This is a genomic window from Vibrio furnissii CIP 102972 (assembly GCF_000176175.1).
Lineage (GTDB): Bacteria > Pseudomonadota > Gammaproteobacteria > Enterobacterales > Vibrionaceae > Vibrio > Vibrio furnissii.
On the sequence record NZ_ACZP01000012.1, the window covers coordinates 173,014 to 230,684 of the forward strand.

The 57,671-nt window shown below is 50.7% G+C and carries 57 protein-coding genes and 1 tRNA gene (2 of these 58 only partly in view); 14 read left to right on the forward strand and 44 right to left on the reverse strand.

Features of this window, described 5'->3' with window-relative positions; genetic code table 11:
• Positions 1-244: the 5' portion of a beta-N-acetylhexosaminidase gene (locus tag VFA_RS03600; protein WP_004724824.1), read on the reverse strand. The gene continues 2,408 nt to the left of window position 1, outside the view; the window shows 244 of its 2,652 coding nt (coding positions 1-244); the start codon lies at positions 242-244; the stop codon falls past the left edge of the window.
• Between the two features lie 460 nt (positions 245-704).
• On the opposite strand from VFA_RS03600, the gene VFA_RS03605 reads away from it, so the two are divergent.
• On the forward strand, positions 705-1,577 hold the full coding sequence (locus VFA_RS03605; RefSeq protein WP_232281681.1) for a TraB/GumN family protein: 873 nt from the start codon (positions 705-707) through the stop codon (positions 1,575-1,577).
• Between the two features lie 339 nt (positions 1,578-1,916).
• Here VFA_RS03605 and VFA_RS03615 read toward each other — a convergent pair.
• A tRNA-Pro gene (locus VFA_RS03615) sits at positions 1,917-1,993 on the reverse strand.
• Between the two features lie 230 nt (positions 1,994-2,223).
• On the opposite strand from VFA_RS03615, the gene VFA_RS23110 reads away from it, so the two are divergent.
• The 3 genes from VFA_RS23110 to rluF all read left to right on the forward strand — a co-directional run bounded on the left by VFA_RS23110 (position 2,224) and on the right by rluF (position 4,221).
• Positions 2,224-2,364 (forward strand): DUF3149 domain-containing protein, encoded by a 141-nt coding sequence (locus VFA_RS23110; protein ID WP_004724828.1) that lies wholly within the window; start codon positions 2,224-2,226, stop codon positions 2,362-2,364.
• Between the two features lie 148 nt (positions 2,365-2,512).
• The gene (gene smrA / locus VFA_RS03625) at positions 2,513-3,091 is read left to right on the forward strand and encodes a DNA endonuclease SmrA (RefSeq protein ID WP_004724831.1); all 579 of its coding nucleotides are present in this window, start codon (positions 2,513-2,515) and stop codon (positions 3,089-3,091) included.
• Positions 3,092-3,177: 86 nt separating this feature from the next.
• The gene (rluF, locus tag VFA_RS03630) at positions 3,178-4,221 is read left to right on the forward strand and encodes a 23S rRNA pseudouridine(2604) synthase RluF (protein ID WP_004724833.1); all 1,044 of its coding nucleotides are present in this window, start codon (positions 3,178-3,180) and stop codon (positions 4,219-4,221) included.
• A 65-nt stretch (positions 4,222-4,286) separates the two neighbouring features.
• On the opposite strand, the gene upp is transcribed toward rluF, so the two are convergent.
• Positions 4,287-4,913, reverse strand: coding sequence for a uracil phosphoribosyltransferase (gene upp, locus VFA_RS03635; protein WP_038150875.1), 627 nt, complete (start codon positions 4,911-4,913; stop codon positions 4,287-4,289).
• A 317-nt stretch (positions 4,914-5,230) separates the two neighbouring features.
• Between upp and purM the strand changes: the two genes are divergently transcribed.
• A complete protein-coding gene (purM, locus tag VFA_RS03640; protein ID WP_004724837.1) occupies positions 5,231-6,271 on the forward strand; it encodes a phosphoribosylformylglycinamidine cyclo-ligase in 1,041 nt (346 codons plus the stop codon).
• A 3-nt stretch (positions 6,272-6,274) separates the two neighbouring features.
• A complete protein-coding gene (gene purN / locus VFA_RS03645) occupies positions 6,275-6,913 on the forward strand; it encodes a phosphoribosylglycinamide formyltransferase (protein WP_004724838.1) in 639 nt (212 codons plus the stop codon).
• Positions 6,914-6,997: 84 nt separating this feature from the next.
• On the opposite strand, the gene VFA_RS03650 is transcribed toward purN, so the two are convergent.
• Positions 6,998-7,843: a class II glutamine amidotransferase gene (locus VFA_RS03650; RefSeq protein WP_004724839.1), complete on the reverse strand. Its 846-nt coding sequence runs from the start codon at positions 7,841-7,843 to the stop codon at positions 6,998-7,000.
• Positions 7,844-7,925: 82 nt separating this feature from the next.
• Complete coding sequence (gene lpcA / locus VFA_RS03655; protein WP_004724840.1) at positions 7,926-8,501, reverse strand: D-sedoheptulose 7-phosphate isomerase; 576 nt, start codon at positions 8,499-8,501, stop codon at positions 7,926-7,928.
• 301 nt (positions 8,502-8,802) lie between these two features.
• On the opposite strand from lpcA, the gene fadE reads away from it, so the two are divergent.
• A complete protein-coding gene (fadE, locus tag VFA_RS03660) occupies positions 8,803-11,247 on the forward strand; it encodes an acyl-CoA dehydrogenase FadE (protein WP_038150838.1) in 2,445 nt (814 codons plus the stop codon).
• 107 nt (positions 11,248-11,354) lie between these two features.
• Here the strand turns inward: fadE and VFA_RS03665 are convergent, their stop codons facing one another.
• Together VFA_RS03665 and dnaQ are read right to left on the reverse strand one after the other, a co-directional pair.
• Positions 11,355-12,605: a TIGR03503 family protein gene (locus VFA_RS03665; RefSeq protein WP_014204571.1), complete on the reverse strand. Its 1,251-nt coding sequence runs from the start codon at positions 12,603-12,605 to the stop codon at positions 11,355-11,357.
• Positions 12,606-12,613: 8 nt separating this feature from the next.
• The gene (dnaQ, locus tag VFA_RS03670; RefSeq protein ID WP_004724846.1) at positions 12,614-13,354 is read right to left on the reverse strand and encodes a DNA polymerase III subunit epsilon; all 741 of its coding nucleotides are present in this window, start codon (positions 13,352-13,354) and stop codon (positions 12,614-12,616) included.
• 59 nt (positions 13,355-13,413) lie between these two features.
• Here dnaQ and rnhA point away from each other — a divergent pair, with 59 nt between their 5' ends.
• Positions 13,414-13,881, forward strand: a complete 468-nt coding sequence (gene rnhA / locus VFA_RS03675; protein ID WP_004724848.1) for a ribonuclease HI — start codon at positions 13,414-13,416, stop codon at positions 13,879-13,881.
• A gap of 18 nt (positions 13,882-13,899) precedes the next feature.
• Here the strand turns inward: rnhA and VFA_RS03680 are convergent, their stop codons facing one another.
• Entirely contained in the window at positions 13,900-14,634 is a 735-nt protein-coding gene (locus VFA_RS03680; protein ID WP_004724854.1) for a class I SAM-dependent methyltransferase, read from the reverse strand.
• A 37-nt stretch (positions 14,635-14,671) separates the two neighbouring features.
• Here VFA_RS03680 and gloB point away from each other — a divergent pair, with 37 nt between their 5' ends.
• The 3 genes from gloB to VFA_RS03695 all read left to right on the forward strand — a co-directional run bounded on the left by gloB (position 14,672) and on the right by VFA_RS03695 (position 17,748).
• On the forward strand, positions 14,672-15,430 hold the full coding sequence (gene gloB, locus VFA_RS03685; protein ID WP_038150853.1) for a hydroxyacylglutathione hydrolase: 759 nt from the start codon (positions 14,672-14,674) through the stop codon (positions 15,428-15,430).
• 72 nt (positions 15,431-15,502) lie between these two features.
• Complete coding sequence (locus tag VFA_RS03690) at positions 15,503-17,065, forward strand: lytic transglycosylase (protein WP_038150855.1); 1,563 nt, start codon at positions 15,503-15,505, stop codon at positions 17,063-17,065.
• Positions 17,062-17,748, forward strand: coding sequence for a YIP1 family protein (locus VFA_RS03695; protein ID WP_004724860.1), 687 nt, complete (start codon positions 17,062-17,064; stop codon positions 17,746-17,748). The genes VFA_RS03690 and VFA_RS03695 overlap by 4 nt, the downstream gene beginning before the upstream one ends.
• Here VFA_RS03695 and VFA_RS03700 read toward each other — a convergent pair.
• The 21 genes from VFA_RS03700 to rpsB all read right to left on the reverse strand — a co-directional run bounded on the left by VFA_RS03700 (position 17,717) and on the right by rpsB (position 40,389).
• Complete coding sequence (locus VFA_RS03700; protein ID WP_004724862.1) at positions 17,717-18,580, reverse strand: endonuclease/exonuclease/phosphatase family protein; 864 nt, start codon at positions 18,578-18,580, stop codon at positions 17,717-17,719. The two genes, VFA_RS03695 and VFA_RS03700, sit on opposite strands and share 32 nt — an antisense overlap.
• 220 nt (positions 18,581-18,800) lie before the next feature.
• A complete protein-coding gene (gene glnB, locus VFA_RS03705; protein WP_038150877.1) occupies positions 18,801-19,139 on the reverse strand; it encodes a nitrogen regulatory protein P-II in 339 nt (112 codons plus the stop codon).
• Between the two features lie 110 nt (positions 19,140-19,249).
• Positions 19,250-19,561: a c-type cytochrome gene (locus tag VFA_RS03710; protein ID WP_014204566.1), complete on the reverse strand. Its 312-nt coding sequence runs from the start codon at positions 19,559-19,561 to the stop codon at positions 19,250-19,252.
• Positions 19,562-19,627: 66 nt separating this feature from the next.
• Positions 19,628-20,926 carry a tRNA lysidine(34) synthetase TilS gene (tilS, locus tag VFA_RS03715; protein ID WP_004724870.1) on the reverse strand — a complete coding sequence of 433 codons (1,299 nt, stop codon included), beginning with the start codon at positions 20,924-20,926 and terminating at the stop codon, positions 19,628-19,630.
• A gap of 141 nt (positions 20,927-21,067) precedes the next feature.
• Complete coding sequence (accA, locus tag VFA_RS03720; RefSeq protein WP_004724871.1) at positions 21,068-22,027, reverse strand: acetyl-CoA carboxylase carboxyl transferase subunit alpha; 960 nt, start codon at positions 22,025-22,027, stop codon at positions 21,068-21,070.
• A 44-nt stretch (positions 22,028-22,071) separates the two neighbouring features.
• The gene (gene dnaE, locus VFA_RS03725; RefSeq protein ID WP_004724872.1) at positions 22,072-25,551 is read right to left on the reverse strand and encodes a DNA polymerase III subunit alpha; all 3,480 of its coding nucleotides are present in this window, start codon (positions 25,549-25,551) and stop codon (positions 22,072-22,074) included.
• 74 nt (positions 25,552-25,625) lie between these two features.
• Positions 25,626-26,246 (reverse strand): ribonuclease HII, encoded by a 621-nt coding sequence (rnhB, locus tag VFA_RS03730; protein WP_004724876.1) that lies wholly within the window; start codon positions 26,244-26,246, stop codon positions 25,626-25,628.
• Between the two features lie 15 nt (positions 26,247-26,261).
• Positions 26,262-27,401: a lipid-A-disaccharide synthase gene (gene lpxB / locus VFA_RS03735; protein ID WP_004724877.1), complete on the reverse strand. Its 1,140-nt coding sequence runs from the start codon at positions 27,399-27,401 to the stop codon at positions 26,262-26,264.
• A gap of 125 nt (positions 27,402-27,526) precedes the next feature.
• Positions 27,527-28,315: an acyl-ACP--UDP-N-acetylglucosamine O-acyltransferase gene (gene lpxA, locus VFA_RS03740; RefSeq protein WP_004724878.1), complete on the reverse strand. Its 789-nt coding sequence runs from the start codon at positions 28,313-28,315 to the stop codon at positions 27,527-27,529.
• Between the two features lies 1 nt (position 28,316).
• Positions 28,317-28,748 carry a 3-hydroxyacyl-ACP dehydratase FabZ gene (gene fabZ, locus VFA_RS03745; RefSeq protein WP_004724879.1) on the reverse strand — a complete coding sequence of 144 codons (432 nt, stop codon included), beginning with the start codon at positions 28,746-28,748 and terminating at the stop codon, positions 28,317-28,319.
• A 116-nt stretch (positions 28,749-28,864) separates the two neighbouring features.
• Entirely contained in the window at positions 28,865-29,899 is a 1,035-nt protein-coding gene (gene lpxD, locus VFA_RS03750; protein ID WP_014204560.1) for a UDP-3-O-(3-hydroxymyristoyl)glucosamine N-acyltransferase, read from the reverse strand.
• Between the two features lie 10 nt (positions 29,900-29,909).
• Positions 29,910-30,419: an OmpH family outer membrane protein gene (locus VFA_RS03755; protein ID WP_004724881.1), complete on the reverse strand. Its 510-nt coding sequence runs from the start codon at positions 30,417-30,419 to the stop codon at positions 29,910-29,912.
• Positions 30,420-30,433: 14 nt separating this feature from the next.
• Complete coding sequence (bamA, locus tag VFA_RS03760) at positions 30,434-32,842, reverse strand: outer membrane protein assembly factor BamA (RefSeq protein WP_004724882.1); 2,409 nt, start codon at positions 32,840-32,842, stop codon at positions 30,434-30,436.
• Between the two features lie 48 nt (positions 32,843-32,890).
• On the reverse strand, positions 32,891-34,249 hold the full coding sequence (gene rseP, locus VFA_RS03765; RefSeq protein ID WP_004724884.1) for a sigma E protease regulator RseP: 1,359 nt from the start codon (positions 34,247-34,249) through the stop codon (positions 32,891-32,893).
• The gene (ispC, locus tag VFA_RS03770) at positions 34,246-35,454 is read right to left on the reverse strand and encodes a 1-deoxy-D-xylulose-5-phosphate reductoisomerase (RefSeq protein ID WP_038150858.1); all 1,209 of its coding nucleotides are present in this window, start codon (positions 35,452-35,454) and stop codon (positions 34,246-34,248) included. The genes rseP and ispC overlap by 4 nt, the downstream gene beginning before the upstream one ends.
• Positions 35,455-35,505: 51 nt before the next feature.
• Positions 35,506-36,348, reverse strand: coding sequence for a phosphatidate cytidylyltransferase (locus tag VFA_RS03775; protein WP_038150860.1), 843 nt, complete (start codon positions 36,346-36,348; stop codon positions 35,506-35,508).
• Between the two features lie 16 nt (positions 36,349-36,364).
• On the reverse strand, positions 36,365-37,117 hold the full coding sequence (gene uppS / locus VFA_RS03780; RefSeq protein WP_004724890.1) for a polyprenyl diphosphate synthase: 753 nt from the start codon (positions 37,115-37,117) through the stop codon (positions 36,365-36,367).
• Between the two features lie 94 nt (positions 37,118-37,211).
• Positions 37,212-37,769, reverse strand: a complete 558-nt coding sequence (frr, locus tag VFA_RS03785) for a ribosome recycling factor (protein WP_004724891.1) — start codon at positions 37,767-37,769, stop codon at positions 37,212-37,214.
• A gap of 36 nt (positions 37,770-37,805) precedes the next feature.
• Complete coding sequence (gene pyrH / locus VFA_RS03790; protein WP_004724892.1) at positions 37,806-38,537, reverse strand: UMP kinase; 732 nt, start codon at positions 38,535-38,537, stop codon at positions 37,806-37,808.
• A gap of 147 nt (positions 38,538-38,684) precedes the next feature.
• Complete coding sequence (tsf, locus tag VFA_RS03795) at positions 38,685-39,527, reverse strand: translation elongation factor Ts (RefSeq protein ID WP_004724893.1); 843 nt, start codon at positions 39,525-39,527, stop codon at positions 38,685-38,687.
• A 133-nt stretch (positions 39,528-39,660) separates the two neighbouring features.
• Positions 39,661-40,389, reverse strand: coding sequence for a 30S ribosomal protein S2 (rpsB, locus tag VFA_RS03800; RefSeq protein ID WP_004724897.1), 729 nt, complete (start codon positions 40,387-40,389; stop codon positions 39,661-39,663).
• Between the two features lie 407 nt (positions 40,390-40,796).
• Here rpsB and map point away from each other — a divergent pair, with 407 nt between their 5' ends.
• The 3 genes from map (at position 40,797) to VFA_RS03815 (ending at position 44,924) form a co-directional block, all read left to right on the forward strand.
• Positions 40,797-41,639, forward strand: coding sequence for a type I methionyl aminopeptidase (gene map / locus VFA_RS03805; RefSeq protein ID WP_004724898.1), 843 nt, complete (start codon positions 40,797-40,799; stop codon positions 41,637-41,639).
• Between the two features lie 148 nt (positions 41,640-41,787).
• Positions 41,788-44,412 (forward strand): bifunctional uridylyltransferase/uridylyl-removing protein GlnD, encoded by a 2,625-nt coding sequence (gene glnD, locus VFA_RS03810; protein ID WP_004724900.1) that lies wholly within the window; start codon positions 41,788-41,790, stop codon positions 44,410-44,412.
• A gap of 131 nt (positions 44,413-44,543) precedes the next feature.
• Positions 44,544-44,924 carry a DUF3461 family protein gene (locus tag VFA_RS03815; RefSeq protein WP_004724902.1) on the forward strand — a complete coding sequence of 127 codons (381 nt, stop codon included), beginning with the start codon at positions 44,544-44,546 and terminating at the stop codon, positions 44,922-44,924.
• Positions 44,925-44,969: 45 nt separating this feature from the next.
• Here VFA_RS03815 and pgpA read toward each other — a convergent pair whose 3' ends face one another.
• From pgpA to VFA_RS03890, 15 genes are all read right to left on the reverse strand, one after another.
• Complete coding sequence (gene pgpA / locus VFA_RS03820) at positions 44,970-45,476, reverse strand: phosphatidylglycerophosphatase A (RefSeq protein ID WP_004724904.1); 507 nt, start codon at positions 45,474-45,476, stop codon at positions 44,970-44,972.
• Entirely contained in the window at positions 45,473-46,447 is a 975-nt protein-coding gene (gene thiL / locus VFA_RS03825) for a thiamine-phosphate kinase (protein ID WP_004724906.1), read from the reverse strand. The genes pgpA and thiL overlap by 4 nt, the downstream gene beginning before the upstream one ends.
• Positions 46,448-46,536: 89 nt before the next feature.
• Complete coding sequence (nusB, locus tag VFA_RS03830) at positions 46,537-47,007, reverse strand: transcription antitermination factor NusB (protein WP_004724908.1); 471 nt, start codon at positions 47,005-47,007, stop codon at positions 46,537-46,539.
• Positions 47,007-47,477, reverse strand: a complete 471-nt coding sequence (gene ribH / locus VFA_RS03835; RefSeq protein ID WP_004724909.1) for a 6,7-dimethyl-8-ribityllumazine synthase — start codon at positions 47,475-47,477, stop codon at positions 47,007-47,009. Before ribH ends, nusB begins: the two co-directional genes overlap by 1 nt.
• Before the next feature lie 192 nt (positions 47,478-47,669).
• A complete protein-coding gene (gene ribBA / locus VFA_RS03840; protein ID WP_004724911.1) occupies positions 47,670-48,779 on the reverse strand; it encodes a bifunctional 3,4-dihydroxy-2-butanone-4-phosphate synthase/GTP cyclohydrolase II in 1,110 nt (369 codons plus the stop codon).
• A 41-nt stretch (positions 48,780-48,820) separates the two neighbouring features.
• Positions 48,821-49,477: a riboflavin synthase gene (locus tag VFA_RS03845; protein WP_004724913.1), complete on the reverse strand. Its 657-nt coding sequence runs from the start codon at positions 49,475-49,477 to the stop codon at positions 48,821-48,823.
• Between the two features lie 2 nt (positions 49,478-49,479).
• On the reverse strand, positions 49,480-50,589 hold the full coding sequence (ribD, locus tag VFA_RS03850; protein WP_004724916.1) for a bifunctional diaminohydroxyphosphoribosylaminopyrimidine deaminase/5-amino-6-(5-phosphoribosylamino)uracil reductase RibD: 1,110 nt from the start codon (positions 50,587-50,589) through the stop codon (positions 49,480-49,482).
• Positions 50,590-50,602: 13 nt separating this feature from the next.
• On the reverse strand, positions 50,603-51,052 hold the full coding sequence (nrdR, locus tag VFA_RS03855) for a transcriptional regulator NrdR (RefSeq protein ID WP_014204550.1): 450 nt from the start codon (positions 51,050-51,052) through the stop codon (positions 50,603-50,605).
• 102 nt (positions 51,053-51,154) lie between these two features.
• The gene (locus tag VFA_RS03860; protein WP_004724920.1) at positions 51,155-52,405 is read right to left on the reverse strand and encodes a glutamate-5-semialdehyde dehydrogenase; all 1,251 of its coding nucleotides are present in this window, start codon (positions 52,403-52,405) and stop codon (positions 51,155-51,157) included.
• 11 nt (positions 52,406-52,416) lie between these two features.
• A complete protein-coding gene (gene proB / locus VFA_RS03865; protein WP_004724922.1) occupies positions 52,417-53,574 on the reverse strand; it encodes a glutamate 5-kinase in 1,158 nt (385 codons plus the stop codon).
• Positions 53,575-53,672: 98 nt separating this feature from the next.
• Positions 53,673-54,062: a sigma factor-binding protein Crl gene (gene crl, locus VFA_RS03870; RefSeq protein WP_004724924.1), complete on the reverse strand. Its 390-nt coding sequence runs from the start codon at positions 54,060-54,062 to the stop codon at positions 53,673-53,675.
• A gap of 100 nt (positions 54,063-54,162) precedes the next feature.
• Positions 54,163-55,410, reverse strand: coding sequence for an esterase FrsA (gene frsA / locus VFA_RS03875; protein ID WP_004724926.1), 1,248 nt, complete (start codon positions 55,408-55,410; stop codon positions 54,163-54,165).
• Positions 55,411-55,500: 90 nt separating this feature from the next.
• Complete coding sequence (gene gpt, locus VFA_RS03880) at positions 55,501-55,965, reverse strand: xanthine phosphoribosyltransferase (protein ID WP_038150864.1); 465 nt, start codon at positions 55,963-55,965, stop codon at positions 55,501-55,503.
• 37 nt (positions 55,966-56,002) lie between these two features.
• Positions 56,003-57,295, reverse strand: coding sequence for an NCS2 family permease (locus VFA_RS03885; RefSeq protein WP_004724929.1), 1,293 nt, complete (start codon positions 57,293-57,295; stop codon positions 56,003-56,005).
• Between the two features lie 270 nt (positions 57,296-57,565).
• Positions 57,566-57,671 carry the 3' end of a TRAP transporter large permease gene (locus tag VFA_RS03890; RefSeq protein ID WP_004724932.1) on the reverse strand. It continues 1,217 nt past the right edge of the window, so the window shows 106 of its 1,323 coding nt (coding positions 1,218-1,323); its start codon lies beyond the right edge, outside the window; its stop codon occupies positions 57,566-57,568.

Sequence of the window (57,671 nt, forward strand, 5' to 3'; positions counted from 1 at the left end):
CTTTGGAATCGATGGCTTGACCTTGGTTCACCAGCGTCATATTGACTTTGTTACACGACGCCCATTCCGCGCCCAGCTCCTGACAACCAAGGCCATCATCGGCGCCATGGTTCGTCAGAACGGTGTAGTGAATATCTAAATTGTTCGCGAGTGAATTCACAACCGACTGAGTCGACGAATTCGTCATTGAACATCCTGCTAACGTGGCAACAACCGCACCCGCAATTATACTTTTCTTCAACATGATAACTTACCTTACTTTCTCGAAACGAAACGCACAGCCGATAAGAAACCAATCCGGGTGCTCTATTTCCTTTCTCAAAACGACATCGGCCAATGGCCCTACTTAATGAACACCGCCACCATAACGCGAGTTATTTTTCAGCGTAAAATTATTCATTAACGGCAGTGATCCTGTTCAAGTTTTAGATTTATAGATAAATATAAAAACTTAAATATCAAACACTTAAAAACAACGTCAAAATCAACATTTCTAAATTGACGAGAATATCGCGACAAAACTCACAGCTTCCCGTGCATTTCAGTGAGTTCAATCACACCGTTTTGACAAACAATCGCCCCCGCAACAGAAACTCAAAAAGAAATCTGTGAAGCGCATCAAATGGTTTTATTTGTCAAATCTGTTTAAATGCAGGGAAAGCAACGTATTTAACGTCGACGTTTCGCAACGAAAAGGATGATACATGCATCGCATCTCCCGCTGGGTTTTCTGTGTTCTCTGGCTGTTCGCTCCCGCCCTACATGCCGAGCCTCTATATTGGCAAGCGACCAAGGGCTCGTTAACCATCACGTTACTCGGCTCGATTCACGTCGGGGCACCGTCGATGTATCCACTGCCAACCCCCATTTATCAGGCACTCAATCAGGCTGATGGCTTGATCATTGAAGCCGATGTCAGAAAGAATCAGGACCTTGTGTACCCACATAACCAACCGAGCAGCGAACAAGTTTTGACGAAAGAGCAATTGTTCATGCTGGACCAAATTGCCCACGATCTCGAACTCACCCCTCCCACCCTGCGCCAAGCGCCGCCATGGCAATCAGCACTATCGATTCAGTTTCGTCAGTTGCTTCAACTTGGGTTTCATCCGGGAGAAGGGGTTGATCTTAGTCTGATGACCAAAGCCACCGCCAATGACATCGCCGTGCTGCCACTGGAAACGGTGCAGTTTCAAATTGATGCGCTCACGCGTCAGCCCGATGCGGGCAAAGAGATGCTGACAGCACTCATCGACGATTGGGAAAAAAGCGACGCCATGACGCGCTGCATGATTGATAGCTGGGTGGCTGGAGATCAAGCCAACCTAGAAAATATGATGAAACTGAATGAATTTTCGAGTGAATTGGAAAGCACTCTCGTGACCAACCGCAATCACGATTGGGTGAACAAACTCACGTCCGGTAACTTTCTACCCAATCCCCAAGGCCAATACTTGATGGTGGTGGGCGCGCTGCATCTTATCGGTCACGACAATGTGCTGGCATTATTGAGTCAAAACGGCTTTACCGTCACCCGCCTCAACCAATCGACCAAGGCTGGTTGTCAGTTCTACTAACAGTTCCACCACCAAATCCTCGGTACACGCTGCGGGTTTGGTACAAGAATAAACACCAAATACGAAAAAGCCCCAGCATTACTGCTGAGGCTTTCAATAGGGTCGGTGAAGCGGGATTCGATCGGACTGGCGCTCCAGCCCACGACCCAAGACGCTGCCCCGCCAAACGGAAACGCCAGAAACGAAAAAGCCCCAGCATTGCTGCTAAGGCTTTCAATAGGGTCGGTGAAGCGGGATTTGATCGGACTGGCGCTCCAGACCACGATCCAAGTCGCTGCCCCGCCAAACGGAAACGCCAAATACGAAAAAGCCCCAGCATTGCTGCTGAGGCCTTAAATATGGTCGGTGAAGAGGGATTCGAACCCCCGACCCTCTGGTCCCAAACCAGATGCGCTACCAAACTGCGCTATTCACCGAGAACGCTGGGTATATTACGGATTCTGTTTCGTGACGCAAGTCCTTTCCATGAAATTTTTTCGAAACACTGCTCGTTCGCCTAAAACTCAATCAACCCCGTAAAAAATGTGACTAAATACACAACCATGTAAACATTTTAGCAACCTATGAAACACAATTGATCCAGATCAGTGTCGCGATGCTTTGCAGCTTTTACCTTAGCCCTGTCTTCGAACGCTTTGGAGGAAACATGGACTTTTGGCTGGATCTCCTATTTGGTAATGCTGTGGGACTATCTTCCATGATAGTAATTTTTGGCGCTTTAGGTCTGATGCTGTTTTACGGCGGTTTCTTCGTCTACAAAGTCATGAACGACAAATCTCCTCACTAGATCGCTTAGCCTCTATTGAACAATAGAGTGACGCTATGCACCGGAGTAGATTGCTTGTCTACTCCGGTTTTTTATTGCCTGCAATTGATCATATTGCCCATTCGGTTGGTATAATTCCCGCATTCCACACTGATTTCGAGATGCCATTATGTCTCAGGATGATTTCGAGCTGTTTCAGCAGATGATGGGCGATGTCAAACCGCTTAAAAACGACACGGCCGAACTCAAGAAACACCACACCGTCAGCGATGCTCAACTGGCCAAACGCGAAGCGGCAGTTAGCCTCTCCGATGGCGACCCCGATTTTCTTTCGATTGATCACGCCCCGATGATCAAACCGGACGATTTGATTGAATTCAAACGCGACGGCGTGCAGGACGGTGTGTATCGCAAACTGCGTTTGGGGAAATACCCCATTCAAGCCCGTTTGGATCTACACCGTAAAACCCTGAAAGAAGGCCGCGATGAGGTGGTCTCTTTCTTAAAACAGTGCATGCGCTTGGACATTCGCACCGTCGTCATCGTGCATGGCCGCGGTGAACGGTCGACCCCACCAGCATTAATGAAAAGTTTTGTCGCCCATTGGCTGAGCCAGATTCAGGATGTGCAATGTGCTCACAGCGCGCAACGCTTTCATGGCGGCAGCGGCGCCGTATACGTTTTGCTGAAAAAAAGCGTCGACAAGAAAAGTGAAAACCGCGAACGTCATCAGAAACGACTTGGCTGAAGCCTGTGAGCTGGTACAATGCCGCTCTTTTGACAGCATTGCTGTTGATAAATTAACCATTCCGTTGTGAAACGTCAGGAGATCCTATGTCGACACCAACCGAAAAACGTTTGAACAAATACATCAGTGAAACTGGCTTTTGTTCTCGCCGCGAAGCAGACAAATTGATTGAACAAGGCCGTGTCACCATCAATGGCCAACTGCCAGAAATGGGCACCAAAGTCAGCGATGACGACGAGGTGTGCATTGACGACAAGCCGCTGCGCAGCAAAGAAAAACCCGTATACATTGCGCTCAATAAACCGACCGGCATTACCTGTACGACTGAACGTGACGTTCCGGGGAACATCGTCGACTTCATTGGTCACCACAAACGGATTTTCCCTATTGGCCGCTTGGATAAACCATCCGATGGTTTGATTTTTCTGACCAATGATGGCGACATCGTCAACAAGATCCTGCGCGCTGGCAACAACCATGAAAAAGAGTATGTGGTGCGTGTGGACAAAGCGATCACAGCCGATTTCATCAAACAGATGTCATCTGGCGTGCGAATTCTTGATACGGTCACCTTGCCATGTAAAGTGACACAAGAAACCAAATTCTCATTTCGAATTGTACTCACTCAGGGACTCAACCGTCAGATTCGCCGTATGTGTGAAGCGCTGGGTTATGAGGTCTTCAAACTGCGTCGAGTGCGCATCATGAACATTTCGCTCGATGGCATTCCAAACGGTAAATGGCGCTACCTGACCGAGGCGGAAGTGGCTGAAATTCTGGCGATGTGTGAAGCATCCAGCGGCACAGAAGAGGCATCACGCGTGGATAGCCAAGGCCAACGCATTCGCAAAGCGACCGATGCCAAGCTGTTTGATAGCCGTGAAGAAAACCAGCCGTCGAAAGCGCGCCGCAATCCGAAAACGTTCCGCGGCCACAATGCCGATGAGTTTCGTCACGCGCCAAATTCGAAAAAAGGCAAAACACGCTCGGAACGCCCAGACAGCAGCCGAGCCGACAACCGAGCGGATCGCAAACCGAAAAGCACAGGTTTCCATCACTCAGGTAAACCCGCGTCCGCCGGCAAACCTGCCGCAGCACGCCAAGGTGGCACGTTGCGTCTGAAAAAATAAATTGCAGATAAAGAAAAAGGGAGCGCAGGCTCCCTTTTTGATCTGTTTCGCGAAGTATTCGTGGCTTACTTCGTACCGAAGATTTTGTCACCTGCATCGCCAAGACCCGGAACGATGTAACCTTTGTCGTTCAGTTTCTTATCGATAGCTGCCGTGTATAGTTCAACGTCTGGGTGGGCTTTTTCCAGCGCTTCAATCCCTTCTGGAGCCGCAACGAGAACCAAAATCTTAAATTGGTTACAGCCTTTCTCTTTCAGCAGATCGATGGTCGCAATCATAGAACCACCTGTGGCTAGCATTGGGTCAACCACCAGCGCGATACGCTCTTCAATGTTTGATGCAAGCTTGTTGAAGTAAGGAACAGGTTCCAAGGTTTCTTCATCACGGTAGATCCCCACCACACTGATGCGCGCACTTGGAATGTGCTCCAGAACGCCGTCCATCATGCCTAAACCCGCACGAAGAATCGGCACCACAGTCACTTTCTTCCCTTTGATCTGGTCAACTTCAACCGGACCATTCCAACCTTCGATGGTGACTTTCTCTGTTTCAAAGTCCGCAGTCGCTTCATAAGTCAACAGGCTACCGACTTCGGTCGCTAGCTCACGAAAACGTTTTGTGCTGATATCACCTTCTCGCATCAGGCCAATTTTATGTTTCACTAGAGGGTGCTTAACTTCAACAACTTTCATTTCCATCTCCGGCATAATTTAAACAAACCTTCGGATTATACACTGATTTACTAGGCATGTTGACGTTTCTCCATGTTTTTTAGCGGGTCAATGTCGTCATGGCCTTGCCTCGTCAATATGTAGCACGTTGGCATCGTCAAACAAAACGCGCCACCCGCTCAAATGAACGCCATCGACGGAAGTAAAACGCAAACGTTCAGTCAAGGCTTTTGCGCTAAAAAAGAGTGCAAAAAAACTGACGCAAACGTTTTCCTTTTTGATTTAAGCCCTGTAGAATAGCGCCGTTTTCATATCCAACTAGATCGAGGACTTTCCCCGTGAGCGGCAACAACACTTCTCTTAGCTACAAAGATGCAGGCGTAGATATCGATGCAGGCAATGCGCTTGTTGAACGAATTAAAGGTGCAGTAAAGCGTACTCGTCGCCCTGAAGTAATGGGTGGCATTGGTGGCTTTGGTGCATTGTGTGAACTCCCAACAAAATACAAACAGCCTGTACTGGTTTCTGGTACAGACGGTGTGGGCACGAAACTGCGTCTTGCTTTGGATATGAAAAAGCACGACACCATCGGTATCGACTTGGTCGCGATGTGTGTGAACGATTTGATCGTTCAAGGTGCAGAACCATTGTTCTTCCTTGACTACTACGCCACTGGCAAACTGGACGTAGACACGGCAGCAGATGTAGTATCTGGCATCGCTGACGGCTGTGTGCAAGCCGGCTGTGCGCTGATTGGCGGCGAAACCGCTGAAATGCCGGGCATGTACGAAGGTGAAGATTACGACGTGGCCGGTTTCTGTGTCGGCGTGGTCGAAAAAGAAGACATCATCGACGGCAGCAAAGTGGCTGCGGGTGATGCACTGATCGCCGTCGGTTCAAGCGGTCCACACTCCAACGGTTACTCTCTGGTTCGTAAGATTCTAGAAGTATCGGGCGCAGATAAAAACGAAATGCTGGAAGGGAAAACCATCGGTGAACACCTTCTGCAACCAACCAAAATTTACATCCAATCAGGTTTAAAACTGATTGCTGAGCATGACATTCATGCGATTTCTCACATCACTGGCGGTGGCTTCTGGGAAAACATCCCTCGCGTTCTGCCACAAGGCACCAAAGCTGTAATCGACGGTAGCAGCTGGGAATGGCCGGTGATCTTCCAATGGCTGCAAGAGAAAGGCAACGTCAACACACACGAAATGTACCGTACATTCAACTGTGGTGTTGGCCTTGTGATTGCGCTGCCAAAAGATCAAGCACAAGCAGCGGTAGCGCTTTTGAAACAAGAAGGCGAAAACGCATGGGTGATCGGTGAAATCGCAACAGCTCAGGACCATGAAGAACAAGTAGAGATCAAATAATCCATGAAGAGTATTGTTGTTTTAGTTTCAGGAAATGGTTCCAATTTACAAGCGATCATCGATGCTTGTGAAACAAGTATTCGCGATGGCAAAGTAACGGCTGTTTTTTCAAACAAAGCAACTGCTTATGGCTTAGAACGAGCTAAAAAAGCAGGGGCGGCTGCCATCTTTATCGATCCAAAAGCGTTTGAGACTCGTGATGCTTTTGATTACGCGTTGATGCAACAGATCGATGAATATCAGCCGGACCTGATTGTCCTTGCCGGTTACATGCGTATTCTGAGCAACGAATTTGTACGCCATTACCTTGGCCGTATGATTAACCTGCACCCGTCATTGCTCCCGAAATATCCGGGCCTGAACACGTACCAACGTGCGATTCACGCCGGTGACGAAGAGCATGGCACCAGTGTTCACTTCGTCACCGAGCAACTCGATGGTGGCCCGGTCATTCTGCAAGCGCGCGTGCCTATTTTTGATGAAGACACGGTCGAAACACTGACCAAGCGTGTGCAATCACAAGAGTACCGCATTTACCCGTTGGTCACACAATGGTTCGTCGAAGGTCGCCTTGAGATGAAAGAAGGCAAAGCCTTCTTAGACGGGCAACCGCTCGGCATGCATGGTTACGCCGACGAGTAAGGTCGCTAACCACTCGGTTGAAAAAAGAAAAAGGGTTGATCGTGGATCAACCCTTTTTTATGTCCGTTTGATTGCTTAACGCGTCTATTCCAGCGGCGATTTCGGCGACTGATCGCCAGGGCGACCAGCCACATACGCGACGTCGCTGAGCATCCCCACGTTACTGTCGATCAGCTCCCCAAAATGAAACAGGTTATATTCTCCTGGTTTCATCTTCTGCCACACTTCGTTGCCCGTCAGCGGCTGAGTCGCAATCACCGACACCACATCATTGGGCGTGGTTTCTTCCTGAAAGTTAATCTCGACGTCTTCATCGAGCAAGGTGGCATGACCAAACGGCGCGCGACGTGTGATCCAATAGAGATGATTGGTGCAATAGCTCATCACGTATTCACCGTCGGACAGCAGCATGTTGAACACGCCCTTCTCACGCAGTTGATCGCACAATCGAGCCACGAATGCGAACACACCCGCCATGTCCTGTGGAATATCCGGATAGTGTTTTTCCAGTTCATCCAGCAGCCAGCAGAATGCAGCTTCACTGTCTGTCTGACCCACCGGGCGATGACGCCCAGACGGCAAATCTTGGTAATCGGCGAGTTGCCCATTGTGCGCGAACGTCCAGTAACGTCCCCATAATTCACGAGTAAATGGATGGGTATTTTCCAAATTGACGCCCCCACGATTCGCTTGACGAATGTGGCTGATCACCGCGCAACTTTTGATGGGGTAATTCTGCACCAGCTCCGCAATTTTCGATTGGCAGCTTGGACTTGGATCTTTGAAGGTGCGAAAGCCTTTGCCTTCGTAAAAGGTAATGCCCCAGCCATCACGATGCGGGCCCGTGCGGCCACCGCGCTGCATCAAGCCAGTGAAACTGAAACAAATATCGGTGGGTACATTGGCGCTCATGCCGAGCAATTCACACATGGTTTAAACTACTCCTTCTTTAAACCACTTCATTCACGGTAGCGGTCATTCGCGCCCCAGCCTGCATGCCGGGGCACTTTGATTATGCCATCTCTTTTTCAATCAACTGAATCACGATGTGGATAATCTTAATGTGGATTTCTTGAATGCGGTCGGCGTAGCCAAAATGAGGCACTCGAATTTCAACATCCGCCAGACCCGCCATTTTACCACCGTCTTTCCCTGTCAGGGCGATGGTTTTCATGCCTTTCGCTTTGGCCGCTTCAATCGCTTTCAGGATGTTGCCGGAGTTCCCCGAGGTCGACAAACCGAACAACACATCACCTTTTGCGCCCACGGCTTCCACATAACGAGAGAAGACGAAATCGTAGCCAAAATCGTTGCTCACACAAGACAGGTGGCTTGGGTCAGAAATGGCGATACCAGGGTAGCCCGGACGGTTTTCACGGTAACGGCCTGTTAACTCTTCGGCGAAATGCATCGCATCACAGTGAGAACCACCATTACCACAAGAGAGTACTTTACCGCCCTGCTTGAACGAGTCAGCAATCACTTTTGCTGCCGCTTCAATTTGCGCGATGTTGTGATCATCGCTCAGAAACTTGTTCAGAACGTCGGCAGCTTCGGTTAATTCACTTTTAATCAGATCCTGGTACATAGGTTTTTTCTCTTTATTAATCTGCTGGCAGACAAACTCACGTAGAAAACGAGAGTTTCGTTAACCTGAGTTTACCCAAACGATTTTCTCTGTCGATAGTCAGCGTCCAAGATTTGCAAGATTCGAACGCGGATCGAAGGGAAAAACTCTCGTTGAGAGCACAAATTAGAATTTTTGCTCTATTCAGATCACTTTTTAAACACAGCAAGGTTTTACATTTCATTAATACTTTGATTACACTCTAACTGGTAAGACCACCAAATATGTAAACCAAATTCCGGTCTGCACAAAGGATAAAAATATGGACATCTTGCTCTCAATCTTAGGGTTCGTGGTCGTGTTAAGCGGCTGCCTGTACCACAGAACCTCATTAATGACTGCCTTAGCCGCACTGACCGTGACCATGTTGGTCCTGTCGTTGTTTGGCCCAGCGGGTATCATCAGCTGGGCGCTGTACTTAGCCGCTATCGCGGTATTGGCAGTCCCGTCAATCCGTCAAAGTCTCATCAGCGGTAAGACACTAAAGGTATTCAAAAAAGTACTGCCTGCGATGTCGCAGACAGAAAAAGAAGCGCTTGATGCTGGCACCGTGTGGTGGGAAGCCGAACTGTTCAAAGGCAAACCGGACTGGCAACAGCTGAGCCATATCAAAGCACCCGCACTTTCTGCCGAAGAACAAGCGTTCCTGGATGGCCCAGTGAACGAAGTGTGCGCTATGGTGAACGACTATCAGGTGACTCACGAATTGGCGGATTTGCCTCCGGAAGTGTGGCAATACCTGAAAGACCACAAATTCTTCGCCATGATCATTAAGAAGCAGTACGGCGGCTTGGAATTTTCCGCGTACGCGCAATCGCTGGTGCTGCAAAAGCTGACGGGCGTATCGGGCGTGCTCTCTTCCACCGTCGGCGTGCCGAACTCTCTCGGCCCGGGCGAACTGCTGCAACATTACGGCACCGACGATCAGAAAGATTACTACCTCCCTCGTTTGGCGGAAGGCAAAGAGATTCCATGTTTCGCACTGACCAGCCCAGAAGCGGGCTCTGATGCGGGCTCGATTCCAGATTACGGCATCGTGTGCAAAGGCGAATGGGAAGGCAAAGAAGTGCTGGGCATGCGCCTGACATGGAACAAACGCTACATCACGCTGGCGCCAGTTGCGACGGTTCTTGGTTTGGCCTTTAAACTGCGCGACCCTGACGGGCTATTGGGCGACCAAAAAGAGATTGGCATCACGTGTGCTCTGATCCCGACACACCTCAAAGGGGTAGAAATCGGCAATCGTCACTTCCCATTGAACGTGCCGTTCCAAAACGGCCCGACGCGCGCGAACGATCTATTTGTGCCGCTGGACTTCATCATCGGTGGTCCATCGATGGCCGGCCAAGGTTGGCGCATGCTGGTGGAATGTTTATCAGTGGGTCGCGGTATTACTCTGCCATCGAACTCGACTGGCGGCATCAAAGCGGCGGCAATGGCAACGGGCGCTTATGCGCGCATTCGTCGTCAGTTCAAGCAACCCATTGGCCATATGGAAGGGATTGAAGAACCTTTGGCGCGCCTTGCAGGGAACGCTTACGTGATGGATGCAGCGAGCAACCTCACCGTCGCGGGGATTGATGCTGGCGAAAAACCATCGGTTATTTCTGCGATTGTGAAGTATCACTGTACCCACCGCGGCCAGCGTTCAATCATCGATGCAATGGACATCGTCGGCGGCAAAGGCATCTGTTTGGGCCCATCGAACTTCCTTGCGCGAGGTTACCAAGGTTCCCCTATCGCGATCACCGTGGAAGGCGCCAACATTCTGACCCGCTCCATGATCATCTTTGGTCAGGGTGCTATTCGCTGCCATCCGTACGTCTTGAAAGAGATGGAAGCAGCGTATTCAGACAGCGCCAATGCGGTCGAACAATTTGACGCCGCGCTGGCTGGCCATGTCAGCTTTACCATGAGTAACTTGGTGCGCAGCATCTGGTTTGGCCTGACCGACGGGTTCGGCTCTGCAGCGCCAACCAAAGACGCCACCAAACGTTACTATCAGCAACTCAACCGTTACAGTGCAAACCTTGCCCTGCTGGCCGATATTTCCATGGCTGTACTGGGTGGTTCCCTGAAACGTAAAGAGCGCCTGTCCGCGCGTTTGGGTGATATTTTAAGCCAACTTTATCTCAGCTCAGCAACGCTGAAGCGCTTTGAGAATGATGGTCGCCCAGCGGAAGATTTGGCCTTGGTGCACTGGGGGCTGCAAGACAGCTTGAAACAGACCGAAGTGGCGATTGATGAGTTCTTGGCGAACTTCCCGAACAAGGTGATCGGCAAAGCCCTGCGTGTCTTGATCATGCCCTTTGGCCGCGTGCGCAAAGCACCAAACGACAAGCTCGACAGCAAAGTGGCGCAGATCATTCAAACGCCAAGTGCGACCCGCTCACGCATCGGTCGTCATCAGTACCTCGAACCAACTGCACATAACGCGGTCGGCAAGATTGAACTGGCGTTGAATGTGATTCTGCAAGCAGAACCGGTGTTCGACAAGGTATGCAAAGCACTGAACGAGCGTCGCCCATTCACGCAATTGGATCAAGTGGCACAACGTGGCCTTGAGCAAAAGCTGATCACCGAGCAAGAAGCCGAACTGCTGATCGAAGCCGAGCAGCACCGCTTATACACCATCAATGTGGATGACTTTGCGCCGCAGGAGTTAGCAGCAAAAAAGTCACAACCCAAGCTGGTCGAGGTCGCGTGACCACGCGCAAGAAGACGAGCCAGCCAGCGAGTAAATAAGCGCCGCTGAGCAACAAAAAAAGGAGGCTGAATGCCTCCTTTTCTTTTTATCTCTAAATACTCAAGCCATTATTTCTTCGGCATGTTGAGCTGCATCTCTGGCGTGGCTTCTTTGCTGGCACGCAGTTTACGGCTCACCAGCCATCCCACCAACACCAGAACAATCACCACCACATTGCCCACGGCGATATACATGATGTTGCGTTGACGCGCCTCTTCGCGCATCTGAATGATCAGTTTTTCCTGCGCAATCTTACGTTGCTTGGCCGCTTCTTCTTCCTGCATTCGGCGCGTGGTTTCGAGGTCAATGTCCCCGACCACACTGTAGGTGTGCTCTTTGATTGGGAAATAGAGCGGACGCTGGGTGGCCAAGTCGGTCGCATACAACTTGCCATGCCAAGCATAATTGCCAAAGTTGCCTGAATACGGAATGGTCAACGAGACTTTAAGCGCATCTTTATCCGATTGCCCCTGTGTGACGATCACCGCTTTATCCGGATTGCTGTGTTCAACGTGCGCCGCCATCGAGCCGGGTTGAATCATGCCCTGCTCGCCACTGAACACGATCAGGTGCGGCTGATCATTTTCCCGGGATTGAATAAAGGTGGTGGAGATAGGGCTTGGGTACACCAACACTTCTTGCTCTTGCGCGCGTAAAAAGACCCCGTTTCCGGAGGTAATGCGCACACGATATTTCCCCGGCTCGGGTGAAATGGGGAGCGCCACGGTAAACACACCATCGCCCGGTTTTTCATCCAGTCCCTGCCCGTCATCGGCAAATTCACCAATCACGGTGGGTACGGGGCGTGCCTCTTTGACCAATTGGTCTTCATTTTCGATGTACTTGGTGAACGTCACCTTCAGGTTGACACGATCGAGGAAGTCACGCAGCAGCAGCGGCTTACCGTCAGACGTCAAACGAGCGGTGTATTTGAGTTGTTCACCTTGATAAAGGCGGTTTGGCAGCGCATCGGCGGCCAGTTGCAAATGCGAAATCAGTTTGATGTTGTTCTTGGGCGACACTTTTCCCACGGCTTGCCACGGGCCCGGCATCGGGTTATCGATGGAAATGATGTCCATCGACGGCTCTTCATACCAACGCACGTTGTCTGGGCTGCGCCATGCGTAATACTTTTTGCCATCCGGGCGCACCAGCACCACCGGTTGAGAGTTGTTCTCCCGGTAGACGACGAACGTAATCTGAGTGATGGTCGGGTCGACGCGGAACCGATTGTCCAACAAGGACATACTTGACTCATTGCTGGCAAATACGCTCGCGCTGAGCAGCAATGCCCATAAAGCCAATCCCATCCTCAACATAGCTTCTCCTACTGACGCCAAAGGCAAGTGCCACTTTTTTCTACGATATCCAGGCGATCCTGGTGTGCTTGTATTTCATCGGCCGTTGCGCGCAAAACCTTTAGCGCTTTTCGTCCTTCGGCGACGCGTTTTATTGCCCCCGCTCCCATTCCGTTCTCTTGCGAACTCCCTGAAAATTGCAGTGACGTCTGGCCACCGGTCATCAACAGATACACATCCGCCAGAATTTCCGCATCGAGCAATGCCCCGTGGAGCGTACGATGCGAGTTATCAATGCCGTAGCGATCACACAAGACGTCGAGATTGTTCCGTTTGCCCGGGAAGATTTTCTTCGCCATGGCCAACGTATCGGTCACCTTACACAGTTCATCGGTTTTCGCCGTCGGAATGCTCAGCTTGCTGAATTCATAATCCATGAAGCCGACGTCGAAGGGCGCGTTATGCGCGACCAATTCAGCGCCGCGAATGAAGTCCAAAAACTCCTCATGCACATCTTTATATTCCGGTTTATCGACCAGAAATTCATCCGTAATCCCGTGTACTTCAATCGCTTCGTCTTGAATGGCACGGTCTGGCTTGAGGTAGACGTGAAAATGACGCCCAGTCAGCTTCCGGTTGATGATTTCGACGGCACCGATCTCAATGATACGGTGGCCTTCGTAGTGTGGGCCGCCTTCGAGGTTCATACCTGTGGTTTCGGTATCGAGAACCACAATGCGACTGTATTCAGAATTGTTGCTAGTATTCATGAGGATATGTGTGTCAGACTATGCCAATTGTGTGCGAAACCCAATAGTATCAAATAATCATGAAGAAACAGGTGGAAATTTTCACTGATGGTTCCTGTTTAGGCAACCCGGGGCCGGGGGGCTATGGCGTCGTCATGCGCTATAAACAAGTCGAGAAAACCCTCGCCAAAGGCTATCGCCTGACCACAAACAACCGCATGGAAATGATGGCGGCCGTCGTGGCCTTAAAAACGCTCAAAGAGCCGTGCCACGTGAGTTTAACCACCGACAGTCAATATGTGCGCCAAGGCATCACGCAGTGGATCCACAATTGGAAAAAACGCGGCTGGAAAACGGCGGACAAAAAACCGGTAAAAAATGCCGATTTATGGCAAGCCTTAGACGCCGAAACCGCCCGTCATCAGGTGGAATGGCATTGGGTCAAAGGCCATGCTGGCCATCGTGAAAACGAAATGTGTGACGAACTGGCACGCAGCGCGGCAGAAAATCCAACCGAAGACGACGTCGGCTACCAACCAGAGAAGTGAGTTCACTCACTTCTTTTTTTATTGCGAATCCGATTTAACTCGGTAGTTGACCCCAACAGGTGACAAACGTCGTTTCAGACGCCAATGGGGTTTAATCGGCTTGAGCGGATAGGTGCGTTTGCGGGCGACGATAAAATACAGGCTGCCAAACGGCGCGCCGCAATCCCCGAAACTGTTTTCCAGCCACGTCCACAGCGGGCGATATTTTTGCATCGGAAACAGCGCGTATTGGTCGCATTCAATCACTTGATAATTCAACACACTCAGCCAGTCTTTGATGCGGTTTGGGGTGAACATTCGCCCACTCCATGGCAAATTGTGCTTGCGCCACGGCATCAAACTCGCGAGCCCAGTTAAACTCAGCGGATTAAATCCGGTCAAAATAATGTAACCATCGTCGATGAGCACGCGGTCGACTTCCCGTAAGATGCTGTGCGGATCGTTACAATAGTCCAACTGATGCGCGACAATCACCGCATCAATGCTCTTTTCCAGAAACGGCAAATCGTACGCATCGGCAATCACGTTGTGCAAAGGGTTCTGGATATCGAGTTGAACTTGGTGTTGAATATTACAATTACAACTCACGAGCTCGCAGCTCAGGCCACCCAGTTTTAGCATGTGGTAACCGAAGAGTTTCGGGCACCATTCATCGAGCCGAGTTTGAATCGACTCACTCACCCATTGGCCGTTCTTCAATTGAGACCAAGAATGGGGTTTCTCAAGATTTTTTTCGCTGCGCGCTGGTTTCATTGCTAACTCGCTTCACCACGGTGACTGGAGATAACTCATGTTACATATCAAAAGCATACCCGCATTTAATGATAATTACATCTGGCTGATACAAAATAGCGATCGCCGTTGTGCCGTGGTCGATCCGGGCGATGCTGCGCCGGTCTTAGCGTACTTGTCTCAGCACGATTTAACCTTAGAAGCGATTCTGATCACCCACCATCATCACGACCACATCGGGGGAGTGCCGGAGTTGGTGCGTCAGTACCCAAACGTGGATGTGGTGGGCCCATCGCAAGAGCCCATTCCCACTCTGACCCACCCAGTCGACGCAGGCGATCAAATCGAGCTGTTTGATGAGCGCTTTATGGTGTTGGGGCTACCCGGTCACACACTCGGCCACATCGGTTACGTTGGCGATGGCAAGCTCTTTTGTGGGGATGTGCTGTTTTCGGCTGGCTGCGGCCGCGTGTTTGAGGGCACCATGGAACAGATGTTCACCTCACTCAGCAAATTGGTCGCGCTGCCCGAAGAAACCGAGGTGTACTGCGCCCATGAATACACCGCCAGCAACGTGGCGTTTGCGATGGCAGTGGAGCCAGACAATGAACAATTACAGATCTATCGCGATGAAGTCATTCGCCTGCGTGGGCAAGGCTATGCCACCTTGCCCAGCACCGTGCGCCGCGAAAAATGGATTAACCCATTTTTGAGAACACAAGAACCAAGTGTGATGAAGTCGGTAGCCAACCGCACGCCACAAACCGATGCACTCTCAATATTTACCGCATTACGTGAGTGGAAGAACGAATTTTGACGTTTTCTTGCTTGTCAGGCCATTCATCCCGAAAGTATTATCAGCAGCCAAGAATTAAAAAGGCTGTCTTACATGCGAGTACAATTCAGCTGGGTAATTGCACTACTATTAGCCGGATGCCAACTTACCCAGCCCTTGAGTCAAAATACATCAGAGACCAACGAGGAAAACACGCCAGCATCTCAGGTCACACCACCCACCAAACCTAAAAAAACACCGGTGGTTGTCGCGCCTAAAGTGCTGACGCCTCAGGAGCAGGACGACGTGTGGCAGCGCATTGCCATGCAACTCCAGCTCCCCATTCCGGACGACAAAACCGTCGACTACTACCGGACATGGTATATCAAACACCCCGGCCATTTAGAGATCGTCGCCAAGCGCGCCGAGCCCTTTCTGTACCTCATCACTGAGAAAATCGAACAACGCAATTTGCCGCTTGAACTCGCGCTGTTGCCGATCGTTGAAAGCTCTTTCGATGCCTTTGCATACTCCCACGGCAGCGCTGCCGGGTTATGGCAGTTTGTGCCGGGCACCGGCAAAATGTACGGGCTTGAGCAAAACTTCTGGTATGACGGTCGCCGCGATGTCGATGCTGCTACCGATGCTGCACTCGATTACCTCACTTACTTAAGCAATCGTTTTAACGGCGATTGGTACAACGCCATTGCGGCCTATAACAGTGGCGGCGGACGTGTCTCCAGCGCCATTCGTAAAAACACCAATTTGGGTAAACCGACCGACTTCTTCTCACTCGATTTACCCAAAGAGACCAGTGGCTACGTGCCGAAATTACTCGCACTGGCAGACATCATTGCCAATCAAGAACGATACGGCGTCTCGCTGCGCGCGATTGCCAACAAACCCGTGTTGAAATTGGTGGATCCAGAAGAGCAGCTTGATTTAGCGATTGCCGCCAATTATGCCGGCATCAGCGTCAAAGAGCTGCAAAGCTATAACCCGGCCTATAACCAATGGGCGACAGCACCGGATGGACCATTCCAACTGTTACTGCCAATCGATACGGTGGCGCGTTTCCAACAAAATGTCGAAGAAAATCGCGGCAAAGGCATGAAATTGGTGCGCTACAAAGTGAAAAGTGGCGACACACTCAGCGTGATCGCGACCAAACACAGCACCACCACCAAAGTGATTCAAACGGCGAACAATTTGTCCGGCACCTCCATCCGTGTCGGCCAGTATTTGATGATCCCCACCTCGGTCAAAGATGAGAAAGCGTACGCGCTCAGTGCGAGCAATCGTCTGGCTAAAACGCAATCGCTGGCAAGAGGCAAATACAAATTAACCCACACCGTACGCTCAGGCGACAGCCTGTGGACCATTGCTCGTGCCAATAACGTCTCTCACCAAGCGTTGGCGAAATGGAACGGCATGGGCCCGCGCGATACATTACGCGTGGGGCAAAAGCTGGTGATTTGGAAAGACAGTACCGATGGCGCCATCATTCGAACCGTGTTCTATCAAGTTCGTAATGGCGACACGCTGAGTGACATTGCGGCGCGTTTTAGTGTCAAAACACACGACATCGTCAAGTGGAACGATTTGGCCAACCAGAAGTACCTGAAACCAGGTCAAAAATTGAAACTGTACGTGGACGTCACGAAGGTGAGTGTATGAAACCCTCTGCAAACCCACTCATCATGTTAGTGGACATTTTCCGTTCCCCCAGCGACTGCTTTGCTGCGCTCTACCAGCGCGGCATGTGGGGATGGCAAACCTACATTGTCTTGATGATCACACCGTTCCTGTTCTGGGGGGCCTACTTTGACAATGTCAATTTTGAGTGGCTCAAACAGGGACTGGCCGCGCAACTGGCAAGCACGAACCCCGCGCAGTTGGACTTGCTTGAAGCCAACACATTGATGGCAAGTGAGATCATCAGCGACATCGTTAGCCGCACCTTGACCATTTTTGTCTTGGCTTTGTGGTTTCGTTTGGCAACCAAGCCCGTGCAGCCGACGATGGGATTCTGGAAATGGTTTGCTGCCAGCACGGTTGTGATCTTTCCGGCCGTACTCGGCGATCTGGCCAGCTATGCCAGCTTGATCCTCAAACATGGCCATGTGATGAGCTACGCGGCGGATCTCAACAGCCTCAACGGCTTATTGAAACTGCCATTGACCAGCGATTGGTCACAATTTGCCAGCGCATTCCCGATTTTGCTGCCATGGTACATTGTGCTGGGTTATGCGGCCGTCGGCACTTGGACCCCGTTAGAGCGCGGCCAAGCATTGGTGATTGCCACCCTGCCATGGATTGCGTTCTACCTTATCTGGGCGCTGTATATCCTGATAAGCTGAATTCAAGTAACAATGGGTTATGATCAGAAGCGTCCGATTCGGGCGCTTTTGCTTTTTTCAGCGTCAGTTGTTTATAAAACACATGATCGAGTGGTAAGCCATTAATAAAACGAGCTCGGTTATCCGGACTGAAGGTCGCTTCCTGCATCCCGAGGGCGCTCAGCGCATCGCGCAACACTTGGGTCCGCTTTTCACTCCAACTGTTAAAGTCACCGGCCACGAGGATCGGCCCTTTATGCTGGCGCAGCTCTTGAATCAGCGCCGTGAGTTGTTCGCGATACTCCTGCGTACCATATGAAAAGTTCACCGCGTGCAGATTCACCACCGCCAGCACTTGACCATTGCTCAGCGGATACAAGGCGTAGATGCCGGATTTAGGCAGGCGCAACCACGGCTCCATTTCCGTGTAGCCACACGCCAGTTGCGGCATGTGACGCGATAAATTCAACACGCCCGCCGACTCACCCAGCACCTGAAATGCGTTGACTCGCGTGCCCCCCCAATGGTGTTCGGAGATCCAGCGCTGCAAGGCAGGGGTCATGCTCGCTTCTTGCAGCAAGACCAATTGCGCATCGTGACTAAAGCGATTGAGCTCCGCCTGCCAAGTGTCGCGGTTTTGCTTGTAGATATTCCACACCACCAGCTTCAGCGTCCCGTTGTCATCCAATGCCTCAGCATCGGGATCGTGGTAACACACCAAGGGCTGACCACGCTCATTTTTTCCGATCGTGAACAATTGGGGTTCAGCGGGAACGGTAAACACCAGCGAAAAACCAATCAGCGCCAAAATCACCCCAATCGGCAGCACTAACCACAGAAGACGTTTTTTCATCAGCAATCCAACTTACACAACATGGCACGACCTCACCTTTGCACTATCGAGCCATTCACTGTCGAGGCATGCGCTATAAAACCATGCCCTATCGAGCCACAGCACCGACAAACCATAGCACTCGTCAAAGTGAGCGCTCAAGTGAAAACGGCCACAACAGGTTTTACACCCGCAAAAAAAATAAGGAGCCGAAGCTCCTTATTTTTATGACATCTTTGGCTTAAATCGCATCTTCATCTTCTTCGCCCGTGCGAATACGAATGACACGTTCAACATTGGTGATGAAAATCTTACCGTCACCAATCTTACCGGTTTGCGCGGTTTCGATAATGGTATCGACGCATTGATCAGCCACATCTTCAGTCACGACGATTTCCAGTTTCACTTTAGGCAGGAAGTCGACCATGTATTCCGCGCCGCGATACAGCTCCGTATGGCCTTTCTGGCGACCGAATCCTTTCACTTCGGATACCGTCATCCCGGTAATTCCCACTTCCGCCAACGCTTCACGGACATCATCGAGTTTAAATGGCTTGATAATGGCTTCGATTTTTTTCATGTTCATCCCTTAAACTTCGTTTCGTTGCTGGCATTATCTGCTAGCCGTTGTAAACAATCAATAAAAAGCCCAAGCAAGGCTTGGGCTGTCTCACAAACTCAAGGAGGCGATCACTTCAGGCTTGCAAAGTACGCCGCAAGGTTGGCAATGTCATCATCGCTCAGCATCGATGCCTGCGCTTGCATCACGACCGCTAAACCACCGGTACGCTCTTTGTTTTTGTAGGCCTTAATGGAAGTCACGATGTACTGCTCATTCTGGCCCTTGAGGTTTGGATACCCCGGGATCACCGCGATCCCATCTGCGCCATGACAAGCGGCACAGACCGCTGCTTTGGCTTTCCCTGCCGCCGCATCACCAGCCACTGCATTGCCAGCCAACAGCGATAAACCCAACATCATTCCCATTGCGACTTTATTCATTGCTCACCCTTATTTGTCCATAGTGATTATACGTATTTATGAATGCAATTTTGGCACGAAAAAACATCACTTGTCCCAGATGAGTTCACAATCTTGCCCGCTGAAGTCACGATCCACGAACAAATTTGCTACCGCCACCACGTTCTGGTGATGCATCACGATCGGCATACGGCGTCTTAGCCAGCTAGGCACTTGATATTCCTGAAAGAGTTTTTTTAATTTACGCGTTCCCACTCGGCCTACGGGACAAGCTGACAGACCTTCAGGATTAAACGTGACCCACAAATGTTCGGGGTCTGAAGGACAACGCAGTGTCCCTTGCTCGCTTTTAGCAAGAGTCAACTGCCCGAGGTGATCCGGCAAAGCCAACGCACAGCCAAACACCAAGGGCTGCTGCCAAGCCGACACATCTTGCACCAATGGCACGCAATACAAGCGCTGCTGAAAACGGCGAATCTCGCACTCCCCCAGCTTGAGTTTCGGGTTGGCATCCGCCTCTGCCAATGCCACTTCGCGCCACAACACGTCTAACTGTACGCGGCTGGGCATCGCAAGTCCTTGCGCAGCCAACCAATAACGCAACAATTGGCGACGTAGTACATCGCTGTGCGACGTCAATACGGCGACCGACAAGCTGCCATCCCCTTGGGTCGCCGCGTGCAGCGCATCGCGCAGCAGTTCTGCCAGCAATTCGTCTTGCTCGGCACAGAGCTGTGCGCTGCGCTGAACCGCCTGACGAATGCTTGGCCAGCGCTCACTCAATATCGGTGTCACGCGATGACGCAAAAAATTCCGCTCATAGCGCTCATCCTGATTGCTTTCATCTTCGACCCATTGCAGATGATGCTGCAGGGCAAAATGCTCGATCTGCGCACGGGAGACACTCAGCAATGGACGCAATAATTGACCACAAGAAAACGGGGCTTGCTGCGCCATGGAGGCCAACCCTTTCGGCCCGCTGCCACGTTTCAACGCTAACAAAAACGTTTCCAGTTGATCATCGGCATGCTGACCCAGCAAAAGCGTGCTGCCAGGGTGCATGTGTGTCGCCAACGCAGCATAACGCGCCTCACGCGCCAACTTTTCAATGCTTTCGCCACTGGCAGTCGCCAAACTGACGCGTTCAATGGCGAGTGGCACGTGAGCGGCTTGGCACCAGTGCTGGCAGCGCTGTGCCCACTCATCGGCATTCACACTCAACCCATGGTGAACATGCACCGCTTGCACGCTGATGTCACGCTCTTGACGATAACGCGCGATCAACGCAAGTAACACACGCGAATCGACGCCGCCACTGAAGGCGAGCACAAAATAGCGTGAGGGCTGTGCATCAAGTAACTGACGAGTATGGGCGTACAAATCCATGGCAATGTCGATTGAGTCAAAAGAACCGCTTGAGTATACCGTAAAGCGCTGACGCAGGCAGCGGGCTGAATGGGGTCTCATGCGGAAAAACAAAAAGGCCGGACAATGTCCGACCTTTTTCCATCCAATTGCAAGCAGTGCTTAGCAGTAACCGTAGCTCATCAAGCGTTGGTAACGGCGTTCAAGCAGCGATTCGTGGTCTAGTTGTTCCAGATCCGCCAACTGACGCAGTAGCGTTGCTTTCATGTTCTCTGCCATTTGCACGTGATCGCGGTGCGCGCCACCCAGTGGCTCTTCAATCACTTCGTCGATCAGTTCCAGCTCTTTCAGGCGCGGCGCAATCAGGCCCATCGCTTCTGCAGCTTGTGGTGCTTTATCCGCATCACGCCACAGAATCGACGCACACCCTTCAGGTGAAATCACCGAGTAAGTCGAGTATTGCAGCATGTTGACATAGTCACCCACACCAATTGCCAGTGCGCCACCAGAGCCGCCTTCACCGACCACGTTACAGATCACTGGCACGGTCAGGCCAGCCATCACTTTCAGGTTTTTCGCGATCGCTTCTGATTGACCACGCTCTTCTGCGCCAACACCTGGGTAGGCACCCGCCGTGTCGATGAAGGTAATGATTGGCATGTTGAAACGCTCAGCCATTTCCATCAAACGCAGGGCTTTACGGTAACCTTCTGGCTTTGGCATCCCAAAGTTACGTTTTACTTTTTCACGGGTTTCACGGCCTTTCTGATGACCAATCACCATCACAGGGCGACCATCTAAGCGAGCCATGCCGCCCACGATCGCTTTGTCGTCAGCAAATGCACGGTCACCGGCCAGTTCATCGAACTCCGTAAACATGTTGTTGATGTAATCTAAGGTGTAAGGACGTTGTGGATGGCGAGCCATCTGTGCCACTTGCCATGCCCCTAAATCACCGAAAATTTTCTTTTTAAGCTCTAGGCTTTTCTTTTCTAGCTGTTCGATCTCTTTTTCAAGATCTACGGAAGTTCCACCGCCATGACGAGACACGTCACGAAGCGCCTGAATTTTAGCTTCCAGTTCTACAATAGGTTTTTCAAATTCTAGAAAATTTAGGCTCATCTACCGATCCTTTTTTACTCAGCTCACCATCGCGCAGCTGAATTTTAGTTAAATTCAAGTTCTACCTGGTCATTGCCAAGTAGCTGTTTTAATTCGTCTAACAATGTATCGCTTGGAGTCACACGCCATTCAGTGCCTAACGTCAGGCGCGCGCGCGCATCGGGGCGCTGGTAGTATACATTGACAGGGACAGTCCCTGCTCGGTGAGGCTCTAAGATCTGACTAAAGCGCTCAAAAAACTGTTCATCAACCTGTGACTGTTCAATCGAGATCGATAAACCACGGGCATATTTTTCACGCGCGCTGCCCAAGTCCATGACTTCGCGCGCCGACATTTTAAGGCCACCATTGAAGTCATCAAAGCTGACCTGTCCGGAAATCACCAGAATTTTATCTTTTTCTAACAATTCTGCATACCGATCCAGCGCATCAGAAAACAGCATCACTTCCATTCGGCCGCTGCGGTCATCCAGCGTCATCAACCCGATGCGGTTCCCCCGCTTGGTGGTCATCACGCGGGCGGCAATCACCAACCCAGCCACAGTCAGCGATTGATCGCGACGCGTCGGCATGGCTTCATTCAATCGACAACTGGTGTACTTATTGAGTTCCTTGAGATAGGCGTTAATCGGGTGCCCGGTCAAATAAAGGCCGAGCGTTTCGCGCTCCCCTTCCAACCAGACCTTCTCCGGCCACTCAGGAACCTGAATGTATTTTCGTTCAACTTCTTCCGGCGCATCGGTCAACACGCCAAACATGTCTGCTTGACCAAACGCTTCCGCCTGATGGTGCTGACTGGCAGCTTTCACCGCATCATCAAGTGACGCCATCATCGCCGCACGGTGCGGCCCCAAGCGATCCAGTGCGCCAGCTAAAATCAGCTTTTCAATCACACGTTTGTTGACTTTCTTAATGTCAATGCGCGCGCAGAAATCAAACAGGTCTTTGAAGTAGCCGCCTTTGTTGCGCGCTTCAAGAATCACTTCAATCGGGCCTTCACCCACCCCTTTGATCGCACCGATCCCGTACACAATGGCGCCCGTGTCATCGACGTTAAATCGGTACAGTCCCGAGTTAATATCCGGCGGCAACACTGTCAGCCCCATGCGCATGCATTCATCGACAAGGCCCACCACTTTCTCGGTGTTGTCCATATCCGCCGTCATCACCGCCGCCATGAATTCCGCCGGGAAGTGCGTTTTCAGCCACAGGGTTTGGTACGATACTAAAGCATAGGCTGCTGAGTGCGATTTGTTAAAGCCATATCCAGCAAATTTCTCTACCAGATCGAAGATTTTCATCGCCAGTTCGCCGTCAACACCGTTGTTTTCGGCACCAGACTGGAAGACGGCACGCTGCTTGGCCATCTCTTCTGGTTTTTTCTTACCCATCGCACGACGCAGCATGTCCGCTCCACCGAGCGTATAGCCCGCCAGCACCTGAGCAATCTGCATAACCTGTTCCTGATAGAGAATGATGCCGTAGGTCGGCTCCAAAATCTCTTTCAGTGACTCGTGCTGCCACTTTTCATCCGGGTAAGAAATCGCTTCTCGGCCGTGTTTACGGTCGATAAAGTTGTCCACCATGCCCGATTGCAGCGGGCCCGGACGGAACAGGGCCACCAAGGCGATGATGTCTTCAAAACAGTCGGGTTGCAGACGTTTGATCAACTCTTTCATGCCGCGCGATTCAAGCTGGAACACCGCGGTGGTTTCCGAGTTTTGCAGCATGCGGAATGAGGCCGGATCCACTAAAGGAATCGATTCAATTCGCACGGGCGGTTCACCGGCTTTTTCACGGCGCGGGTTAATCAAGCCCAATGCCCAGTCGATGATGGTCAGCGTTCGCAGCCCCAAGAAGTCAAACTTCACCAGACCAGCGTATTCCACGTCGTTCTTATCGAACTGCGTCACCGGATGGTGGCCTTCGGAGTCACAGTAGATGGGCGCAAAATCGGTGATCGCCGTTGGCGAGATCACCACCCCACCCGCGTGCTTACCGGCGTTTCGCGTACACCCTTCCAGAATACGACACATGTCGATCAGTTCTTTCACTTCTTCGTCTGCGTCGTACAGTTCTTGTAGCGCTGGTTCCGCTTTGAACGCTTTTTCCAGTGTCATACCCGGATCGGGGGGAATCATTTTCGAGATCCGGTCGACGAAACCAAAGGGATGCCCCAACACACGGCCCACGTCACGAATGACGGCTTTGGCCGCCATGGTACCGAATGTGATGATCTGCGATACCGCGTCGCGGCCATACATCTCCGCCACGTGATCAATCACCTGATCGCGTTTATCCATACAGAAGTCGACGTCGAAATCGGGCATCGATACCCGTTCCGGGTTAAGGAAACGTTCGAATAGCAGATCGTATTCCAGCGGATCAAGGTCGGTGATTTTCAGCGCGTACGCAACCAAGGAACCCGCACCTGACCCCCGGCCAGGCCCTACGGGAATGTCGTTATCTTTGGACCACTGAATGAACTCCATGACGATCAGGAAGTAACCCGGAAAGCCCATCTGGTTGATCACTTTGAGCTCAATTTCCAGACGCTCATCGTAAGCCGGGCGACGCTCAGCGCGCACCGCCGGATCGGGGAACAAAAATTCTAGGCGCTCTTCTAAGCCTTCGTGAGATTTCTTGACCAGAAACTCGGTTTCTTCCATCCCTTCAGTTGGGAACGCGGGCAGGAAGTATTCACCCAAACGCACAGTCACGTTACACCGCTTCGCGATCTCGACGCTGTTTTCGAGTGCTTCCGGAATATCGTCAAACAGCTCGCACATTTCCTCTTCGCTACGAAGGTACTGCTGCGCGCTGTAGTTTTTCGGACGACGCGGATCTTCCAGCGTGTAACCGTCGTGAATGGCGACGCGAATTTCGTGCGCATCAAATTGGTCGGGGTCAATAAAGACCACATCGTTGGTCGCGACCACCGGCAATTCGGCTTGTTCAGCCAGCTCTAAAGCAAAGTGCAGGTAATTCTCTTCGTCGGCGCGGCCAGTACGAACCAATTCAAGGTAAAAGTTGTCGGTGAAATGGGTTTGGTAGAACGCCACGCATTTTTCCACCAGCGCTTGGTTGCCTTTGAGCAACGCACGGCCAATGTCGCCGCCTTTGGCGCCGGACAGGAGAATCAAACCTTCGGCGTATTTAATCAACCACTCTTTGTCGATCACAGGTTGGTTCTGCACGTGCCCACGCAGGTAGGCATCTGAAATCAGCAACGTGAGATTTTTGTACCCAACATTGTCTTTCGCCAACACGGTGAGCCGAGTCAACTCATCGCCAAACTCTTCCGAACGCACAAGAAAGTCAGCGCCAACAATCGGCTTAACGCCGCAGCCGTGTGCCGTGCCGTAGAACTTCACCAAGCCACAGAGGTTGGTAAAATCTGTCAGCGCCATTGCTGGCATGCCCATCGCGGCCACTTTCTTCACCAGTGGCGGCACTTTTGACAAGCCGTCAACCATGGAAAAATCACTGTGAATGCGTAAGTGGATAAACTTCGGGTCTGACATTCAATTCTGTCCTGGAGTATCTGAGATTGGAGACTGGCGGTTATTCTACGTGAATCTGGGCGGAGTTACAGAGCTTATTCCAGCCCAAGTACCCGTTTTACGGGCCCAAAACTACGGCGGTGCTGATCAATGACACCATGTTGTTCAATCGCCTCAAAATGCGCTTTGGTTGGGTAGCCTTTGTGTTTGGCAAACCCAAACTGCGGATAGGCTTTGTCGAGTTCTTCCATTTCCTGATCGCGCACGACTTTGGCAATGATGGAAGCGGCGCTAATTTGAGCCACGCGCAAGTCGCCTTTCACCACGGCCTGGGCATCCATCGGCAATGATGGAATCTTATTGCCATCCACCAACACAAGGTCGGGTTTGATGGCCAGCCCGTCGACCGCTCGCTGCATCGCCAACATAGTCGCTTGAAAAATGTTGAGCTCATCAATTTCTTGCGGGCTGCAACGCCCAACCGACCACGCCAGTGCTTTTTGCTGAATTTCTGGCAGCAGCGCCAGGCGTTTTTTCTCGGACAATTTTTTCGAATCGTTCAAACCTTCAATCGGATGATTCGGATCCAAGATCACCGCTGCGGTGACCACATCCCCCACCAAGGGGCCACGGCCCACTTCGTCGACACCGGCAATCAAGTGATAACCGCTAGGGATCTCAAACGGAGGCAGTTCTTTTTCAGGTTTCTTCGCCATGGGAGTCTATCCGAATCAATGTTGAATTAAATGAAGCACCGCGTTCGCGGCTTGGTCATCCGCGCCTTTGCGGATCCAATGATGCATTTCGTCAAACTTCGCCAGCATCTCACGGTTGTCGTTATCCAGCAGACGACACACTTCGTGATACAGATTCTCGACCGTGCAATCTTCCTGCAATAGCTCTTTCACCAGCGCTTGGTCAGCCAGAATGTTCGGCAGCGACACATACGGTGTTTTCAGCAGACGCTTGGCTAAAAAGGCGGTGATCGCATTGACGCGGTAGCCAACCACCATCGGGCGTTTGAGCAGCATACATTCCAGTGCCACCGTGCCCGACGCCAGCATCACTGCATTCGACGCTGTAATCACATTACGCGCAGTATCGTCCACCAAGACGAAATTCAGTTGCGGCGCGTATTGTTGCCAAGCGGCTTCGAACTGTTCACGGCGCTTTTGATTGACCAGTGCCACCACAAACCCTAGGTCTGGATAGCGCTGTTGCAAACGCTGACACGTTTCGATAAACGGCTGCGCCAGCATCTTCATTTCCCCTCCGCGACTGCCCGGCAATACGGCCAACCAGCGCTGATTGGGGTCAAGGCCCAGCAAGTCTTGCGCCGCACGTCGGTCGGATTCAAATGGAATCGCATCCGCCAGCGTGTGGCCAATAAACTCACATGGCACGTTGAATTTGTCGTAGAAAGCTTTTTCGAACGGCAAGAACGCTAGCACCAGATTGGTCGCGGCTTCAATTTTGAAGATGCGTTTTTGACGCCACGCCCACACCGATGGGCTGACGTAGTGAACGGTTTTGATGCCCGCCTGTTTGAGATCGTGCTCTAAGCGCAAATTGAAATCCGGCGCGTCGATACCAACAAATACATCCGGCGGATTGGTGGTGAAGTACTTCACCAGTTCCGCTTTCACTTTCAGCAGACGCGGCAGACGGCCCAGCACTTCCACCAGCCCCATCACAGCCAGCTCTTCCATATCAAACAGTGATTGGCAACCTTGCGCGATCATTTTTGGCCCACCAATCCCGACAAACTCAGCATCGGGATAGCGTGCTTTCACCGCGTTGATGAAGCCTTCGCCCAATGTGTCACCGGATAATTCGCCTGCGACGATGCCAATGCGTAATGGTCTCTCCACGCTAAACGTCCTCTTTAAGCCTTGATGAGTGTTATGGACAATCCCTTGAAAAAAGAGACTGTCCATAAAACACAAAAGATCGCCCGCTGCCGGGCGATCTTTTCATGATGTGAATTCAGCAAAGCTTAGCGAATGATGCCACGCTCTGATGTCTCCAGTAACGTGATGAAACGCTGAATCGATGGCCATTGTTCGGCCATTTCTTTCAGGACCGGCAGTGCTTCAGCCTGAGTTTTACCCGAACGATAAATCTCTTTGTATGCTTTTTGCAGTGCGCGAATTTCATCTTTCTCGAAACCGTTGCGCTTCAGGCCCACCAAGTTCAAGCCAAATGGTGTCGCGTGGTTGCCTTGCGCCAGAACGTACGCAGGTACGTCTTGCACGACCGCAGAACACCCACCGATGTAGGCGTAAGCGCCGACGGTGCAGAACGGGTGAATGGCCGATAGCGCCATCACGCCTGCGTGGTCTTCCACGGTCACGTGGCCACCCAGAATGGCGTTGTTACCGATGTGCGTGTTATTGCCCACAATCACGTCGTGTGCAATGTGCGCATTCACACACAGCAGGTTGTCATCGCCCACCACAGTAGCCGCTTTATCTTGCACTGTGCCACGGTGGATTTGCACCGCTTCGCGAATCACGTTGCGATCGCCGACCACCACGCGTGTATCTTCACCACCGTATTTCTTATCTTGGTTTTCTTCACCAATCACAGCGTGCGGGAAAATACGGTTCTCTTTACCAATCACAGTGTTGCCTTTGATGACAACATGCGACATCACTTCAGTGCCTTCACCGATGGTGACACCCGACGTGATGTAGGTAAACGGCCCAACCGTTACGTTAGCGCCAATCACTGCGCCTTCTTCGACCACCGCCATTGGGTGGATTTGTGCCGTTTCGTGGATCATATTAAAACTCTCTACGTGCGCATTTCAGTTCAGCAGAGCACACCACATCGCCATCAACTTTAGCGACGCCGTTAAACAGTGCAATGCCACGACGCTCTTTCAAAAATTCCACTTCGATGATCAGTTGATCACCCGGGCCCACAGGCTTACGGAATTTTGCGTTATCGATGCTAGCGAAGTAATACAGTTCATTTTCTTTTGGCGCACCAAACGTTTTGAATGCCAGCAGGCCCGTTGCCTGAGCCATGGCTTCAAGAATCAGTACCCCTGGGAAAACAGGAAGCTGTGGGAAATGACCGGTAAACTGAGGTTCATTCACTGAAACATTTTTCAAACCAATCAGGTATTTACCTTCTTCAAAATCAGTCACGCGATCAATCAGCAAGAATGGATAACGGTGAGGAAGAAGCTCCTGAATTTCAGTGATATTCATCATTTTCTTTTCAGTAGTCAAAGTCATATTCCTATTTATAAATACATAAAATTGTTTACGGCATTATAGACGAAAAAGACTCGCACATTGCGAGCCTTTTCAGCAAAAACACGTAATTAAGCGTCCGATTTCTGCTCAAGCAGCTTTTCGACCGCTTTCAAACGCTTATTCATGTCATCAATTCGATGCACACGCGCGGCTGTCTTACGCCATTCTTTATTGGTTTGCAGCGGAATACCGGACGAATACATGCCCTTCTCCTCAATGCTGCGCATGACCATCCCCATACCGGTAATGGTGACACCATCGGCAATTTGGATATGACCATTCAAAACAGAAGCGCCACCAATGATGCAGTATTTACCAATCGTGGTACTGCCAGCAACGATAGTACCACCGGCCATCGCCGTACCATATCCGATGTGCACGTTATGGGCGATTTGCAGTTGGTTATCAAGAATCACGTTGTCTTCGATCACCGTGTCATCGAGCGCACCGCGGTCAATCGTCGTACACGCACCGATTTCCACACGATTGCCGATACGCACCGAGCCTAGCTGCGGAATTTTAATCCACTCACCACGCTCGTTGGCATAGCCAAAACCGTCAGAACCGATCACGGTGCTCGACTGAACCAAACAATGCTCGCCCAGCACCACGTTGTGGTAAATGCTGACATTGGCCCACAGTTTGGTGTGATTGCCGATTTTTGCGTTCTTTCCGATAAAGCAGCCCGCACCAATGATCACGTGATCGCCCAGCTCAACGCCGGATTCGATCACGGCATTGGCGCCGATGGACACGTTTTCACCTAACTTAGCGTCGTCAGCCACGACCGCGCTCGGCGCAATGCCACCCGAAGCAGGCGCTGGCGTGGTATCCAGCGCCTGCGTCACTTTCGCGAACGCCACATACGGGTCGGCGACGACCAAGGCGTTTGATGGACACAATTCTCGCTCAGTTGCCTTCACCATGATGACGGTCGCTTTACATGATGCGAGATGTTTACTGTATTTTGGGTTCGACAGGAAGGTGATATCGCCTTCCTGCGCACGATCCATCGGGGCTAACCCACGCACCACAGCTTGGCTATCGCCATGCAGTTCGCCCCCAGTAATCGTTGCCAATTCGGCTAAAGTTAGTGTTGTCATAATGCTTTAATTATTTGATTGCTTTGATTACTTTTTCTGAAATGTTGTACTCCGCCTTGCCGTATTGCATGGCGCTGATATCAACAATCATATCGTAGCCTTCTTTTTCAGCGACTTTCTTGACCGCATCTTGAATCACTTTAAACAGTTTCTGCTTCTCTTCCGCTTCGCGGCGAGCTGATGCCTGTTCTAGAGCTTGTGCTTTGATCTTGTAAGCGCTGTCCAGTTGACCGATTTCGATACGCAGTTTTTCCACGTCATCCTGGCTCATCAGCTCAGAATCACGTTTCAGTTTTTCAATTTTAGTCTTAGCGTCTGCTTTGATGCTTTGTAACTCAGCAGCTTTATCTTTGAACTCTTCCTGCATTTGTTGCAGAACCACTTCACGTTGTGGCAGAGCTTGGAACACTTGTGCGGTGTTAATGAATCCCACTTTTTGCGCCGCTTCAGCAGCCTGAGCAAAAAACGATGAGCTAAGAACAATAAGGCTAACACCTGCTGCTTTGATGATGTGTTTCAAAATAGTTTCCTCTATTAGAAGGTTCGTCCGATAGTGAAAGTGAAGAATTCTTCGTCGTCACCTTCGTATTTCTTAATAGGTTTCGCCAGCGAGAAGACCAGAGGTCCCATCGGCGACATCCATTGCAATGCCACACCGTATGATGAACGGTAGTTGGTTGGATCCGAGTAATCGTAGTAGTAATTGTTGCCATAATCGGCACCGCTACTGCGGTAATCAAATTCGGTATCCCACACACTGGCCATGTCGTAGAAGATACTGGTTCGCACTTGGCTGCGAGCTTCATCTGAAGCAAACGGCGTCGGTACAATCAGCTCAATACTGGCCAGCGCAATGGCGTTACCACCGACGGAGTTGTCGGTTGCGGTATCGCTACCATTGTTGGAGCCCGAGTAATCACGATACACCGCTTTCGGACCCGCTGTGTTAGAGCCAAATCCGCGCAATGTTGTAAAACCACCCGCATAGAAGTTTTCATAGAATGGATACAGGTTATCGTTACCATCCGTTTGACCGTAGCCGTTACCGTACCCTAAGCGGCCACGCAGTAACAGCGTAAACTCATGCTTTTTGGTGAGCGGCACATACTGACGCACATCGTATTGCAGTTTGAAATACTTGGCATCCGACCCCGGCACCGTAATTTTACCCGACGCACGCTGGTAGTTACCGGCGGTTGGGAAGTAACCTTTGTTGAGGTTGTTACGCGTCCACGCAACGTTGACATCGAAGTCATCGGTGATCAAGTTATCTGGACTACAATCCCCTAAGTTACACAGGAACTGCTCCACCTGCAGATAAGGCGTTAGGTTGCCGATCTTGTTGTGGGTGTAGCCGACACCAAATTCAAAGCGGTTGAGTTCATCAAATGGGAAACCCCACGTCAGACTGGTACCATAACTTTCGTTGGTATAGTCAACGATACCGGCTTCTGACGCTTCAAACTGGTTATAGAACACTTTACCGCCCAAGCTGACACCATCGAGGTTCCAGTACGGGTCACGATATTCCAACGTGACGTTCTTCTGGTAGTCGTTGGTGGTGGCGTTAATGCCCACACGGTTCCCCGTTCCCAAGAAGTTGTCCTGAGTCAGGCCCACCGTAAAGCTCACGCCTGATTCCGTGCCGTAACCGACACCGAAGTTCACGCTGCCCGAGTTAGCCTCTTTCACGGTGTACACCAGATCCACTTGATCTTCGGTCCCCGGAACACGAACAGTCTGTACATCAACGGTTTCGAAGAAACCCAAACGGTTCAGACGCGCTTTACCGGTATCAATCGATTTCGAGTTCAACCAAGCGCCTTCCATCTGACGCATTTCACGACGCAGCACTTCATCACGGGTTGCGTTGTTGCCGACAAAACGAATGTCACGCACGTACATCCGTTTACCGGTTTCAACGTGCACCACCAGCGACACTTGCTGAGTTTCATCGTCAAATTCTGGAATGGTACGCACTTGTGGGTAAGCGTAACCCGCTTCGCCCAGCACGCGCTTCACGCTTTCTTCCAATTGTGTGACCGACGAACCGCGGTAGGTTTCCCCCATTTCAAACGGGATCAGTGATTTGAATTCGTCTTCTTTACCAATCAACTCACCACGGAACTGTACATCTTTGACCGTGTACGGTTTACCCTCATCGAGGTTCATGGTGATGTAAACGCCTTTCTTATCCGGCGAAATAGACACTTGCGTGGAATCGACTTGGAATTTCAGGTAGCCGCGATCCAAATAGAACGTGCGCAGCGCTTCAATATCACCCGCCAACACCTGTTTCTGGTATTTGTCATCAGACAGGAAGTTCCACCACGCAACATCCACTTTCAGGTTGAAGCGTGACAGCAATTCTTTGTCAGAAAAGACTTCGTTGCCGATGAAGTTGATTTGTTGGATTTTGGCCGAGACACCTTCAGTAAAAACAAACTTCAGGTCCGCACGGTTACGGGGCAGTGGCGTCACCACCGCTTTTACTGTCGCGTTGTATTTACCTACGCTGTAGTAAAAGTCTTCCAGACCTTTTTCGATGTTGCTTAGCTTGGTGCGATCCAGCGCTTCACCCACACGAATACCGGAAGCATCGAGGTTTTGTTGCAGCTGTTCTTCTTTGATCGCTTTGTTGCCCGAGAAAGAAACACTCGCAATGGTCGGACGCTCTTTAACTTCAACCACCAACGCATTACCATCGCGCAGCACTTTGACGTTTTCAAAGTTGCCCGAGGCATACAACGCTTTGATGATGGCAGCAACGTCCTGAGAATCCACCGTATCGCCAATACGTACCGGCATTTTCAATAATGCAGCACCCAGAGCGACACGTTGCAACCCCTGAATTTGAATGTCCTGCACCACAAAATTTTCGGCACTATTCGCCGACACGCTTGTTGCGAGCAGTGTCGCGAAAAGGATTTTTTTCATTGCCATATTTGTTCTAGTTATTCCTTACTACAACCTTTGCCTAATGCTTATCAATCACAGGCGAGTAAAATCGTTAAATATTGCCACGGCCATTAGAGAGAAGATGATCACACCGCCAATGCGATAGCCCATTTCCTGCACTTTTTCCGGAACCGGACGACGAGTAATGGCTTCAATTGCAAAAAACAACAGGTGCCCCCCATCGAGCATCGGCAGCGGCACCAAGTTGATGATGCCCAAGTTGACACTGATCAGCGCCAAAAAGCCAAGGAAGTAAACCAAGCCGTAGTCGGCGGTTGCTCCCGCGCCTTTCGCGATAGAAATTGGGCCACTGAGATTGTTCAGCCCAACATCGCCCACCACCAGCTTCTTCAGCATGCTGATGGTCAGGTCAATCACCTGGCCGGTTTTCTCAAATGCTTTACCGAACGATTCAAATACACCAAATTGCAGCTCAAATCGATAACTTTGCGGCCAATCTGCGACTTTAGGTGCGATTCCCGCAAAACCAATGACTTTTCCTTGAGATAGCGTTCGCGCATCTGGAGTGAGCGACAACGACAGCGACTCGTGCTGACGTTCGATATCAATCACTAATGCTTGGTTCGGATGGGTTTGAATCGCATCAATCACTTGTTGCCAATCGGTGATTGGTTGACCATTAATATGCGTCAACACATCGCCTTCTAATAACCCAGCACGTGCACCGGCGCCGTCTTGCGATACGCTGGTCAGCTCCGAAGAGATTTCCGGCGTATACGGCTTAAAGCCAAGCGCTCCCATAGCAGACTCTGTTTCAGGATCAAAGTTCCACCCGTTCAGGTCAAAAGTTTTGATTTCGTCGACGCCGACACCATTCGGCGAAGAAACCGTCAACGTCATGCGTTGATCCCCGATGTGAGAGATCAGCCCCATGTTGACGGATTCCCAATCTGGTGTTTGTGTCCCTGAAACGGCTTTGATTTCCATACCCGATTCAAGGCCCGCATTGGCGGCAATCGAATATGGCGCAACGTGGCCCACCACGGGTTTAACCGCGGGCACGCCAATCATAAACACCAGCCAGTACGCAAACACTGCAAAGAAGAAGTTAAACGCAGGCCCTGCACTGACAATCGCAGCTCGTTTCCACAGCGGCTTTTTATCAAATGCGAAGGCTTGTTGATCCGGTGTCACGTCGTCGACTCGGCCATCCAGCATTTTGACGTAGCCGCCGAGGGGAATCACCGAGATGCTGTATTCGGTGCCATCTTTTCCAACCCGTTTCCACAGCGACTTACCAAAGCCAATCGAAAACTTTTCAACCTTGACGCCACACTTTCTCGCCACCCAGAAATGGCCAAATTCGTGCACGGCGACCAGAATCCCCAGTGCAACAATAAATGACACGAGGTTCCATAAAATGCCACTCATAACAATCGCTCTTTCAACTCTTGAGATGCCAAACTACGCGCCATTGTATCGAGCTCAATCAGGCTTTCCAAGGTATAGGAATGTAACGGACTATTTGTCCCACACACGTTAGACAACACGCGTTCATTGATGGTTGCAATGTCAGTAAAGCGAATCTGACCACGCAAAAAGGCTTGTACCGCGATTTCATTCGCCGCGTTCAAAGACGTGGTCGCATGCTGCCCTTCGTAGCAGGCATCAATGGCCAACTTCAAGCACGGGTAGCGCGCGTAATCCACCTCAAGGAAGGTCAACTCACTCAAGCGCGTAAAATCAAGCGCTTTCACACCAGACACCACACGCTGCGGGTAAGCCATAGTGAGCGAAATCGGCGTCGCCATGTCTTGCTCACCCAGTTGAGCAATCACCGAGCCATCCAAATACTGCACCATGGAGTGAATCACCGACTGCGGATGAATCAGCACTTTCAATTGCTCTGGCGCGGCATTAAACAGCCACTTGGCTTCGATAAACTCGAGGCCTTTATTCATCATCGTCGCCGAATCGACTGAAATTTTTGGCCCCATCGACCAGTTCGGGTGGGCAATGGCCTGTTCAGGTGTCACGTCTTTGAGTGAGTTGATGTCACTGTAACGGAACGGACCACCCGAGCCAGTCAATAGAATGTGAGAAATGCCGCCTTGTTTGAGATCGCAGCGCCCCAGACGGGTTTGAATCTCCGCCGGCAGACATTGGAAAATTGCGTTGTGTTCGCTATCAACCGGCATCAGTTCTGCGCCGTACTGTTCCACGGCATCGATAAACAGTTGGCCAGACATCACCAAGGCTTCTTTATTCGCCAGCAGCACACGCTTGCCCGCTTTCACCGCCGCCATGGTGGGCAGTAAACCCGCCGCACCAACGATCGCCGCCATCACGGTATCGACCTCATCACACGCTGCCACTTGGCACATGGCCTCTTCGCCATACAGCACTTCGGTTGGCAATCTGAGGGCGCGCAGTTCGTCGGCTAAACGCAATGCGGCGTCTGATGTGGCCATGACCGCGTATTTCGGTCGCCAACGAGCGCACAGCTCGCGCATTTTATCTACATTGCCACCTGCCGCGAGCGCGACCACAGTAAATTGTTCAGGATTCTCTGCAACTACTTTAAGCGTACTGGCTCCAATTGAACCTGTCGCTCCCAGAATCGTTAATTTACGCATAGCAAAAACCGTCGTGGTTGAGTGTGAGCAGCCCCTTGGGCTGCCCAGACGTTAGAACAAGAAATAGAGAAGAGCGAACACAGGGAACGCAGCAGTCAGGCTATCGACGCGGTCAAGAATGCCGCCGTGACCAGGAATAATGTTGCTGCTGTCTTTGATGCCAGAGACACGTTTGAACATGCTTTCCACCAAATCGCCCAACACCGAAATCACAACGGTCAGCAAAATAGTGATAAACATTGCACCCAGCGATGAAAACTCAATCGCAAACCAATCGGCGAACAACCAACCCACCACCATGGCGGCAATCACACCGCCAATCAGGCCTTCAACGGTTTTGTTCGGACTGACCGCAGGGGCCATTTTGTGTTTCCCTAGGCTCTTACCGGTAAAGTACGCACCACTATCTGCAGCCCATACGATGAAGCAAACAAACATCACCAGCTTCGCACCGTGAAAGAAATCGCCCTCAATGCCTTCTGCACGCAGGAAGATCACACTCCAGAAAAAGGGTAATAGCGTCAGTAAACCAAACAGATGGCGCGCAGGATTAGACGATTCCCACCAGCGGCGTGAACGAGGAAAGGTGATAGCGAGAAAACTGGAATATAGCCACCAAAGTGTACCGAGCGCGAGCACCACATAATGAATGCCCGTGATCTGACTCAGCGACTCCGTCCAAGGGGAAATCAGGAGAAAGCTTGCCCCACCGACCACAACAGCAGGCAGTAAGGCCACATAACGCGATGAGTCATTAACAAACTGGGTCCATTCCCAAAATCCCAATAGAGTCACAACGCCCAAGGCGAGAATGAACCAAGGCAATGGCAAGAAAAAAATGCCTAAAATGACCAAAGGTGCAAGTATGAGCGCTGTAATAATTCGTTGCTTCAAACTTAGAAATCCTATTTTATGATTCCATCAATGCCTTAACTTGCTCACCGGTACAACCAAATCGGCGCTCACGATTCACAAACCAAGTCACTGCTTCAATTAAACTGTCTTCACCGAATTCTGGCCAGTACACGGGCGTAAAATACATTTCTGCGTAAGCCAGTTGCCACAACATAAAGTTGCTAATGCGGCATTCACCACTGGTGCGGATCAGCAGATCGACTTCCGGAATATCCGCCATGGTGAGGTGTTCGGTGATCAACGCTTCGTCGATATCAGTTGGGCTAATTTCACCACGCGCCACTTTAACCGCAATGTCACGGGCTGCCTGCGTAATGTCCCATTTTCCACCATAGTTCGCGGCGATGTTCACCACGAGACCGGTGTTGTTGGCCGTCAATGCTTCCGCATGAGCGATCTTAGCTTGTAAACGCTCACTGAAACGGCTCTTATCACCAATAATACGAAGACGTAGGTTGTTCTTGTGCAATTTTTTGACTTCGGTCGAAAGAACTGTGATAAACAGCTCCATTAACACACCGACTTCTTCTTCAGGACGACGCCAATTCTCACTGCTAAAGGCAAACAGTGTGACAGCTTTGATCCCTAATTTCGCAGCGGTAGAGATGGTTTTTCGGACAGCGGCAACGCCATTTTTATGGCCGAAGACTCGGGGTTTGCCTTGTGCTTTCGCCCAGCGGCCATTGCCATCCATAATGATTGCAATGTGCTGAGGTAAAACATCTGAAGAGAGTTGCGAATTTTGCATAGAAACGTAATGACGACAAAAAGATGACGAAGAGTAGCATAAAAAAACGCTGTGCTGCGAGCACAGCGTTTTTTACACTGGCGAGAGGAGGGAATTAAACTTCCATCAGCTCTTTTTCTTTAGCAGCAAGCACATCATCGATACGCTTCACTGCGATATCGGTCAGCTTTTGAATTTCTTCTTGAGCTTTACGATCATCATCTTCAGAGATTTCTTTGTCTTTCAGCAGCGCTTTCAGATCGCTGTTCGCATCACGACGAATGTTACGAACCGCAACACGGCCGCCTTCAGCTTCGCCACGTACGATTTTAACAAGGTCTTTACGACGCTCTTCCGTCAGCGGTGGCAGTGGCACGCGAATTACTGTACCTGCAGACATTGGGTTCAGGCCCAGATCTGACATCAGAATTGCTTTTTCAACTTTTGGTGTCAGTTCTTTATCAAACACGGTGATCGCAAGAGTACGAGCATCTTCAGCCACTACGTTCGCGATTTGGTTAAGAGGTGTTGCAGCACCGTAGTACTCAACAGAGAGGCCAGATAGCAGGCTTGGGTGCGCACGACCAGTACGAACCTTTTGCAGGTTGTTCTTCAGTGCTTCAACACTTTTGTCCATACGCTCTTGAGCGTCTTTTTTGATCTCATTAATCACAATTTCACCTTAATTCTTATTTCATCTTGAGAGTGATTATACTGCGGAGCTAATCAACGTGCCTTCCGCTTCACCCATCACCACGCGACGTAGTGCGCCTGGTTTGTTCATGTTGAAGACACGGATTGGCATTTTGTGGTCACGAGCCAGCGTGAACGCTGCCAAATCCATCACTTTCAATTCTTTATCAAGTACATCGTTGTATGCGAGCTTATCATACAGTTGTGCGTCAGGGTTGGCTACCGGGTCAGCACTGTAAACGCCGTCTACTTTTGTCGCTTTGAGAACTACGTCCGCTTCAATTTCGATACCGCGCAGACAAGCTGCTGAATCGGTTGTAAAGAATGGGTTGCCTGTACCCGCCGAGAAAATGACCACACGGCCTTGGCGTAGTTGGCTAATCGCATCGGCCCAATTGTAATCGTCACACACACCTTTGAGAGGAATGGCAGACATCACACGTGCGTTCACGTAAGCACGGTGCAGTGCATCACGCATTGCCAAGCCATTCATTACTGTTGCCAACATCCCCATGTGGTCACCCACAACACGGTTCATACCAGCAGCAGCTAGGCCTGCGCCACGGAACAAGTTACCACCACCGATAACAACGCCCACCTGAACACCCAGTTCCACCAGTTCTTTCACTTCTTGAGCCATACGGTCAAGTACGGCTGGATCAATACCAAAACCTTCTTCACCTTGAAGCGCTTCACCGCTCAGTTTTAACAGGATACGTTGATATGCGGGTTTAGGGTTCGTTGTCATGGACTTTTACCTTCACAAAGAGAGTTGTTGATTAACAGTCATGGATGCACTCAAAGTGTGAGCACATTCATCACGACTAATCTCGCCTTGGTCGTAAAAAGACCGTAGCCATGGCCACGGTCTTTTTCTGAGCCTTCTCGCTAAGGATTAACCTTTTTGAGCTAGAGCTACTTCTTCAGCGAAGCTTAGGCCTTCAGCTTTCTCGATACCTTCACCCACTTCTAGGCGAACGAATGTAGAAACTGACGCACCTTTTTCTTTCAGGACTTCGCCAACAGATTTCTTAGGTTCCATCACGAAAGGCTGACCAGTCAGAGAAACTTCACCGGTGAATTTCTTCATGCGGCCTTCAACCATTTTCTCTGCGATTTCTTTAGGCTTGCCTTCGTTCATCGCGATTTCAACTTGAACTTCACGCTCTTTTGCTACAACGTCAGCTGGTACGTCTTCTGGGTTTACGTACTCAGGACGTGATGCTGCAACGTGCATTGCGATGTGTTTCAGAGTTTCTGCGTCGCCTTCACCAGCAACCACTACACCGATTTTCTCGCCGTGACGGTAAGAAGCCAGAGCAGTACCTTCAACGTATTGTACGCGACGGATAGTTACGTTTTCGCCGATTTTTGCTACTAGAGCAACGCGAGTCTCTTCGAACTTAGCTTGCAGTTCTTCAACTGTTGCTTTAGTTGCCAGAGCTTCTTCAGCTACTTGGTTAACGAATGCAGTAAAGTTACCGTCTTTAGCAACGAAGTCTGTTTGGCAGTTCACTTCAAGAAGTACAGCTACACCGTTAGCGTCTTTAATTGCGATTGTACCTTCAGCAGCAACGTTACCTGCTTTTTTAGCAGCTTTTGCAGCGCCAGATTTACGCATGTTTTCGATCGCTAGCTCGATGTCACCGTCAGTTTCAACAAGTGCTTTCTTACATTCCATCATACCTGCGCCAGTACGTTCGCGCAGTTCTTTTACTAGAGCAGCAGTAACAGCCATTCTCTATTCCTCAGTTTGATTCTGGATATGGTAAAAATTAGGGGCCTACATTTTCGGCCCCCAATGCTAACTATAACTTAGCTTATGCTTCAACGTTGTGGCACATAGAGCTAAGTGTAACTCAGAGCCGCTATTATTCAGCTTCTACGAAACCGTCTTTGTCAGCAACTGCTGCAACGTCTTTGTTGCGGCCTTCGTTTACTGATTCAGCAACTGCGTTCAGGTATAGTTGAACTGCACGGATTGCGTCGTCGTTACCTGGGATAACGAAATCAACGCCGTCTGGGTTAGAGTTAGTATCAACAACCGCAAACACTGGAATGCCCAGGTTGTTAGCTTCTTTGATAGCGATGTGCTCGTGATCAGCGTCGATTACGAATAGAGCGTCTGGTAGGCCGCCCATATCTTTAATACCACCAAGAGATTTCTCTAGCTTCTCCATTTCACGAGTGCGCATTAGAGCTTCTTTCTTAGTCAGCTTGTCGAAAGTACCGTCAGTAGACTGAGTCTCTAGATCTTTCAGACGCTTGATTGATTGACGAACAGTTTTCCAGTTAGTCAGCATACCGCCCAACCAGCGGTTGTTTACGTAGTACTGGTTGCTTGCAATAGCAGCTTCTTTAACAGCTTCAGACGCAGCGCGCTTAGTACCAACGAAAAGAACTTTACCTTTTTTCTCGCCAACTTTAGCCAGCTCAGCTAGTGCTTCGTTGAACATTGGTACAGTTTTTTCTAGGTTGATGATATGAACTTTGTTACGAGCGCCAAAGATGAATGGCTTCATTTTTGGGTTCCAGTAACGAGTCTGGTGACCGAAGTGAACACCAGCTTTCAGCATATCGCGCATTGATACAGTTGCCATTATATAATCCTCTATGGGGTTAGGCCTCCACATCCCCCATGTCTCCGACTTCTCAGCCTTGCTGGAAGCACCCCGGAACACGTGTCGGAATGTGTGTGATTTAAAGTTAAATGTTAGTGGACTCGACACTGCTTCGCCATAATGAAGAAAACAGACCGAGATTCCGGCGCGCTTTATATCATATTTGCCCCTTCAGTGGCTAGAAAAAAATGCCTTTTAATTGGCAAAACGCCCTGTTCTACCCCGCGCTTTTCGAGCCTGAATCACGCCCAAATCCGCCTGTTCGTTCCCTAAGTGAAGCGACTCTAATTCTCATTCTTACTCGCCTCACTTCTTGCGCTTCCCTCTTCCACTGTTACAATAACGCCATTAGCACACCCTGTGCCTAGCGTTAATAGAGAAAGCCGATGTCTGTAAAAATTAAGAATGCTGAAGAAATTGAAAAGATGCGCGTAGCGGGCCGTTTGGCGGCTGAGGTTCTAGAAATGATCGAACCTCATGTGAAAGCGGGCGTCACGACCGAAGAACTGGACCAGATCTGTCATCAGTACATCACCGACGTTCAAGGCGCAATTCCAGCACCTCTCAACTACCACGGTTTTCCGAAATCAATTTGTACCTCAATCAACCACATCGTGTGCCACGGCATTCCAGCCACAGACGATAGTCACTTCGGTCAATTGCTGCGTCCGGGCGTTCTGAAGGATGGTGACATCCTGAACATCGACATCACCGTTATCAAAGATGGCTACCACGGTGACACATCGAAAATGTTCCAAGTGGGCGAAGTGGCGCCAGCAGACAAGCGTCTGTGCTTGGTGGCACAAGAGTGTCTGTACCTGTCACTGAAAAAAGTGAAGCCGGGTGTCCAACTGGGTGAAATCGGCACCACGATTGAAAAACACATCAAGACCAACAACAAGAACAACCCACGTGCGAAATTCTCGATCGTGCGCGATTACTGTGGCCACGGTATCGGTGCCGAATTCCATGAAGAACCGCAAGTGGTACACTACAAAAATAGCGACCGCACAGTGCTGCGTGAAGGCATGATTTTCACCATCGAACCGATGATCAACGCCGGCAAATTCGGCTGTCGTTTGGACGATGAAGATGGGTGGACCGTCTACACCGCCGATGGCAAAAACTCTGCGCAATGGGAACACACCATTCTGGTGACCAAAGACGGCTGTGAAATCCTCACCCTACGCAAAGAGGAAAGCATTCCTCGCGTGTTCCACAACGCATAACCCACATACTCATCCCTGCTTCGGCAGGGATTTTTTTTATCCACTTTCTCCAGCCAGCCAATTGCAGCAACGCTGCTTGAGCCGCCTTGGGGTTATCTGATAGATTCAATCTCATTATTGTATGAAAGACTTGCACGGACCGCATTGTATGCCCTATTTATCGCCGCTGAGTTTCAACGAAGAACAACTGACCATCAGTGAGCTGAAACAACAGCTTGAACACTTCGCTCAATATCAGAGAGACGAATTCCTCAACCATAATCCGGTCACCGATTTGGTGCTTGGTCGCGCAGAGTACATGGATCTGTTACTGCGTCGTCTGTGGCAACATTTTGGCTTTGCCGAGATACACGATTTGAGCTTGGTCGCGGTGGGGGGCTACGGCCGTGGTGAACTGCACCCACTGTCGGATATCGACATTCTGGTGGTGTCACACAACAAACTAGACGACGAGATCGCCGCAAAGATCAGTCAATTCATTACCTTTTTATGGGATTTACGCTTGGAAGTCGGCCACGCCGTGCGCACTGTCGCCGAGTGTGCCGATATTGGGCGAGAAGATTTAACGGTCGCCACCAACCTACAAGAAGCGCGCCTCTTGTGCGGCAGTGAAGAAACCTTCCACCGCCTGAAACTGGTGATTCATTCCGAAAGCTTCTGGCCGAGCGAAACCTTTTATCGCGCCAAGATTCAAGAGCAGCGAGAACGACACGCCCGCTATCACGACACCACTTACAATCTCGAACCGGACATCAAATCCACGCCGGGTGGCCTGCGAGACATTCACACCCTCGGTTGGGTCGCGCGACGCCATTTTGGTGCCACCACATTGTATGAAATGAGCCGTTATGGCTTTTTAACCGATGCCGAATTTCGCGAGTTGGTTGAGTGTCAGGACTTTTTATGGCGCGTGCGCTTTGCGTTGCATTTAGAGCTCAAACGATACGACAACCGTCTGACGTTTGCTCACCAAGCGCAAGTGGCCGAAAACCTTGGCTTTACTGGCGAGGGCAACCGCCCCGTTGAAATGATGATGAAGGAGTTCTACCGCACGCTGCGCCGCGTGGCCGAACTCAACAAAATGCTGCTCAAACTGTTTGATCAGGCGATTTTAAATAACGGCGAAGAGAGCGAGCCCGACATCATCGACGAGGATTTCCAGCGTCGTGGCAACTTGATTGAAGCGCGCAAACCGGCGCTGTTTCAGGCGCGTCCGGAAACCATTCTCGATATGTTTTTGCACATGGCGAACGATTCCACCATCGAAGGGGTATCGCCATCAACCATGCGTCAATTACGCACCGCTCGCCGCCGCCTCAACAAATTCCTGCACACCATTCCGGCAGCGCGCGAGAAGTTCATGGAACTGGTTCGCCATCCCAATGCGCTACATAAAGCCTTCAGTCAGATGCACAAACTCGGCGTATTGGCAGCCTATCTGCCCCAATGGAGTCACATTGTCGGCCAGATGCAATTCGACCTGTTCCATGTCTACACCGTCGATGAACACAGCATTCGTTTGTTAAAACACATTCATGTTTTTTCGGACATGAAAAACCATGAAAAACACCCAATTTGCTGCGAAGTCTACCCAAAAATTCAGAAAAAAGAACTACTCATCCTCGCGGCCATCTTCCACGACATCGGCAAAGGTCGCGGCGGCGATCACTCCGAAATTGGTGCGGTGGAAGCCTATGATTTCTGCATCGAACACGGCTTATCCAAACCCGAAGCCAAACTGGTGGCTTGGTTGGTGCAAAACCACCTCCTGATGTCGGTCACCGCGCAGCGCCGGGATATTTACGACCCGGATGTCATCATTGAGTTCGCGAAAAAAGTACGCGACGAGGAGTACCTCGAATACTTGGTGTGTTTGACCGTCGCCGACATTTGCGCGACCAACCCGGAGTTGTGGAACAGCTGGAAACGCACGCTGCTGGCCGAACTGTTTTACTCAACGCAACGCGCGCTGCGCCGCGGGCTGGAAAACCCGGTTGATGTGCGCGATCGCATTCGTCACAACCAGCAACTCGCCTCCGCTCTGCTGCGCAAAGAGGGCTTTAGCAGCCGCGAAATCGAACTGCTGTGGCAACGCTTTAAAGCCGATTACTTCCTGCGTCATACGCACAAACAGATCGCGTGGCACTGCACACACTTGCTACGCCATGAAGACCCGACCCAACCCTTGGTGATGGTGAGCAAAAAAGCCACTCGCGGCGGCACTGAAATTTTTGTCTACACCAAGGACCAACCGGCGCTGTTTGCCACCGTGGTGGCGGAGCTTGACCGCCGCAACCTCAACGTTCACGACGCGCAGATCATGACCAGCAAAGATGGCTACGTGCTCGATACCTTTATGGTGCTGGATCAAAACGGTCAAGCGATAGAAGAATCGCGTCACAAAGCACTCAGTAAACATCTGGTGCATGTACTGGAAGATGGCCGCCCAACCAAGATTAAAACCCGTCGCATCCCGCGTAACCTACAACACTTTAAGGTTAAAACTCAAGTCGACTTTCTGCCGACCAAGAGCAAGAAACGCACACTGATGGAGTTCGTCGCCTTGGATACGCCGGGGCTTCTGGCCACCGTTGGCGCGACATTTGCTGAGCTGCATCTCGACTTACATGCAGCGAAAATCACCACCATCGGCGAGCGCGCAGAAGACTTGTTCATCCTGACTGGCGCACACGGTGCCCGCTTGAATGAGGAAGAAGAGTTGGCATTGCGCGAAAGGCTGATTGAAAACGTGTCTGAATTAGCGCCAAGCTAAGTGGCACAAAGGAATAGCGATCTTGTCCACAACTTAAGCGTATGGGTAGCAACTAAGCTATCTACCACAGGATTAGACTGCTACATTGAATTCAGGTCATTGATGTAACAAAAATAATATAGAGGTCGCTTATGTTTCCACACCTCACGGGTTTAGGGATTACAGATCCAACGCAGATTGAACGCTATTCATTGCGTCAGGAAGCGCACAAAGATGTCTTAAAAATCTATTTCAAAAAGCAGAAAGGTGAACTGTTTGCCAAGAGTGTGAAGTTTAAATACCCAAGGCAAGTGAAGAATGTGTTGGTTGACAGTGGCAGTCATCAATACAAAGAGGTCACGGAAATCAATCGCAATCTGACGTTGATCATCGATGAGCTGAACAAAATCACCAAAAACGTGCAGATTTCTCAAGTCGATGTGAAGCAGAAAATCCTCAGCGACTTGCGCCATCTTGAAAAAGTGGTGGCGAGTAAAATCGCGGAAATTGAATCCGATCTCGAGAAGCTTTAACTCCCGATTCAATTGAAAAAGGTTCCCCACGGGGAACCTTTTTTGTTAGCTGAGCCAGCCCGCCCAATGGCCGATGGCAGCGAGGACAATGGCAGACATCACACCTGCGACCAAATCATCAATCATGATGCCGAGCCCGCCGTGCACACGTTTATCGAGCCAGCCAATCGGCCACGGCTTCACCATGTCAAAAAAGCGGAACAGCACAAACCCCGTCACGACCCATTTCCAGTCAAAGACCGGCAGTTGCAACGCGGGCACAATCAACATGGTGATCCAAAAGCCCGCGAATTCATCCCACACAATTGAACCGTGATCGTGCACTTGCATGTCATTCGAGGTGACCTGACAGATCTTAATGCCAATCAAGCTGGCCGCGATCACCACCACCACATAAGCCGTCAACGGCAAATGCGCCAACAGCAGATACACCGGCACAGAGGCGAGCGTGCCCATGGTGCCCGGCACAACCGGTGATAAGCCACTACCAAATCCAGTGGCCAACAGGTGCCATGGGTTGGTCATCGAGAGTCGAGATTTTGGATTGGTCATATCGTGTCCTTAAAGTGATCGTAACCGCGCAGATCCCAATCCAACGTTTCGCCTTGGTTATGTAGCTCAAACGTTCCCTGGGGCCGAATCTGACCAATGCAGGTGACCTTGGTTCCACAATGAGCCAATGCACTGTCGAGTGAGCCTTTGTTCTGCTCTGAGACGGTAAAGCACAGTTCATACTCTTCACCGCTGGTCAGCGCGTATTGTTGCGCAAGCTGAATGTGACCGGTGAACTGGCGCAGCGCTTGTGACATCGGCAACGCACTCACATCCAAACTCACACCCACCTGAGACTGATGCAGAATGTGGCCGAGATCTGAAATCAAGCCATCCGAAATATCGATCGCTGAAGAAGCCAAATTGAGCAAGGCCTGACCTGCGAGAATTCGAGGCGTGGACAAGTAATGGCGTTTTTCCAGCTCGTCTGCAAACGGCTCATGACGTTTGGCGTCATCGAGAATCACGTCCAGACCAGCTTTGCTATCTCCCAACTCACCCGTCACGTAGACCCAATCCCCCACTTTGGCGGTACTACGCAGCAGCACTTTGTCTTGTGGCACAAAGCCTTGGACGGTCAACGTGATGCTGAGCGGGCCTTTGGTGGTATCGCCCCCAATGAGCTGAATGTTGTAATAATTGGCCAAGTCAAAGAAGGCGGTACAAAACGGTTCGAGCCAGGTTTCATCGATTTCAGGCAACGTCAGTGCCATCGATACCCAAGCGGGCGTCGCGCCCATGGCGGCCAAGTCGCTGAGATTGGACACCAGCGCTTTGTGCGCGACCCAAGCAGGGTTGGCGTGAGGAAGAAAATGAATCCCCGCCACCATCGTGTCGGTGCTGATCGCGATGCGCACATTGTCGGGCGCTTTGACGACCGCGCAATCATCGCCCAAGGCAAGATGCACGTCTTTACGTTGTGGTTGGCGTGAAGAAAAGTATTTATCGATTAGGTTAAATTCACCAAACATCGGAAATTCCAAGTCTTTCTGAACAGAAAAGAGTGTAGCAGCGAAATAAAAAAGGTCAGCTGATGCTGACCTCTTTATTGTAAAGCGAATTACGATTTTTTGCGTACATGAGGTGCGGCTTTATCCAGTACCCCGTTCACAAATTTGTGGCTATCTTCTGCAGCGAAAACTTTAGCCAGTTCAATCGCTTCGTTAATCACAACTTTGTATGGTACGTCTTCACGACGTGTCATTTCGTACATCGCAAGACGAAGCAGAGCAAGCTCCATCATGTCGAGATCTTGCATTGGACGAGACACGAACGGACGTAATTTACTGTCTAGCTCTGTGTGGTTAAGCACAACACCCGCTAAAAGATCACGGAAGTATGCAACGTCAGTCTCTGGAGCAGCAAGTGCTGGTTCAGACGCATGATGCTCTTCTTCATCATACTTACCACCGGATAAGAATTGCTCTTCAATAGTCGCAACATTATCTTTAGTAATTTGCCACGAATAAATAGCTTGTAGCGCAAATTGACGTGCATTACGACGTGCGGCTGGTTTCACACTGGCCCCCATTAGGAATCAATTTCAGAAAGAACGTTAATCATCTCAAGTGCGCTCAGTGCAGCTTCTGCACCTTTATTACCAGCCTTGGTTCCTGCGCGTTCAATAGCTTGATCGATTGTATCGACAGTCAGAACACCAAATGCCACTGGAATACTGAATTCCATCGACACTTGTGCCAGACCTTTATTCATTTCACTACAAACATAGTCAAAGTGAGGCGTACCACCACGGATTACTGAACCTAGCGACACGATCGCGTCGAATTTACCGGTTTTCGCAACACGTTGTGCAGTTAGCGGCAGCTCGACTGCACCTGGGCAACGAACGACAGTAATGTTCTCGTCGCTAACTTGGCCGTGACGTTTCAGAGTGTCGATGGCACCAGACAGCAGACTTTCGTTAATAAAACTGTTGAAACGAGAAATCACAATCGCAACTTTTGCATTTGGTGCTGGGAAACCACCTTCGATCACTTTCATAAGCTTTCCTTTAACTCTGTTCATCAAGTGAGAATCGCCGGATTCTAGCACAAATTTGTGAGCGATATCTAATGGTAATTTGACACGCGATATGCCGAGCAACGAACGGCACCACCTGAGAACGGGATTGAATCTGAATTATTAATAAAGCACAGCGACTTGCCGCTCATGCGAGCGGCAGCCTGTTTCGAGTTATTCGCAGACGTATTCGACCACATTGAGGCCGAAACCGCCCAGCGCATGATATTTCTTGTTCGCTGATGACAGCAAACGCATGTCACTGATGCCCAGATCCGCCAGAATTTGCGAACCAACCCCGACGCGGCGGGATGTACCTTGCTTTTTCGCAAGCGTTGGTGCATCGCCTTTGTCTTGTTGTTCAAACATTTTCACGCGATGCAGCAGCAGTTCAGAGGACTCTTCATTGCCCAGAATCACCAGCACGCCCCCTTCTTGCCCAATGCGTTGCATCGCTTTGTCGAGCGTCCAACTGCGTTCCGCGTTGCGGTCGCTGCGCAGCAAATCGGTAAAGGTGTCTTGCAGATGCACACGCACCAGCGGCACTTGATCGGTGGCGGTCTCTTTTTTCAGCGCAAAGTGAATCTGATTATCGATCACATCGCGGAACGTCACCAAGTCAAACTCACCGTATTCCGTCGGCAATTTGCACTGCGCTACACGTTCAATGGTGGTTTCGGTGTTGTTGCGGTATTCAATCAAATCAGCAATGGTGCCCAGTTTGATATCGTGTTTTTCCGCAAACAGTTCCAGATCCGGACGACGCGCCATGGTGCCATCTTCATTGAGGATCTCAACAATCACCGACGCTGGCTCCAACCCCGCCAAACGCGCCAAGTCACAACCTGCTTCGGTGTGTCCTGCGCGGATCAGCACGCCGCCGTCTTGCGCGGCCAACGGAAAAATGTGGCCCGGTTGAACCAGATCCGACGCTTTGGCATCTTTCGCCACAGCCGCTTGCACGGTGCGCGCACGGTCAGCCGCTGAAATGCCGGTGGTCACGCCTTCTGCCGCTTCAATCGACACCGTGAAGTTGGTGGTGTATTGCGCATTGTTGTCCTGCACCATCGGAGGCAGGCCCAAACTATGGCAACGCGCTTTGGTCATGGTGAGACAAATCAAACCACGACCATGAGTCGCCATAAAGTTAATCGCTGCCGGCGTAATATGCTCGGCCGCCATGATCAGGTCGCCTTCGTTTTCACGGTCTTCATCATCCATCAGAATGACCATTTTACCCAGGCGAATATCGTCGATAATTTCTTGAGGCGTACTAATTGGCATGATTCTCGTCCTATTGTCAGGTGCGCAATCGGAAACCCGAATTACGCGAAACCATTTTGTTGTAAGAATTCCATTGTAATGCGCGATTCTGCTGGCTGTTCTTCACGGCCGCCATGCAGCAAACGCTCCAGATAGCGAGCAAGAACATCCACTTCCAGATTCACTTTACGACCGACCTGGAAGTGATCAATCGTGGTCTCTTGCGTGGTGTGTGGCACGATGGTCAGCTTGAACGCATTTTTGCGTAAGTCATTGACCGTCAGGCTGATGCCATCCACCGTCATCGACCCTTTCTCCGCGACGTATTTGCTCAGCTCCGCGGGCATGGCAACCCAAAATTCAATGGCGCGGCCGACTCGGTTGCGCTCAACGATTTCGCCCACCCCATCCACGTGACCCGACACAATGTGACCACCAAAACGCGTGGTCGGTAACATCGCTTTTTCTAGGTTCACTTTATCGCCCACTTTGTAGTCAGCAAAGCCGGATTTTTTCAGTGTTTCCAGCGATAAATCAGCGCTATAGCTGTGCGAGTCAAACGCCACGACGGTCAAACACACGCCGTTGGTCGCAATGCTGTCACCCAGTTTGACATCGCTCATATCCAGTTTGCCCGCATTCACCGAGATGGTGATGTCTTCGCCTTTGGGCGTAATCGCAGTCAGCGTACCAACTGCTTCGACAATTCCAGTAAACATAATCAGTTATCTTTCCGTTCAAGCGTCGCCACGACGCGAATATCCGGGCCGACCATTCGGCAATCTTGAATGTTCAACGCCAAAACCTGCTGCATATCCGTCAGTCCCAACGCCCCAAACAGGCCGCGTCCGTCGCTGCCCATGATTTTGGGTGCCAGGTACACAACCAGTTCATCCACCAAGTCTTGTTCCAGCAGCGATTTCGCCAAAGTGGCGCCGGCTTCGACCCAAATATGGTTGATATTGTGGTGTTTGGCTAACGCTCCCAAGACTTCGCGCAAATTCAACTGGCCATGTTCATCAAGCGCAACACACACATCGGCATCCTGATTCGCCACACGGAGCACAGCACTGTCCGTTGCATACAGGGCCAGTTCGCGGTGCAATTGATGCTGACGATCGAGAATGGCGCGCACCGGTTGGCGCAGATGTTGTTCAGCGTATGTTGCTTGAACATGTGCAGGTAAGTCCTGCCAACGCACCGTCAAAGAGGCGTTGTCGGCTAACACGGTTTGGCTGGTTGATAGCACCGCGCCAGCTTGCGCGCGATAAGCCTGCACATCTTGGCGCGCCTGTGGTGATGTAATCCATTGGCTGCGACCATTGGCCAATGCCGTTTGACCATCAAGACTTGCCGCCATTTTCAGTTGCACCCATGGCATGCCGGTTTTCATGCGTTTGATAAACGCCGGATTCAGTGCCAGCGCATCAGCTTCCAATAAACCAACCTGCACCTCAATGCCCGCTTCGCGCAGCATGTCAATGCCCCGCCCGGCCACCTGCGGATTTGGGTCTTGCATCGCGCAGATCACGCGCGCGACACCGGCTTTAATCAAGCCTTCAGCACACGGCGGGGTACGCCCGTAATGAGAGCACGGCTCAAGCGTCACATATGCGGTGGCGCCCACCGATTGCTCGCCCGCCATACGTAAGGCATGTACTTCTGCATGCGGTTCGCCAGCGCGAAAGTGAAACCCTTCCCCGACAATGGACTCGCCTTGCGTGATCACGCAACCGACATTGGGATTGGGGGCAGTGGTAAAACGTCCACGCTGCGCCAGTTTGATCGCACGGGACATCATTTGATAATCAAAAGAGGTAAATGTAGGCATAGTCTGGAAATGCTCAGTCTTCGAGTTTAGCAATCTCTTCGCCAAATTCCCGCACATCTTCAAAGCTGCGGTACACCGAGGCGAAACGAATATAAGCGACTTTATCCAACTCTTTGAGCTGTTCCATCACTAAATTACCGATCAATTTGCTTGGGACTTCACGTTCCCCCGTCGCACGCAACTTCGATTTGATGGTACTGATTGCCAATTCAATGGCATCGGCACTGACTGGGCGCTTCTCTAGTGCGCGTTGCAACCCACCCACCATTTTGTCTTCATCAAACGGTTCACGGTTGCCATTGGATTTGATCACCCGAGGCATCACCAGTTCGGCGGTCTCAAAGGTGGTAAAGCGCTCATTACAAGCCAGACATTGGCGGCGGCGGCGCACTTGATGGCCATCGGCTACCAAACGTGAGTCGATCACTTTTGTATCGTTCTCAGAACAAAAAGGACAATGCATATCACCTCCATAACAAGGCTTTCAGTGTACCGGAATTAGTTTGGCGAAGAAAAGGAAAAGGGGCGAAATCGCCCCTTTTGTCTACAACTTACGCTTATTTTGTTAACTACGTGACAAGTAGTTCGCTTTGCCCACCCACTTGTAGCTGGTGAGCTCTTCCAAGCCCATTGGACCGCGCGCGTGCAGTTTCTGAGTGGAGACCGCCACTTCCGCGCCCAACCCAAATTGCGCACCATCCGTAAAGCGGGTTGACGCATTGACATACACCGCAGCCGAACCCGCAGCATTGATGAACAGCTCCGCGTTGCACAAGCTGTTGGTCATGATGGCATCCGAGTGGCTCGCGTTGTGCTCACGCATGTGATCAATCGCTTCATGAACATCTCGCACCACTTTCACGCCCAGTGTGTAGCTCAGCCATTCGGTGTCAAAATCGCCCGCTTGCGCGTCACGAAGCTGTGTTGCCGAACTCATCAGCGCTTTGGCTTTGGGTTCCGCGACAAACGTCACTTTGTCATTCAGTTTTGCAACCAGTTTTTCCAGCAGAGGCTGCGCAATGGCTTCATGCACCAGTAAGGTATCAAGCGAGTTACACGCTGATGGACGCTGCACTTTGGCGTTTTCAATCACATCCACCGATTTATCCAAATCGGCACTGTCATCGACAAAAATATGGCTGATACCAAACCCGCCAATGATGACCGGAATCGTACTGTTTTCTTTACACATTTTGTGCAAGCCCGCGCCGCCACGCGGAATAATCATGTCCACGTAATCGTCAAGTTTGAGCAGTTGAGTCACCAGTTCACGGTCTGGTTTTTCAATGTATTGCACAGAAGCAGCAGGCAGCTGCGCTTTTTCCAGCGCAGACTGAATCACTTTGACCAGCTCCACATTGGAGAAAAACGTCTCTTTGCCGCCACGCAGAATCGAGGCGTTACCGGTCTTTAGACACAGCGCAGCGATATCGATGGTCACATTCGGGCGCGCTTCATAAATCACCCCGACGACGCCCAGAGGCACGCGACGACGCGACAACGACATGCCATTTTCGAGCACTTTGCTGTCGATTTCGCTGCCCACCGGATCATGAAGGCTGATCACGTTACGCACGTCATTGGCAATCGCATTCAGGCGCGATTCATTCAGCAGCAAGCGATCCAACAGCGCATCACTTAAACCTGCATCGCGGCCCAATTGGATATCTTTGGCATTGGCCGCGAGAATTTGCGCCGCATTGGCTTCCAGTTCATCAGCAATGATGGCCAGTGCCTGATTTTTTTGTGCCGTCGAGGCGGTGGCGAGTTGAAACGACGCGTCTTTGGCCGCTTTCCCCATGAGTGTTAAGTCCACTGTCTCTCTCCCTATTCCTGAATCACGACCATGTCGTCGCGGTGAATCACTTCTGAGCCATAATCATAGCCGAGTGTTTCGATAATCATTTTACTGTGTTTGCCGGCAATTTTTGCCATGTCGCGGCTGGAGTATTTCGCGATGCCACGCGCCACCAAATGGCCATGGCCGTTGGTCACCCGTACCACTTCGCCACGCGAGAATTCACCTTGAACGCGCACCACACCTTTCGCCAGCAAGCTGCTGCCTTTGTTCAAGACTGCGCGCACTGCGCCATCATCGATGAAGATGTCACCGGATGCAGCTGGCCCAGCCAAAATCCAGCGTTTGCGGTTTTCGAGCGCTTCTTCCAACGGTAGGAAGCGCGTACCTTGCGGCGCGTCGCTCAGGGAATCGAAAATGACGTTCGGCGCACGACCAGCCGCAATAATCACCTCAATGCCCGCACGGCGAGCAATATCTGCCGCTTGCAGTTTGGTCGCCATACCGCCAGTGCCCAAGGTGGTGCCACTGCCGCCTGCGATTTTACGCAGCGTGTCGTCAATGGTTTTGACTTCTTTGATCAGCTCGGCATTGGGGTCTTTGCGCGGGTCGGCGGTGAATAGCCCTTTTTGGTCAGTCAGCAGCAGCAATTTATCAGCGCCGCACAAAATACCGACCAACGCTGACAGGTTGTCGTTATCGCCCACTTTGATTTCGTTGGTCGCCACCGCATCGTTTTCGTTGACGATCGGAATGATGTCGTGGGCCACCAACGCGTTGATGGTGTCACGAGCGTTGAGGAAACGTTCACGGTCGTCAAGATCGGCACGCGTCAGCAGAATCTGGCCGATTTTGATGCCATAAATCGAAAATAGAGATTCCCAAGCTTGAATCAACTGACTCTGTCCCACCGCGGCCAGCAACTGTTTGCTTGAGATCGCGTTGGGCAGTGCGGGGTAACCAAGATGTTCACGGCCTGCTGCAATTGCACCAGACGACACGATCACGACTGAGTGACCTTGTTTTTTCAGTTCAGCACATTGACGCGCCAATTCGACCATATGCGCACGGTCGAGCGCCAACGTACCACCGGTCAGAACACTGGTTCCTAGTTTCACGATGACAGTTTGTGAAACATTTCCGCTTTGATGATTCGTTTTCATGATTTCTTCTGTAATGAAAAACATTTAAGAGAAGATGTTTTAGCAATCAACAGCGGAATGCACAAGCAGAAAAGGTGCTAAAAAGCACCTTTTTGATTGACAGATATGTCAGACGGGTAAAACTAAACGAATTCAGTTGATTGCTCATGCAAAGATAGCGTGAGCGCGAAACGTTCTTGTAACGTTTTCTCTAACTTTTGATGAAAGTCTTCCTGCGTGCGATTCACCTCTGGCAATGCCGTTTTCGGCACCGCATCGGCGTGCCATTCACCCGCCAGATTGTAACGCCCGATATGATATTTCGCTTCAAACCCGTCGGACGTTGGGCTCAGTTCCATCCACCACCCCCAAAATTCACGTTTCTCTGGGGACTTTTTATCGTTGACACAAAACGCTAAACAATCAAACAGATAGAAACCATCTTTGCACTGTCCTTCGCGCAAATAAGGACCAATGGCTTTCAGTGCCGCCAACAAACGATAATGGGTCGGACTCTTCGTCACCTCTGACATATTGACTCTCCGTTGCAATGTTAAGAATGACCTTTAATATTTGATAATTATATATTTAAGCAATATATATTCATCACTCTTAACTAATTTAGGGCAAAAGTCATCTGTTGAGTTCGTCTTCCAGCCAATTTATCGCTAAATCGAGGGATTGCTCATATCCTTGTGTAATTGTCTTACTTTTTATTTGCTTAGCTTTACCACCTTGACTAAAGAGCGCCACCAACTGGTTATCGCTGTACGGTGATACCGGATCGCCTTCCAACCCCATGGCGAGAATCGGCACTTTGGTACGACGACTGCTAAGGAAGCCTTGCATTTTCAACGACCACGCCATCAACTGCCCAGACAAGCTGTCGATATCCACCGCCGATTTGCCCAAACGTGATGCCAGCACATCCAAGTACATCTTGGTCATCATCTTCATTTTTTTCGGCGAGACCAACACATCGTGAATCGGCGCGCCGAGAGAGACACACGCTTTCACACGCTCTGGCTCAAGGAACGACAGGCGCACCATCGCATTGCCGCCAAAGCGGAATCCAACGAGGCCGACACGGAAGTGATCCACCCAAGGCAGCGTATCCAGTTGGTTGAGCACAGCCTGATGCAAGCATGACGAATCTTCTGTGAGCGCCCAGTGCGAACTGTGGCCCACCGAAGGCATGTCGATGGTCAACATCGCGATATCCCGCTTGACCAAAAAGTCACGGAACAAACGCCACATGTCCGTTTGTAAGCTATCAAGCCCGGCACTGACGATCACCACCGGCTGCGGTTTTTCAGTATTGGAGAGATGCAGGTGGCCGACGATTTTTTTGTTTTTGTATGGGAACTCTAAGCGCTTCACCACGTATTTGGTGAGGTTGGCCGCTTCCATGTAAGCGTTGTTGGCCAGAATTTGCGCTTGCAGCGCGAGGTTATCGTTTCTCAGATGTGGGTAACCGGCAATGCTGAAGCAGAGCGACGCGGCAAACATTTCATCAGCGGCTTTTTCGCCGGCTTTTGACCCGGCGCGCGCCTGATGCTGCATGCCCAGCTTGGTCCATTCATAGGCCCAGTTGCCACCACGATACCCCATCACCGTATCCAGCCAGCGATCTTCGGTACGGGAATGTTTGGATGAGGCGATACGCGCTAGTACTTCTTCTTGTTCAACCGGATCGATACCCTGCCAAGCCCACTGCAAACGACGCAGGTTTCGGTACCAAGCGTTGTCCTCTTGCTCTTTTTTCTGTTCAAGAAATTGTTGGCTACTTGGCATGTACTGAATAAGAGAGGACGTTTCTTTGGCTTGTTTATGCTTTTGGAACAAAGTCTCAGAAAGGTTTTTGCTGATTTCTTCGGACATAACGCGTCTCTGTTGAGAATAGTGGCCTAATAGTAATAAAAAAAATGGCCCTAAACAGGGCCATTATCAAATAAAGTTGAGAATCACAGTTTATTTTTGTTTACGGTTTACCGGTTCAACAAACGACAAAACCATGTCCCAAGGCTGTTCAATCCACGTGTCTTGTGGAATGTCCACCACGTATTGATCCACCAATTCACGACCTGCAGGCTTCGCGCATACAGTCACAAATTTCGCTTTTGGATACATTTCACGGATCTTACGCGCTGTATCGCCACTGTCGACTAGGTCATCAACAATCAGGAAACCTTCGCCATCGTGATCGGGTGCTTTTAGCACGCTCATGTCACGTTGGTGATCGTGGTCGTAGCTCGAGATACATACGGTATCGACATAACGAATACCCAGTTCGCGAGCCAGGATAGCTGCTGGTACCAAGCCACCACGGCTTACACCCAGGATACCTTTCCATTGTTCTGCAGGCATTTGAAGTTCAGCCAGTTCACGGCAGTACTTCTGCATATTGTCCCAAGTGATAACGAATTTTCTACTCATTGTTATTGACCTAAAGTTTGGAAATGTTTTGCCGCGCTTACGCAGCAAGAATGTATTTGACAGCAAAGATGATCGCCATCACCCAGACACTGAGTGACACGCTGCGGCCTTTCCCACTCAACAGCTTAATCAGCGCGTACGCGATAAAGCCCATTGAAATACCTTCTGCAATTGAGAAAGTCAGTGGCATCAAAAGACAGGTCACCACGGTTGGCGCCGCTTCGGTCAGATCGCGCCAGTCAATGCTTACCAGTCCTGAAAGCATCAGAATAGCAACGTAAAACAGCGCACCTGACGTCGCGTAGGCTGGGATCATACCCGCTAATGGCGAGAAGAATAATGCAAGTAGGAACAAAATACCAACGACAACTGCGGTCAGACCGGTACGGCCACCTGCTGCAACACCCGAGACACTCTCGACAAAAGAAGTGGTATTAGACGTCCCCAGCAGCGCACCCACTGATGTGGCCGTTGAGTCCGCCAGCAGCGCGCGATTCAGACGAGGAATCTTGCCGTCGTCACCAATCAGGCCCGCTTTGGTCGCAACGCCAACCAATGTGCCCGCAGTGTCGAACAGGTCGACAAACAGGAATGCAAACACAACCGAGATCATGCCCACTTCAAAAACGTGTGAGAAGTCGAGTTGCATGAAGGTTGGTGCCAAGCTTGGTGGCGCAGACATCACGCCGCCCCACTGCACATCACCGAAGATCAGACCCAAGACGGTGATGGATAAAATCGCAATCATCACGGCACCTTTCACACCACGGTGAACCAGTGCGATGGTGAAGAAGAAACCGAGCGCGCCGAGTACTGCAGGCAGCGACGTGATGGCTCCCATAGAAACCAGTGTTGCTGGGTTATCAACCACGATACCGGCATTTTTCAGCGCAATGAACGCCAAAAACAGACCAATACCCGCCGAGATACCGGTTCGCAGTGACATCGGAATCGAGTTGATGATCCACTCTCGAATCTTAAACAAGCTCAGCAGAATAAACAGCACGCCTGAACAGAACACGGCTGCAAGCGCAACCTGCCAAGAGTAACCCATACCCAGCACGACCACGTACGTAAAGAACGCGTTCAGGCCCATGCCCGGAGCTTGTGCAATCGGGTAGTTCGCGACGAGACCCATGATGAAACAGCCAACCGCCGCCGCCAGACAGGTAGCAACAAAAACGGCACCACGATCCATTCCGGCATCTGAAAGAATCGCTGGGTTCACGAAGATAATGTATGCCATGGTCAGGAAGGTGGTGACCCCTGCAATGATCTCAGTGCGCACGTTTGTGCCATGTTCACTGAGTTTAAATAGCCTTTCCAGCATGTTCGAGTCCTAATAAAGGTAAAAAGTAAACGGTTGCGTAATCGATTGGGCGCAGATTATAAAGTTATCAAATCACAAATTCCAGACGGAATTTGCATCGATTTTTTAGAAACTCAGAAACATTTATGCACAGCTACACATAAACAGCAGGCTTTTCGGCCAAAAAATCATCACCAGAATGGCAGGTCAGAAATGAGAACAACCTCTCCCTTTTGCTTGACTGCACATCAGAGAGAGGTTGTGAATATCAGCAGCATCCACCCGATGGGATTAGGAATTCATCACCTTGTTCGGCAACCAAGTAACGAGGTCTGGAAACAGCATGCAGATCACCAGCACCACAAACTGCACCAGAATGAATGGCGTGACCGATTTG

What these genes read in the sequence shown, in the direction of transcription:
- VFA_RS03605 (WP_232281681.1), top strand. Translation starts at nt 705, where the DNA reads ATGCATCGCATCTCCCGCTGGGTTTTCTGTGTTCTCTGGCTGTTCGCT.
- VFA_RS23110 (WP_004724828.1), top strand. Translation starts at nt 2,224, where the DNA reads ATGGACTTTTGGCTGGATCTCCTATTTGGTAATGCTGTGGGACTATCT.
- smrA (WP_004724831.1), top strand. Translation starts at nt 2,513, where the DNA reads ATGTCTCAGGATGATTTCGAGCTGTTTCAGCAGATGATGGGCGATGTC.
- rluF (WP_004724833.1), top strand. Translation starts at nt 3,178, where the DNA reads ATGTCGACACCAACCGAAAAACGTTTGAACAAATACATCAGTGAAACT.
- upp (WP_038150875.1), bottom strand. Translation starts at nt 4,913, where the DNA reads ATGAAAGTTGTTGAAGTTAAGCACCCTCTAGTGAAACATAAAATTGGC.
- purN (WP_004724838.1), top strand. Translation starts at nt 6,275, where the DNA reads ATGAAGAGTATTGTTGTTTTAGTTTCAGGAAATGGTTCCAATTTACAA.
- VFA_RS03650 (WP_004724839.1), bottom strand. Translation starts at nt 7,843, where the DNA reads ATGTGTGAATTGCTCGGCATGAGCGCCAATGTACCCACCGATATTTGT.
- lpcA (WP_004724840.1), bottom strand. Translation starts at nt 8,501, where the DNA reads ATGTACCAGGATCTGATTAAAAGTGAATTAACCGAAGCTGCCGACGTT.
- fadE (WP_038150838.1), top strand. Translation starts at nt 8,803, where the DNA reads ATGGACATCTTGCTCTCAATCTTAGGGTTCGTGGTCGTGTTAAGCGGC.
- VFA_RS03665 (WP_014204571.1), bottom strand. Translation starts at nt 12,605, where the DNA reads ATGTTGAGGATGGGATTGGCTTTATGGGCATTGCTGCTCAGCGCGAGC.
- dnaQ (WP_004724846.1), bottom strand. Translation starts at nt 13,354, where the DNA reads ATGAATACTAGCAACAATTCTGAATACAGTCGCATTGTGGTTCTCGAT.
- rnhA (WP_004724848.1), top strand. Translation starts at nt 13,414, where the DNA reads ATGAAGAAACAGGTGGAAATTTTCACTGATGGTTCCTGTTTAGGCAAC.
- VFA_RS03680 (WP_004724854.1), bottom strand. Translation starts at nt 14,634, where the DNA reads ATGAAACCAGCGCGCAGCGAAAAAAATCTTGAGAAACCCCATTCTTGG.
- gloB (WP_038150853.1), top strand. Translation starts at nt 14,672, where the DNA reads ATGTTACATATCAAAAGCATACCCGCATTTAATGATAATTACATCTGG.
- VFA_RS03690 (WP_038150855.1), top strand. Translation starts at nt 15,503, where the DNA reads ATGCGAGTACAATTCAGCTGGGTAATTGCACTACTATTAGCCGGATGC.
- VFA_RS03695 (WP_004724860.1), top strand. Translation starts at nt 17,062, where the DNA reads ATGAAACCCTCTGCAAACCCACTCATCATGTTAGTGGACATTTTCCGT.
- VFA_RS03700 (WP_004724862.1), bottom strand. Translation starts at nt 18,580, where the DNA reads ATGAAAAAACGTCTTCTGTGGTTAGTGCTGCCGATTGGGGTGATTTTG.
- glnB (WP_038150877.1), bottom strand. Translation starts at nt 19,139, where the DNA reads ATGAAAAAAATCGAAGCCATTATCAAGCCATTTAAACTCGATGATGTC.
- VFA_RS03710 (WP_014204566.1), bottom strand. Translation starts at nt 19,561, where the DNA reads ATGAATAAAGTCGCAATGGGAATGATGTTGGGTTTATCGCTGTTGGCT.
- tilS (WP_004724870.1), bottom strand. Translation starts at nt 20,926, where the DNA reads ATGGATTTGTACGCCCATACTCGTCAGTTACTTGATGCACAGCCCTCA.
- accA (WP_004724871.1), bottom strand. Translation starts at nt 22,027, where the DNA reads ATGAGCCTAAATTTTCTAGAATTTGAAAAACCTATTGTAGAACTGGAA.
- dnaE (WP_004724872.1), bottom strand. Translation starts at nt 25,551, where the DNA reads ATGTCAGACCCGAAGTTTATCCACTTACGCATTCACAGTGATTTTTCC.
- rnhB (WP_004724876.1), bottom strand. Translation starts at nt 26,246, where the DNA reads ATGGCGAAGAAACCTGAAAAAGAACTGCCTCCGTTTGAGATCCCTAGC.
- lpxA (WP_004724878.1), bottom strand. Translation starts at nt 28,315, where the DNA reads ATGATCCACGAAACGGCACAAATCCACCCAATGGCGGTGGTCGAAGAA.
- fabZ (WP_004724879.1), bottom strand. Translation starts at nt 28,748, where the DNA reads ATGAATATCACTGAAATTCAGGAGCTTCTTCCTCACCGTTATCCATTC.
- lpxD (WP_014204560.1), bottom strand. Translation starts at nt 29,899, where the DNA reads ATGACAACACTAACTTTAGCCGAATTGGCAACGATTACTGGGGGCGAA.
- bamA (WP_004724882.1), bottom strand. Translation starts at nt 32,842, where the DNA reads ATGGCAATGAAAAAAATCCTTTTCGCGACACTGCTCGCAACAAGCGTG.
- rseP (WP_004724884.1), bottom strand. Translation starts at nt 34,249, where the DNA reads ATGAGTGGCATTTTATGGAACCTCGTGTCATTTATTGTTGCACTGGGG.
- ispC (WP_038150858.1), bottom strand. Translation starts at nt 35,454, where the DNA reads ATGCGTAAATTAACGATTCTGGGAGCGACAGGTTCAATTGGAGCCAGT.
- uppS (WP_004724890.1), bottom strand. Translation starts at nt 37,117, where the DNA reads ATGCAAAATTCGCAACTCTCTTCAGATGTTTTACCTCAGCACATTGCA.
- pyrH (WP_004724892.1), bottom strand. Translation starts at nt 38,537, where the DNA reads ATGACAACGAACCCTAAACCCGCATATCAACGTATCCTGTTAAAACTG.
- tsf (WP_004724893.1), bottom strand. Translation starts at nt 39,527, where the DNA reads ATGGCTGTTACTGCTGCTCTAGTAAAAGAACTGCGCGAACGTACTGGC.
- rpsB (WP_004724897.1), bottom strand. Translation starts at nt 40,389, where the DNA reads ATGGCAACTGTATCAATGCGCGATATGCTGAAAGCTGGTGTTCACTTC.
- map (WP_004724898.1), top strand. Translation starts at nt 40,797, where the DNA reads ATGTCTGTAAAAATTAAGAATGCTGAAGAAATTGAAAAGATGCGCGTA.
- glnD (WP_004724900.1), top strand. Translation starts at nt 41,788, where the DNA reads ATGCCCTATTTATCGCCGCTGAGTTTCAACGAAGAACAACTGACCATC.
- VFA_RS03815 (WP_004724902.1), top strand. Translation starts at nt 44,544, where the DNA reads ATGTTTCCACACCTCACGGGTTTAGGGATTACAGATCCAACGCAGATT.
- pgpA (WP_004724904.1), bottom strand. Translation starts at nt 45,476, where the DNA reads ATGACCAATCCAAAATCTCGACTCTCGATGACCAACCCATGGCACCTG.
- thiL (WP_004724906.1), bottom strand. Translation starts at nt 46,447, where the DNA reads ATGTTTGGTGAATTTAACCTAATCGATAAATACTTTTCTTCACGCCAA.
- nusB (WP_004724908.1), bottom strand. Translation starts at nt 47,007, where the DNA reads ATGGGGGCCAGTGTGAAACCAGCCGCACGTCGTAATGCACGTCAATTT.
- ribH (WP_004724909.1), bottom strand. Translation starts at nt 47,477, where the DNA reads ATGAAAGTGATCGAAGGTGGTTTCCCAGCACCAAATGCAAAAGTTGCG.
- ribBA (WP_004724911.1), bottom strand. Translation starts at nt 48,779, where the DNA reads ATGCCAATTAGTACGCCTCAAGAAATTATCGACGATATTCGCCTGGGT.
- VFA_RS03845 (WP_004724913.1), bottom strand. Translation starts at nt 49,477, where the DNA reads ATGTTTACTGGAATTGTCGAAGCAGTTGGTACGCTGACTGCGATTACG.
- ribD (WP_004724916.1), bottom strand. Translation starts at nt 50,589, where the DNA reads ATGCCTACATTTACCTCTTTTGATTATCAAATGATGTCCCGTGCGATC.
- nrdR (WP_014204550.1), bottom strand. Translation starts at nt 51,052, where the DNA reads ATGCATTGTCCTTTTTGTTCTGAGAACGATACAAAAGTGATCGACTCA.
- proB (WP_004724922.1), bottom strand. Translation starts at nt 53,574, where the DNA reads ATGTTTTTCATTACAGAAGAAATCATGAAAACGAATCATCAAAGCGGA.
- crl (WP_004724924.1), bottom strand. Translation starts at nt 54,062, where the DNA reads ATGTCAGAGGTGACGAAGAGTCCGACCCATTATCGTTTGTTGGCGGCA.
- frsA (WP_004724926.1), bottom strand. Translation starts at nt 55,410, where the DNA reads ATGTCCGAAGAAATCAGCAAAAACCTTTCTGAGACTTTGTTCCAAAAG.
- gpt (WP_038150864.1), bottom strand. Translation starts at nt 55,965, where the DNA reads ATGAGTAGAAAATTCGTTATCACTTGGGACAATATGCAGAAGTACTGC.
- VFA_RS03885 (WP_004724929.1), bottom strand. Translation starts at nt 57,295, where the DNA reads ATGCTGGAAAGGCTATTTAAACTCAGTGAACATGGCACAAACGTGCGC.